General features: G+C 48.0%; 31 protein-coding genes and 1 tRNA gene (2 of these 32 running past the window's edge). 7 read left to right on the top strand and 25 right to left on the bottom strand.

The features are described 5' to 3' along the window. The 3 genes from HB364_RS09685 to HB364_RS09675 form a co-directional block, all read right to left on the bottom strand. Positions 1 to 375: the start of a GLPGLI family protein gene (locus HB364_RS09685; RefSeq protein ID WP_167287682.1), read on the bottom strand. Its footprint begins 501 nt before the window's first position; 375 of the gene's 876 nt are visible here — the first part of the coding sequence; it begins with the start codon at positions 373 to 375; the stop codon falls past the left edge of the window. A 180-nt stretch (positions 376 to 555) separates the two neighbouring features. Beyond that, positions 556 to 1317, bottom strand: coding sequence for a tRNA pseudouridine(38-40) synthase TruA (truA, locus tag HB364_RS09680; protein WP_167287681.1), 762 nt, complete (start codon positions 1315 to 1317; stop codon positions 556 to 558). Between the two features lie 29 nt (positions 1318 to 1346). Further along, complete coding sequence (locus HB364_RS09675) at positions 1347 to 2762, bottom strand: DUF4476 domain-containing protein (RefSeq protein ID WP_167287680.1); 1416 nt, start codon at positions 2760 to 2762, stop codon at positions 1347 to 1349. A gap of 124 nt (positions 2763 to 2886) precedes the next feature. On the opposite strand from HB364_RS09675, the gene HB364_RS09670 reads away from it, so the two are divergent. After that, complete coding sequence (locus HB364_RS09670) at positions 2887 to 5388, top strand: M1 family aminopeptidase (protein ID WP_167287679.1); 2502 nt, start codon at positions 2887 to 2889, stop codon at positions 5386 to 5388. A gap of 751 nt (positions 5389 to 6139) precedes the next feature. On the opposite strand, the gene HB364_RS09665 is transcribed toward HB364_RS09670, so the two are convergent. From HB364_RS09665 to HB364_RS09615, 11 genes are all read right to left on the bottom strand, one after another. Then, entirely contained in the window at positions 6140 to 7063 is a 924-nt protein-coding gene (locus HB364_RS09665) for a TPM domain-containing protein (protein WP_167287678.1), read from the bottom strand. A gap of 153 nt (positions 7064 to 7216) precedes the next feature. Further along, the gene (locus HB364_RS09660) at positions 7217 to 7582 is read right to left on the bottom strand and encodes a hypothetical protein (RefSeq protein ID WP_167287677.1); all 366 of its coding nucleotides are present in this window, start codon (positions 7580 to 7582) and stop codon (positions 7217 to 7219) included. 16 nt (positions 7583 to 7598) lie between these two features. Continuing rightward, positions 7599 to 19214, bottom strand: a complete 11616-nt coding sequence (locus tag HB364_RS09655) for a LamG-like jellyroll fold domain-containing protein (protein WP_167287676.1) — start codon at positions 19212 to 19214, stop codon at positions 7599 to 7601. 47 nt (positions 19215 to 19261) lie between these two features. After that, positions 19262 to 20062 carry a hypothetical protein gene (locus HB364_RS09650; RefSeq protein ID WP_167287675.1) on the bottom strand — a complete coding sequence of 267 codons (801 nt, stop codon included), beginning with the start codon at positions 20060 to 20062 and terminating at the stop codon, positions 19262 to 19264. A 12-nt stretch (positions 20063 to 20074) separates the two neighbouring features. After that, positions 20075 to 26974, bottom strand: coding sequence for a hypothetical protein (locus HB364_RS09645; protein WP_167287674.1), 6900 nt, complete (start codon positions 26972 to 26974; stop codon positions 20075 to 20077). A gap of 4 nt (positions 26975 to 26978) precedes the next feature. Continuing rightward, positions 26979 to 27500, bottom strand: a complete 522-nt coding sequence (locus tag HB364_RS09640; RefSeq protein ID WP_167287673.1) for a hypothetical protein — start codon at positions 27498 to 27500, stop codon at positions 26979 to 26981. Continuing rightward, entirely contained in the window at positions 27497 to 28588 is a 1092-nt protein-coding gene (locus HB364_RS09635) for a DUF973 family protein (protein WP_167287672.1), read from the bottom strand. The genes HB364_RS09640 and HB364_RS09635 overlap by 4 nt, the downstream gene beginning before the upstream one ends. A gap of 10 nt (positions 28589 to 28598) precedes the next feature. Beyond that, a complete protein-coding gene (locus tag HB364_RS09630) occupies positions 28599 to 30938 on the bottom strand; it encodes a hypothetical protein (RefSeq protein WP_167287671.1) in 2340 nt (779 codons plus the stop codon). Positions 30939 to 31663: 725 nt separating this feature from the next. Continuing rightward, positions 31664 to 32464 carry a TPM domain-containing protein gene (locus tag HB364_RS09625; RefSeq protein ID WP_167287670.1) on the bottom strand — a complete coding sequence of 267 codons (801 nt, stop codon included), beginning with the start codon at positions 32462 to 32464 and terminating at the stop codon, positions 31664 to 31666. A gap of 20 nt (positions 32465 to 32484) precedes the next feature. Next, complete coding sequence (locus tag HB364_RS09620; protein ID WP_167287669.1) at positions 32485 to 32946, bottom strand: TPM domain-containing protein; 462 nt, start codon at positions 32944 to 32946, stop codon at positions 32485 to 32487. 19 nt (positions 32947 to 32965) lie between these two features. Beyond that, positions 32966 to 33556 (bottom strand): LemA family protein, encoded by a 591-nt coding sequence (locus HB364_RS09615; protein ID WP_167287668.1) that lies wholly within the window; start codon positions 33554 to 33556, stop codon positions 32966 to 32968. A gap of 169 nt (positions 33557 to 33725) precedes the next feature. Between HB364_RS09615 and HB364_RS09610 the strand changes: the two genes are divergently transcribed. Continuing rightward, positions 33726 to 34808: a PQQ-dependent sugar dehydrogenase gene (locus HB364_RS09610; protein WP_167287667.1), complete on the top strand. Its 1083-nt coding sequence runs from the start codon at positions 33726 to 33728 to the stop codon at positions 34806 to 34808. Positions 34809 to 34811: 3 nt separating this feature from the next. Here HB364_RS09610 and HB364_RS09605 read toward each other — a convergent pair whose 3' ends face one another. The 3 genes from HB364_RS09605 to gap all read right to left on the bottom strand — a co-directional run bounded on the left by HB364_RS09605 (position 34812) and on the right by gap (position 39561). Continuing rightward, positions 34812 to 37010, bottom strand: coding sequence for an ATP-binding protein (locus HB364_RS09605; RefSeq protein WP_167287666.1), 2199 nt, complete (start codon positions 37008 to 37010; stop codon positions 34812 to 34814). A 215-nt stretch (positions 37011 to 37225) separates the two neighbouring features. Continuing rightward, a complete protein-coding gene (locus HB364_RS09600) occupies positions 37226 to 38422 on the bottom strand; it encodes a phosphoglycerate kinase (protein ID WP_167287665.1) in 1197 nt (398 codons plus the stop codon). A gap of 125 nt (positions 38423 to 38547) precedes the next feature. Next, a complete protein-coding gene (gene gap / locus HB364_RS09595; RefSeq protein WP_167287664.1) occupies positions 38548 to 39561 on the bottom strand; it encodes a type I glyceraldehyde-3-phosphate dehydrogenase in 1014 nt (337 codons plus the stop codon). A gap of 379 nt (positions 39562 to 39940) precedes the next feature. On the opposite strand from gap, the gene HB364_RS09590 reads away from it, so the two are divergent. After that, positions 39941 to 40012, top strand: a tRNA-Glu gene (locus HB364_RS09590). A 67-nt stretch (positions 40013 to 40079) separates the two neighbouring features. Here the strand turns inward: HB364_RS09590 and HB364_RS09585 are convergent. Further along, positions 40080 to 40418, bottom strand: coding sequence for a hypothetical protein (locus HB364_RS09585; protein ID WP_167287663.1), 339 nt, complete (start codon positions 40416 to 40418; stop codon positions 40080 to 40082). 61 nt (positions 40419 to 40479) lie between these two features. Here HB364_RS09585 and HB364_RS09580 point away from each other — a divergent pair, with 61 nt between their 5' ends. Continuing rightward, positions 40480 to 41571 carry a T9SS type A sorting domain-containing protein gene (locus HB364_RS09580; protein ID WP_167287662.1) on the top strand — a complete coding sequence of 364 codons (1092 nt, stop codon included), beginning with the start codon at positions 40480 to 40482 and terminating at the stop codon, positions 41569 to 41571. Positions 41572 to 41649: 78 nt separating this feature from the next. Here the strand turns inward: HB364_RS09580 and HB364_RS09575 are convergent, their stop codons facing one another. Both HB364_RS09575 and HB364_RS09570 read right to left on the bottom strand, forming a co-directional pair. After that, positions 41650 to 43080 (bottom strand): Gfo/Idh/MocA family protein, encoded by a 1431-nt coding sequence (locus HB364_RS09575; RefSeq protein ID WP_167287661.1) that lies wholly within the window; start codon positions 43078 to 43080, stop codon positions 41650 to 41652. Between the two features lie 106 nt (positions 43081 to 43186). Continuing rightward, positions 43187 to 44977, bottom strand: a complete 1791-nt coding sequence (locus HB364_RS09570) for an ABC transporter ATP-binding protein (RefSeq protein WP_167287660.1) — start codon at positions 44975 to 44977, stop codon at positions 43187 to 43189. A gap of 374 nt (positions 44978 to 45351) precedes the next feature. Between HB364_RS09570 and HB364_RS09565 the strand changes: the two genes are divergently transcribed. Next, entirely contained in the window at positions 45352 to 46359 is a 1008-nt protein-coding gene (locus tag HB364_RS09565; RefSeq protein WP_167287659.1) for a DUF6528 family protein, read from the top strand. Between the two features lie 71 nt (positions 46360 to 46430). Here HB364_RS09565 and HB364_RS09560 read toward each other — a convergent pair whose 3' ends face one another. Both HB364_RS09560 and HB364_RS09555 read right to left on the bottom strand, forming a co-directional pair. Further along, the gene (locus HB364_RS09560) at positions 46431 to 47048 is read right to left on the bottom strand and encodes a response regulator (RefSeq protein WP_167287658.1); all 618 of its coding nucleotides are present in this window, start codon (positions 47046 to 47048) and stop codon (positions 46431 to 46433) included. Then, the gene (locus tag HB364_RS09555) at positions 47049 to 49004 is read right to left on the bottom strand and encodes a tetratricopeptide repeat-containing sensor histidine kinase (protein ID WP_167287657.1); all 1956 of its coding nucleotides are present in this window, start codon (positions 49002 to 49004) and stop codon (positions 47049 to 47051) included. A gap of 163 nt (positions 49005 to 49167) precedes the next feature. Between HB364_RS09555 and HB364_RS09550 the strand changes: the two genes are divergently transcribed. Further along, positions 49168 to 50211: a hypothetical protein gene (locus tag HB364_RS09550; protein WP_167287656.1), complete on the top strand. Its 1044-nt coding sequence runs from the start codon at positions 49168 to 49170 to the stop codon at positions 50209 to 50211. A gap of 34 nt (positions 50212 to 50245) precedes the next feature. Beyond that, entirely contained in the window at positions 50246 to 56092 is a 5847-nt protein-coding gene (locus HB364_RS09545) for a CARDB domain-containing protein (RefSeq protein WP_167287655.1), read from the top strand. 95 nt (positions 56093 to 56187) lie between these two features. On the opposite strand, the gene HB364_RS09540 is transcribed toward HB364_RS09545, so the two are convergent. From HB364_RS09540 to HB364_RS09530, 3 genes are all read right to left on the bottom strand, one after another. Beyond that, positions 56188 to 56613 (bottom strand): hypothetical protein, encoded by a 426-nt coding sequence (locus tag HB364_RS09540; protein WP_167287654.1) that lies wholly within the window; start codon positions 56611 to 56613, stop codon positions 56188 to 56190. Positions 56614 to 56724: 111 nt separating this feature from the next. Then, the gene (locus HB364_RS09535; RefSeq protein WP_167287653.1) at positions 56725 to 57426 is read right to left on the bottom strand and encodes a response regulator transcription factor; all 702 of its coding nucleotides are present in this window, start codon (positions 57424 to 57426) and stop codon (positions 56725 to 56727) included. Continuing rightward, positions 57423 to 57671, bottom strand: the 3' portion of a protein-coding gene (locus HB364_RS09530; protein WP_167287652.1) for a sensor histidine kinase. Its footprint extends 1251 nt past the window's final position; only the last 249 of its 1500 coding nucleotides appear in the window; its start codon lies off the right edge, out of view; its stop codon occupies positions 57423 to 57425. The genes HB364_RS09535 and HB364_RS09530 overlap by 4 nt, the downstream gene beginning before the upstream one ends.

The raw sequence follows: 57671 nt of genomic DNA, 5'->3' as shown, positions 1-57671 counted from the left end.
GTAATCGTTCATAGCGATGTGGATGCAGGTTTTGAAGGTTCCGGCAGAAGGATACTGAAATAGTTCCCCTTCGCTGATGCCGGGAGCGCTGACAACGGCCATGGGCATACCGGCTACGGTGATCGTAGGTCCACTGCTGCGTACGGCCGGTTCGGCGCTGGGCTTGATGAAGGGTACGGCAGGACTGCGGCGGTAGGTGCTGCTGGTCTGGCCTACGAGGAGGTACATGGTTTCGCGGATGGGGTTGGCCCGGTCGGTGGTGTCGTAGACGTGCATGAAGTCGTACTTAACGGTTAAAACGAGGGGCTCGGGTTGCTGGGCATAGGCGCCAACACGTAAACTAAGGATAAGTACTGATGTGGTAATTATTTTCATAATCAATGATTTAAACTACGATTATATCGTAAATGTACGAAAGTTTAGTAATTCAAAGCATTGTTTGTTAGATTTTTTGCTAGGGGGAGCAAAAGACAACCAGACAACGAGGGAACAGGTACTTTCGGCAATAGGGAATCGGTAGCCGGCAATAGGAATGGCAGTAAAAGTCCGAAGTATTTAGTCGGTGATTGTGTTTGCAAAATATCCGTCGGGATAATCCACCTTTACGAGGAAAAGACCGTGGCCGGGCACGGCGAAGTCGGCCTGGCTGCAATCGAGCGCTTCTATGACCTGCCGGAAGCCTTCCAGGGTAAGTTTTCCGCGCCCCACCTGCAGCATGGTACCCACCAATCCTCTTACCATGCCCCGGAGAAAACGGTTGGCCTTTACCCGGTAAACGATGAGCCCTCCCTCCCGCTCCACCCATTCACTGTATAGGATGGTACAGTTATGGGTCTTTACCTGCGAATTGCGTTTGGAGAAGCTGGTAAAGTCCCTGTACTCCAGAATGATGGCAGCGGCCTGCTGCATGGCAGGCAGGTTGAGGGTGTATGGAAAGTAGTAGGCCCTGTCATTAAGGAAAGGCGCTTTGTACTGGTAGATGAAGTATTCATATTCCCTGGCCAGGGCATCGAAGCGGCTGTGCGCTCCTTCTTTTACCGGGATCAGCTTGTTGATAGCGATATCCGGCGGCAACATGGCATTGAGGTTATAGACTGCTTTTTGCGGAATGCTGATGTCCGTATCAAAATGAAAGTAGTTCTGGCGGGCATGCACACCGGTATCGGTGCGGGAAGAACCGGTTAATGTTATTGGCTGCCGGAAGAAGACGGCCAGGACTTTTTCCACTTCATATTGTATGGTAACAGCATTTTCCTGTACCTGGAAACCGGCATAGTTTGTTCCTTTATAGGCGACCTCGAGGAAATAACGATTCATGGGGCGAAAGTAGGAATTAGCTGTGAGCATTACATACGCACCAGCGCTTTGAAGCGGGCGATGTAGAGCTCATCGGTAAAGAGGTCGAGCAGCGAACGGAAGTTGCCGGTATCCGAGACGAAAGGATAGGCTGCATCAAAGAATTTGAAGCGGCCTTCATCATTGGGAAATAGTTCGGACAGGCCACGGATGTAGCGGGTAACGAAGCATTTTGTTTTGAATATTTTTTTGGCCAGCCCTATCCTGTCATCCACGTTGGCGGCACTGAGCATTTTAACCCGCAGCTTGTCTACATCATGCTCGGAAGCGAAGTTGACACAGTCGGAGTTCATGAGCAGGAAGGTCTTTTTTGCAGTGGCGGTGGAATCTGCTTTCACAATGGCACTATCCTTTGGAGCCGCTTTGACAATGACCGCAGTATCCGGCGTTGTTACGGCAGTAGCCACCGTTGTGGCCTGTGCGGAATCTTTATCCTTTATAATTACTGTCTGCTCCCTGACCGCAGATGTATCAGGGGTGGCTATGACCGCTTTTACCGAATCAATTTTTGCGGGCGCTGCAATGACCTCTCCGGGAGCCGGCAGTTCCTCTTTTTTATGGAGGTCAATGACCACCGAGATGGTATCGGTGCCTGCGGCGGAACTATCCGCAAAGATGAGTTCTTTTGCTGTATCGCCTGACCGTTCCTGTAATTGGACGATGGAAGGCCGGGCAGGCGTTGCTACGGGTTGTTTTGCCGCAACAGCCGTATCTACCCCCGCTGTGGCTACCGCCGAGTCTATGCCTATAGTGGCAACAGGTGGGTTGGCTATTGCAGTTCCATTGGCGCCAGCCATTTTTGCAGTATCGGTTGCGGCCACTTTTGTAGTAGTATCAACGACAACCATGAGGGTCCCCGTTGTTGCCTGGGCAGAATCAATCCCAGCCACTACCCCGGTTACAGGCGCTGGTTGGGCAGTAGTGAGGGGTTGCGGGACGGGCGCCTCTACTTTTACGATCGTTTTGTACAGGACCGCCGAGTCATTGACAATGCCCGACATGAGGGTAGCAAATTGCCCCGTTTTACGTTCGCCCAGGGACGAGTTGGTATTTTTTACCAGGTCCTGCCGTGGCCTGACGGTTTCCGATGTTTGGGCATTGACCAGTACCCATCCTTCTTCCGGGCTGTATTTTAACTGGTAATCAAGGTCCTTTTGCTTGAAGGAGATAATATAGGTCTTTTCCGGGAATTGCTTTTTGGGAAATCCTACGACCAGGTTATAGGTAGAGTCTTTAAGCCGGGATATGACGAGGTGGCCAATGGCCGAGGAACTGTATGTTTTTTCGTTTAACCTGACGTAAAAAGGCTGCTGATTGTCGGCCCAGAAGAATACAAAATAGTCCTGCTGCGCCCGGGCGATGGTACAGGATGCTAACAAGCTAATAACAAAAGCAATACGCTTCATGAAGGTGTAAGTTACTATATTAAGACAAAACTACTTATTTGATGGTTGTCAACAGCCACTTGTACCTTTTTTTGCAAATATTAAGGATGCATAAACCTATATTTACGGCCATAAATTTGATTTCATGAAGAAGCTATTATTCGGATGCTTAACCTTTTTAACAGTACAAACCATATCGGCCCAACCCCATGAGGCTGCGCAGGATACTGCCTGGAAGAAGATTTACCGTGAGAGCGTGCCCATGATCAATGACCTGGTGCATACCAAGATTGACGCACGGTTTGATTATTCAAAGTCATACCTGAACGGGAAGGCGTGGATCACGCTGAAACCCCATTTTTATGCCACAGACACACTGGCACTGGATGCCAAAGGCATGGAAATTAAGAAGGTGGCGCTGGTAAAAGGCACCGCAACCTCTCCCCTGAAGTATGATTACGACGGCTGGGTATTGAATGTAAAACTGGACAAGACGTATAAAGGCGGCGAAAAGTATACTATATATATTGAGTATACAGCCAAGCCCAATGAACTGGAGGTGCAGGGAAGTGCAGCGATCACAGATGCCAAGGGCCTGTATTTTGTTAACCCCCAGGGAGAAGAGAAGGATAAGCCTACACAGATCTGGACACAGGGTGAAACAGAAGCTACTTCTGTATGGGTGCCCACTATTGATAAGCCCAACCAGAAGACAACCCAGGAAACGATTATGACGGTGCCTGACAAGTATGTGACCCTTTCGAATGGTAAGCTGGTATCCCAAAAGAAGAATGCCGACGGCACCCGTACCGATACCTGGAATATGGACCTGCCCCACGCTCCTTACCTGTTCTTTATGGGCGTAGGTGAATATGCAGTGATCAAGGATACGTATAAAGGCAAAGAGGTTAATTATTATGTAGAGAAAGAATATGCGCCTGTGGCCAAAAAGATCTTTGGTCATACCCCCGAGATGATGGCTTTCTTTTCCAGGATCACCGGTGTGGAATATCCCTGGGTAAAGTATTCACAGATCGTAGGCCGTGATTATGTGAGCGGCGCTATGGAGAATACTACCGCTACCCTGCACCAGGAGAGCGCCCAACAGGACGCCCGCGAACTGGTGGACGGCAACGGCTGGGAAAGCACAATTGCCCACGAACTGTTTCACCAATGGTTTGGCGATTATGTGACTACCGAAAGCTGGAGCAACCTGACCCTGAACGAGTCTTTCGCGAATTACAGCGAGACGTTGTGGGATGAGTATAAGTATGGTAAGGATGCCGGCGACGCCCAGAATTATACAGATATGAACGGTTACCTGCAAAGTGGCAGTGAGAAGAAAGACCTGGTGCGTTTTTATTATACCGACAAGGAAGCGATGTTTGATGCGGTGAGCTATAATAAAGGTGGCCGTATTTTACATATGTTGCGCAGTTATGTTGGTGACAGTGCTTTCTTTAAAGCCCTGAACCTGTACCTGACAACGAATAAGTTTAAAGCTGCCGAAGCGCATCACCTGCGCCTGGCTTTTGAAGAGGTAACAGGCCGTGATATGAACTGGTTCTGGAACCAATGGTATTATGGAGCCGGTCATCCCAAACTGACGATTGATTATGTGTATGATGATGCCGCCAAGAAGGTACAGGTAATCGTAAAGCAAACCCAAAGCGGAGATGCCTTTAAGTTACCGATTGCCATTGATGTATATAATGGCGCTACCAAGGTGCGCAATAAGGTATGGATCGAGAATAAGACAGATACGTTCACTTTCTCTTATACCAGCAAACCTGAGCTGGTGAATGTGGATGGCGATAAGACTTTATTGGCTGAAAAGAGGGATAACAAGAACCTGGATAATTATGTACACCAGTATAAGTATGCCGGCCTGTATATGGACCGCCGCGAAGCTGTAGAGTTTGCCTCCCGCAACCAAACAGATCCCCGCGCGATTGCGATACTGACCGATGCGTTGAAAGATAAGTATTTTGGTATCCGTGGTTTGGCCCTTAGCCGCCTGGACCTGAAGAACCAGGGAAATAAGAAGACGTTTGAGCCTTTGATCGCCGCCATTGCGAAAGATGATCCCAAGTCAACTGTGCGTGCTACTGCCCTGACAGCACTGGCCAATTATGAAGGCACTACTTATAAGGACCTGTTTGTAAAGAGCGTGAGCGATTCTTCTTATACAGTAGCCGGCAATGCCCTGGAAGCCCTTGCCAAGGTAGACAGCGCTGCCGCGGTTACTGAAGCCAAGCGTCTGTCCGGTCAACCTACAAAGGGAGCCCTGGTAGGCGCCGTGATGAAGACGATGATCAAATCGGGCGATGAAAGCAGTTTCACCGCTATTGCCAAAGCAGTAGGTGATATGCCTTTGTCACAGGCCAAGTTTAACCTGCTGCCTTCTTTCAGCGATTTCCTGTCGAAGGTGTCTAATACCGAGAACCTGAAGAAGGGCATTGATATTATTGTTGATTTCCGGGAGCAAACGAAGAATTTCGGCCTGGAGCCCGTTGTAAATGGCTGGCTGAAAGGTATTGTTACGAAGAAGGAAGCAGCCAAAGCGATTGCGGCTGATAAGACTGCCCTGCAGGCGCAGATTGATTATGTGAAAGGGAAGCTGGGAGATGCGAAAGCGGGATTTTAATTATTGATTATTTGTTATTGATTATTGGGGTCGCTGATTGTTCAGCGACCCTTTTTTGTTGGCAGAAGCACCCAGCCGCACAAGGCTGAGCGACATGCTTTCTTGTAAAACGGAACAGGCACCGCAGAGCGCATTGGCGCAAAGCGGGACAGGCTTCGCAGGGCGGGACAAATCGCGCCAGTTTGAGGGAGCTTTGGTATACAGGCGCCAGTTGCCCTGCTGTTTTTGGCTAAAACCGCTGCTTTTCGTGAAATGGGTCAACTATAGCTTAGGTATAGCTAAGGTATAGCTTAGGTATAGAGTTCCCATAGTCCAGGTATAGAGTATGTATAGCGTATCTATAGCTGATCTATTGGTGATCCCTACCCTTGCTCCCTTATTCCGATACTATGTTTCAATTTTCCTGACTTCTTTTTGGGTCCACTGCCGTTTGTCTGTTCACCTCTTCCTGTAAAGAGCATTGTTGCAGGGGCGCCAGCTACCGTGCCACTTTTTCATAAGTCGCTGATAATTTCGTTTTACGCTATTAGCATGCTATTGGTATGCTTCGGGTATGCTTCAGCTATGCTTCCCCCATGCTTAGGCAATGCTTCCTCTATACTGTCATTTTCCACACAAACGTACTTACAGTAGGGAAGAACCTCAAATAGCGTGATGAGTTATGTGGTAAAATGAAAAAAATGATAAAAATGAAATGGCTTGCGAATACTGTCCGTCCTAAAATAGCTATACGGGCTAGGTTGTCCTGGTCTTACCAATCGCTACTGGCTCCGCCGCCGCTGCTGGCCCCGCCGTCAAAACTACTGCCGCCACTGTCGAAACTACCGGAACCCGCATCATTGGCAGCAGGCGTATCAGGAGGAGAAGCCACGCCGGGGTCAGGTGAAGTATCCATCATACCCATAGCGCCGGAAGCCATTATGCTATTGTTGATGATGTGCTGGTCATTGATGTTGTTGAGCAAATGTTCCTGGTCCTGGTATCCCGGGTTGATCATCCCTGCCCCAGCCCTGTTGTTGTTCCTGTTTTTTTTGACAATTGACCAAATAATGATGATTATAGCAACGGGTATGATGAACGCTAATATCCCTTGTTTATCAGTGGCAGGTAGTTTGCGGGTATCAAACTTAGCTGATGGTTTCAATGCAGCAGACTGCTTGCCCTGGCTTAGCTCTTTTTTCAGCGCCTGTATAGCTTCGCTGAGACCGGTAAAGAATGCTTGTTTTTTGAAATGCGGCACTATTTGCTGCGCGATGATGTCTGCGCAAATTTGATTGGTGAGTGTTGTCTCCAGTCCTTTTCCTACTTCAATACGTACCTGCCGGTCGTATTTACTGAGCAGGATAAGGACGCCGTTGTTTTTTATGCTGTCGCCTATTCCCCAGGTGTTGAAGTACAGGAGGGCTGTTTGTTCTATGGTCTGCTTGGTTTTTGTTGCGGGATCCACCGGCAATGAATCGAGGGTGAGAATGACAATAGCATTGGTGGTGGCCTTCCAATACTGCGTGAGTTCTTTTTCGAGGGCCTGCCTTTCCTGCAGGGTGAGCATGGCCCCGAAATCATTAACGGCTCCTACTGGTTTGGGTAAAAAGCGTTTATCCGGTTGCTGTTTTTGCTGTGCGTAGGAAAAACAGGTTATGAGTAAACTAACGGTTAAAAAGAATAAAGGTCTCATGGCATAAGATTACGGGAATATACAAAGAATTATTGCATATTGGTAACCGGTAGCTAAAAGCTACAAAAAATAGGGGCGTAGGTTGTGCCTACGCCCAGTAAGGTTGATTATTGTCCAAAGCTTACAAACTACCGTGTATATGAGGACATCCGTTTATTCATTCGACTGTTTGTAATCTTTAAGATATTCTATAAAATATTTTTCAAAAAGCACTAAAGCTTCTTTGCTTAAATATTTTCTACATATTTCAACATGTGATTTCCTGTAGTATAAAACCTGAAATACCTGTAAAGCTATTGCTTCATGTGTTTTATATCCTCCGTTTAGCACAGCATCACTAATAAAACTAACACATTTCAACAAAACAGGTTCGTTCTCAATATTTTCGATCATGTACTGAGAAAATTCAAACAAAACCAGATAGGGCTCGTCATCATTGATTTCAAAATCCGGCACAAATAAACTTAGCCGTTTGAGAATTTCATTATAATAACCATCGTTAACAATTACAAAGTTCATAGCTATTATTTATAGTTTAATAACCTCGAAGCCCATTTAATACATCAGTTAATAACTCTTGAGCCAAGCGTTTGTCAAAATTATTTAAATTCCGCGTTCTAAGTACATTTAGCAATCCGTTACGAATAATCAACATTTTTTTTGCATGATTGCTTCCTCCTACAAGATTTCCGGTTATCCGAGTATACCTAAAAGCAGCCATGGAACTCCCATCGCCCACCTCTGCCCCTGGCCTATATATATCATTCGTAAGGTTTCTAAGTTTAGTATTTTGAATTTTTCCCAAAAGCTTTGCACGAGAACGACTTGCTCTCATTAATTTGGAAATAATGTTCAGGAATTTAACGATTACTCTTGCCCCGTTAGCTTCTTTAACGCTTGAGCCATGATAAAGACGACCTGTAAGGTAACCCCTGTCATCGACCTGAAAGCCATTCCAACTTCTTCCACCATACCAACCATCTACCGGGCCTGAATAGGAACCGAACGATCCTAATTGTAATTGCCTATCAAGAACTTCATCTTCAAAATAATTGAACTCATCCATCACCTGACCATTATCCCAATCAAAAGTCGTAAGTTCATAAAAACTAGCCGGGTACCAGCCTTCTGCAAAATATTTACTTCCACGGTGATATCTTTGAATTGCTGGAAAAGATTCTTTTTGTTCTGGAGGTTTAATCCCTCCCAAAGTAGTAGGGGGAGTAAAATCGTTAATCAGGTTCTTAAAATCTGCCAGTGAACCAGGCTTGGGTACTCTTGGATTCCACCTAGTTTCGCCTTCTTTTGGTTTACGCTTACCAACCACCACTACAGGGTCTAAATCTTTAAACTTAGGTTTAGGATCTTCTCCATCCAGCCCACTTGGATCAATAATAGAAATTGGGTTATTATACAAACAAGCATAGGGGCTTTCCCATTCCTTAATGACCGGATCTACATTCCATCTTCTGCCCAATCTGGGATCATATTCCCAGAACTCTGCCGTGTAACTGTTTCCATTACCTTTTATTTCGTTGCTCTTTTCCTGTCCATTAAACCCATACCTGTAGATATCGTTTTCGCCGGAGGGATCGGCATTGGGTTCGCAGACAGTGGTGGTTTGGGAGGCAATGGGCTCTATGCGAATGATGCTGAAGTTATCGATGGTGTAAGGGATATTTAATCCATCTATTGCACTGCCTGTATTCTGGCGCATGAATTCCATTTTCACCTGATCCATTCCCGCCGGCATAACAAAATTAAACTGGTAATCGCCCGCCACGCCAGTAAAGAAAATGCCCGTCTGTATTGCAGTCCAGGAGTTAGTACCCGTACGGCCATACAACTGCATAAACAGTCTTTTGTCGGGTAGGCTTTGCCCCATAGTGAATTTGACCAGGTACTTATTTCCAGCAGTAAAATTATTGAATTCGGAAATAAGGCGGCTATCATTAACATTGGTACAATTAACCTGGATCTTTTTGTCGGTAGTGCCGGTTACACTCAGGCTGGTAATGGAGGTATTGAACGGCTTCCATAGTTGGCCATTGTCGTCCACATTTACACCACTCATTACAGCAGCATTCAGATCGGTAGCGTATTCCTGGGTTTGATTAACAACCGTATATTTTCTTAATACAAAATTGTCCACCACAAAATACAAACCCGCGGTAGCTGGCCGCGCTGAAATACGCAGGGCTACAAAACTGCCTACTGTAGCGCCCGTAGTAAAGATAACGGTACGGTGGCCCGTGCCCGATTGCAGGGAGGCTGCCCGGTAGGGGTCGTTCGTTCCTGATTGTGCGTTAATAGCAAGATCTGTAATACCCGGCGACATCTCTATAATATCACATTCTATCTGATAAGTGGTAAAAGGTTCTATTATCGAGGATGAAACGAGCGCCAACATCCCGTCACTGCCGGAAGTGCCGCTATTTTCCACCCTGAATGCCCCATTTACAACAGATACAATTCCATTGGCCTGCTGCTGCCAGGTGACACCGTTCTGAAGGTATTTATTGGCGACTGGTTGAGTTACTCCACTATTCAGGTCACTGGAGGCTTTCAACTCGGTCAGGTCCTGCACTTCTTCGTGACAGGTAGCCCCCTCAATGGTACGCCCCGGCATTTGCATACCAAAGGGATAGTAATCATGGGCCGTAGCCACATCGGCTTCAAAAGTTCCGTTGGGCAGGGCTGTTTTCTTATCTGTTATGACTGCGAGCACATTGCCGAGGTGATTGGTCAGCTCATAGAACTTTTTACCGGCTGTACCCCATATACTGCTACCGGTGGCAGTAGCTATCTCAATATCCGGCTGCCACATGCCCACCCTGCTGCTGCCATACAAATGTTGTTCTTTCCATTTAAGCGGGTCAGCGTCTTTTTGACTATACAAACCCATTACATTGCCCTGCGCATCGCGCACATACCAGGTGGTAGTGGTTTCACCATTGACCGTTACCTGCTTGCGCACCCGGTTGCCCGCCGGATCGTAGCTGTAAACGATGTTTTTACCGGAGGCATTACTAACACTGCGGATCTTACCATATACGGTCCAGGCAATGTTATCATTCCCTTCTTTAATGAGGTTCCCAATCCTGTCGTACAAATAATAATCATCCTGTTGGGTATCTATATCATCCTGGTAGTTGCCGGTATAGGCCGGATCGTCCTTCACATGGCGTAAGCGGTTGTTGACCAGGTAAGGCAATCCACTGACCGCATCTATCGCCATGTTGTAACCATAGGCGAGGTTATCCATTTCTTTGGGCTTACCGGTCACATTGGCCCCATTGCGCAGGTAGGTTTTGATGTTGCCGTTGCCATCATAAGCAATGGTTTCTTTATAAGCCTCTGTAATGGTTGTACTGTTCCAGTTGGTAGTAGTACCGGTAAGCACATGCTGGCGCATTTGTCGCAGACGGTTAAGCTGATCGTACCCATAGGTATATCCTACCGGATCGCCACTCCTGAAGCGACTGATTGCCAGTGTGGTGTGGCTGATATTGCCATTAAATAATTCTTTGCCCGTTATATCGCCGGTGGAGCTGCTATAGAGCAGTGAAAAAGGTTTCACTGTGGCATCAATGGGTTTATAATCACCCTTGTAATACCCGAGAGAGAATGCAAACACGTCTTTTGCAAAGGTATTGTAGCTATCAATGGCGTCGTGCCCCATATCGTCGGCAGGCTTTAGTTTATCGCCGTTGACACCTTTGAGCCAGCCCTGCAAGGTGTAGGCATAGTCCATGCCCTGCACATTGTTGTTGCCCAATTCCATACGGGCCAGCGGTCCATTATAGTAGTACCGGTAAGAAGCGTCTTTCTGGGCGTTGGCCAATATGCCTGAAGACATATCGGTTCCTGTATAGGCGTGTGTCAGCCGGTTTTCCGGATCATAATCATAGGTATAATAGAACTGGTCATTGTTACCTTCCTGGTAACGAACGAGATTCGTTTTACCACTGATGAGGTCATATTCATAGTCTATCCGCTTTAGCCCCAGGCCCTCTACCTGCTGCCACAGGGTCCTTACACCGCCCATCAGGTCATAATCGTAGTAGGAAGCGTTCAGCACAGGGCCACCGGCTGTTTCGCGATAGAAGCTGGCGCTTACACGCTTGCGGAGGTTATTTTGTAAAAGGACGGCCTGAACTCCTGGTCCGGGCGCCGGTTTATCGTCATATACGGTTTCAGTGATCTGGCTATTGGAACCGCTGGCCATGAATGCCGTGATAACTGATTCATCTGTAAAGCCAGGTATAGCAGGCAGGACGGAAGCGCCTGCTTTTTCGCCTACAGCGATGGGCCTGCTGAGTACCGGTTCATAAACGGTATAGCTATAGCGATTGCCATTAACCCGCTGTTCCTCATTTTGTGAAGCAATAAGCCTGCTGAGGCGATCGTACCAGAAGTAGCTTTCGCCGCCGTCGGGCGATTTTTGTTGTATTACCTGACCGGTACTGTTGTAAGCATAGCTGGTGAGCAATTTATGCGCCGGATAGAGGGAACGGGTAGCATATTCCACCGGTACGATGTCTTTTAATCCTGCAGGCAAAGCGGTCGTATTCCATGTGTAACCTGCCGCCGCCGGTGAAATGGTATACCCGTTGCAGGAAAGATCAGCCAGTTCTGTACCCTCCTGTTTGGTAAGCGGCCAGTAAGCCACCAGGCCCGGTAAAGAGGCTGGCACAGTACCTTGATAGCTATTGAGGATCTCCTCATCTGTACGCGCCACACTCCATATGCGCACGTCATCAATACCCCCTTGCATGAATCCATAAGGCCCGCTGCAGATGTTACTGCCGGGATTTACAAATTGCATCGGAGAAGGGAAACCAGTTTTTACCCGCTCACCATTGATGTATAAGGTGGGTACTTTGTTTTTGTATACTACTACAATGTATGTCCAGCCGCTTACTGCACTCTCCCACACCAATAAAGCCGGCATGTACGCATCGGCATGTTCATACACACTCACACCATTGGTGCCAACCGAAATGCCCATGGTACTGCCACCGGAAGAACCATTGCTGGCAGGATAGATCGCATAATGCTGGCCATCTGTTCCATCAACACCAGTACCCAATGGATACTGAAAATCAATTCCATGCTGCTGAGTTGGATTGACCCATAGTTCTACGGTGAAGTTGTCCCTGATATCCGGGAACCTGTTACCATCCATACCGAGGTTGCCTGTTACCTGTAAGGCGCCCTGGTTGCTAACGATGCGGGTTTCTGTAGCCGGATTGCAGAGCGCAGGAATGTTGAACCTACCCCAATGAGTAAGTGCTGTAGCCAGGTTCCCTTGCGGATACATGCAGGAGTTGCTGTAGTTGGCAAGCACCTCTGCATCCGTAGCAGGCTGCTGGTTGTAGATGCGCAGGTGTTTTATATGGCCTGTTTCTTCTGCCGGCAACGGACTGCCCGGTGTCCATGCAAAAGGATAGGAGGGCTGGCCCGAGGTCATGAGCGTGAGCTTTTTACCTTCGAGGTAAACGGTCCAGGCGCCGGTTGTGAAGTCGGCGGCTTTTACAAGCAGGTGGCTCCATGATTGCAGGTTGATGGAAGTGATATCGGCCACCGCCCTGTTGGACAATACCGGTGCAGGCAGTAAGGTGTACAGCTCTATCCAAAGTTTGTTATCAGCAATAGCTGCCTGGTACAGGTATTTGTTATCGGGTGTTATGATGCGCACGTGACGCATATCATCATTCACACCACTGTACAGCCACATTTCGAGCGATTTGATGCTGCCATTTTGCAGCGCCGCACTTAGCGCATTGAACGTAGCTGTTTTGTTTGATACAGAGGGGATGCCTGCACCTGTACAGGTTGCGGGATCGAACTGGCGCCATTGGTTCACGATATCCGTTTCTGCTAAACTGAGCAGGCGTACGCCTTCGGGCGAAACGGTACGGACAAGGTTGCCGGCCTGATCGTAATAGTATAATGTGTAATGGTATAAGAGTTGTTCGGAAGCAGCGGTTGCATTGCCTTTGGCCAGGGCACAGGTGTTCACATAGTTCAGCCTGAATTTCCTTTTTTCTTCCGCGATGTAAACATCATAATCCCTGTTACCATTGACAACAGCGGCCGCTATCAGCGATTGCAGACAAACGTACTGATCCTGGTCTACTGTAATATAAGGCGGCTGGTTACACAGCAGGGCTGCAGGATCGGTGAGTAGTTTTTGTTCATACGCTGCATACCGGCTGAACGACATGGCAAACCCATAACGATGGTTGATGTAGTTGGTGAGTATCACCTGGTAATTGGCGTGGTTAGGATCCCAGCCGCTGCCGAATTCAGTAGTCAGGGCTGCTTTGGCACTGTTGTATTCAGCCGCCGTGATGCAACCGGTAGCTCCGGGTTCGAGGAATACGGGTAAGGGTATATCTGTTTCCAGCAGGTAACGGCAATTGTTGCAGGATTTGTCGAGTGCATCCAACTGGGCCTGGGTGAGGTTCATGGCCGTCCCGTATTTGGCAGTGAGGTACTGGAAGAAGGTTACTCCCGGATTTTCGCTGTTGTGCAGGGTATGCAGTTGCTGCAATTTAGCGCACAGGGCCGGCGTGGATTTTATCAGCGTTTTAGTTACCGCCTGCTGTACAGGTTCATAAGGATGTGGCTCATCAATAAGCCAGGGATTGCAGGCCATGGTAAGGCTGCTTAATCCAAGGACAGACTGTATCACCTGTTTGAATGAGGTGGGATTGGGATCGCCGGGCCGGGTAGTGCTGGCGCCGAAAGGATGCTCCAGGTCGCCCCCACGTTTACATACTTCAATGAGCTGCGCTTTGAGCTGGTCTTTGACTGTTTGTGAATAGGCAGCCAGGCAGGTTTCCATTTGCTGCATCCAGGTATCGGCCATGGCTTCACAGCTCTCTTTAATCTGTTCCACAAGCAGAGCCTGGTTTTCGTTGATCTGGTTGGAGACGTCTTCGGACGAAAGACTGAACTGGTAATTGAATTCCGGGAAACGGGATTGTTTGTTTTTGTAAGCGTCGGGACAAGCAGGAGCGCAGGACCCAATTACCTCAGCACAGGCAATATAGCTGGTAGCAATGTTTACGTATGCCTGCGGTACACAAACCAGTTTTGTGTATTCACCGGCACTAAGGTACCCGGTAGTAGCGTAAGAGACCTCGCCTATATTGTTTACGGCATAAATATCTACTGTAGCACTCTGGTTTTCGCACAAAGGCACGTTACCTGGCGTATAGATCCTCACCATTTCTCCTTCCGGAGAACCTTCCTGGCTATAACAAACCATTCCGTTCATTGATACGTCATATTCTACCATACCTGGTGGACAAGGACCTGCCAGTGTACTTAAAGCAGTACTTGCTATTTTTTTGCCATTGGCAGTATCCGGCTGGTACTGCGCCACCCAAACATCTCTTAGATGAACGTATGCCTTGCTGCTAACGCGGACAGTTAAAACGGAGCGGTATTTATAAGCAGTGAATCCTTTTTCCCGTACCGGTTTCTTCATACCCGCATCAGTGCCTTTTGCCCTTGCCCAGGCCTGTTTATCCTTTTCCCCCGCTTTTTTAATCAGCAGGATGGCAGCATTTTCATAGTTTTTGTATACCCTGGCGCCATTCTTCTGGTATGTTCGTACCAGGGAGGATAACGTGGAGGATTGTTGCTGTACCTGTTGTGTACGGGCAAATGAACTATTGATACAAGTTATCACCCATACGTTCTCATGATATACAGTAGGAGGCTGGCCATTGATGGAAAATCCGATACAAGTAAAGTATCCATACATGTATTCCGGACCAATACAATAAGCACCCGGATCTGCCGGTGGATCGTTCTCAAAACCAGGAACGATGTTGTATTCCTCGTTGGTTGTAGCATCCTGGTAACGATACAGATGGTTCCCGGCCCTGCTGGTAGCAGGGAAAACAACAGGATCGGCACAGGAAGCGGTGGGAGGCGCACAGTACAATACAGTGGCCCCGTAATAAGTTTGCGTGGAGCCATTATATGTTACGGTAAAGCAAGGATACCAGTTTGTACCAGGCGTAGTACAGTGGCTGGTAGAAGGCGAGTAACCTGGATTTGTTTGGGGGAATATTACATAAATACTGCCATTGCTTGTGGTATATTCATTTGTGGCCGGATTGCCCGTAGCAGTGATGCCCTGACCATCAATGGAACAACTGTTACAGGTAGTAATCCCGGCATTAAAGTACAGGAAGGGCGCACTGATGCCTTCCACGTATACTTTCAAACAAGGATACCAGGTTGTTACAGGCGGGTAATTAGCACATCCCGGAACAGCACCGCCCCCCTGCTGCAACATGATATAATAGTAGTTACCGTCCTCCTTTTTAAAGAATCTGTATGAACCGGCCTGTGAAGTGACATACAGGGTTTGAGCATTGGCACAAAGGTCCTTTTCACACTTCACTACCCACACATTGTAAAAATCGGCCGAAGCGCCACCCGGTAATGTTACTTTATAACAGTTATAGAATTGTTTTGAAGTAACTGTACCCTCTGTGCAGTAAGTAGCATCTGCGGGAGGTTGATCGGCCCTTCCGGGAACAATGGTATAGGTAGTATGAATGCCATTATTGATTACTTCAAATTTGCCGGTACCTGTCATTTTTCCTCCTTCGGGCAGCAGCAATTGCCCACCATTGCCGGAAGGACAAGCCGGTGCTGTTGAATTACCGGTACAGGTGATTTGTTTTATTTTGATAGCCGGAACAAATACTGAAGCGGGTGCGCAGAATGTTTTTTCAGATTCTCCTATGCTGAAAGAAAGACTGGCCGGTAATCCGAGGGAAGCGTACTCGGCCGGATAGTACATTTCTACAGTCATAGGCCTGGTAACAGCTCCTTTGGCATAGGCAACTTTTATTTTTACCAGCCCGTCACCACAACCGGCCTCTCCCATTGATGTAATCACAAAATCACGGGATGTAGCACAGGCAGATTGAGCATAAGGCGTTCCTACCTGGCATTTATCCGCACAGGCTCCCGCATTCCTCACCAATACATAGTATTTTTCTTTTAGCTGGAAGTACATCTCCCTGTATTGTTGCCATTCGCGATCGGGAATGCGGCAGTCGGCTTTGGGACTACAATTGTTCCAGGTGTTATCGGGCGTGCCCGTGCTGGTATTGCCTTCGGGATCGGCACAATAGAGCATGTAGTCAATAACCTGGGTGATGCTTTTGACGTTAATTCCCGCTATGTTGGTCTGCATGACACGGGTGCTGAACTGGTTCAGGTCGTTCTGCATGTCTGAATAATAGGCCACCCCCGGCGCTCCGGGTTTGAAGAAAGGATCCTGCGCCAATAACCAGGCGCCATTGTTATGATCATATTGCAAACCGGAAGTAAGCGGGATCTGGGGTATATCGGTTGCTTTGTTGTAAATGGTTTTTACCCTGTCGTCCCAGGACACATACTGACTATTGGCATTACAGAAGTCCAGTTTACATTTTTCCGGATGCCATTGCAGGAACCTGGACGCCCACTCGGGCCGCCAATATTGCACGAGCATCTGAATGGTGAAGAATTCATCGTGCGGAGAGGTTTTGTCGCCATTGGCCAGGTAGATGGCATTGGCCTCATAATCGGCAGCTCCTGGCGCTAACTGCGGGAATACTTCGCGCCAATGCTGGTATAAGACATTTATGTCCTGTTCGAGGGGCAGGAAGGGATCGGGTTGGAATAATGCGTATTGTCCACCGGGCGATACATCTTCCAGCATTTGTTTTTCATACCTAGAACAGGAAGAAACGAGGCAAGTAGCCTGCATCGAGAGGCATTGATCGTGCAATTGGGTGTAACGGCTTTGTGCAATGGCAGCCAAGGCGTTCTGCTCAGCAACCGGCAGTGTTGCAAAGTCGATGTCGTAATCCTGCAGTTTATTTTTAATGGCCGTAAAGAACTGGTCGGAGGTGCCCAATGCTGTTTGACAAGTGGTACACTCACTGAAGCAACCACTGAAGTCGGTATTGTTGAGGTAATCCAATACGAAGCTGAACCGGCTGCGCAGGTCAGTATTGTTCAGGATGTAATTCTGCGTATACTCATTGATCACGTCACTGTTCAGTTTCAGCTCAAAAGAGATATAATACTCTCCGATGCTATTGAAGGTTGTCGTGAATGCCCCTGACTGTGGCGTATTGTTGTTACAATCCGATAGCCTGGAGCCAATAACCGTATTTGCCGGAGACTGGTAGACAGGCTGCCCGCAGTCGTTGGTAATGCGGATGGTAAAGTCGTAATAGCAATTGCTGCAGATCTGGAAGGAAGATCCCTGGTAGGTATAGATGAGCCGTTCTATATCATAACTGAAAGAAACCGTTTTTTCGGGCAACGATGCGAAGTAGGTGGTTTTGGCAGTAAGGCTCAGTGCTGAGGCATCGAATATGAATTGTTCCGGCCGCAGGATTTTGGAGATTTCTGATTTGGCGGCAGGTTTTGATTCGAGGCTGGTGAGGTTGGTGGGTGTGTTGCCTGCCAGCGCCGTAGCGATGGTTTTGCCACTGGCATTCAGGTAACTGATACTAAGCTGACCATTGGGGTCAACGACTATGTTTTTAAGATAGTGATTGTCATATCCTACGTCATTACCGAAAAGGCGGTCCAGTTCCCAGGATTCGGGTTTGCTATAGTAGTATTTTGTAACGTTGCGGTTGCCGATGCCGGGCTGGAATTTTTCACCTACCCCACCCTGTGTCCGTATACGGCCGGTATTATCGGCTACGTATTGCGTTACGGAAAAAGGGTATCCTGCTGCATCCGGCACGTATTTAGTGTACGGAATAAGCGATACGAACGGATTGGCCGATGAATAGTATTTAGCGGCAAAGCTTTGGCTACCGAGTGGCTGGGGTTTGTTTTCGCAATAAACACCCAATGTGGCCTTCAGGTTGCTGTAATCGTAAGGCGCGCTGTTGTTTTGATTGAGAGTGACGTTGGGATAGTATTTCAATTTATTGTCCGGGTGCGGGGCCGGCAGTATGCTGGCGGCGGCCCGGCCGAATTCATCATAGATGGTTTCCTGAACAAGCGCTATGTTATCAGAATTGTTGACAGTAACTGTTTGCCGGTTACGCAGGGTGCCATCGAAATAGCTGACTACTTCTTTCTTTTTCCCGTCTTCTGCAAAAACGCCACTGTACTGCCAGTTAAGGTTTTCCTGGTGCCAATTGGGTATGGTCCAGATAGCATAGGCGCCGGCAGGTTCTTCCAACCGGTAATCCCATTCATATTCCTTGCGGTAGCCATTGGTTTCATATTCCACTCCCCTGATGCGTACCAGGATGTAACCAGCGTTGTATACCATGGAAATGTAATGGTCGGAGGCATCAATACCCGTGGTGATGCGGGTAGCATTGTTACGGAACAGTTTATCCAACACGTCGGGCACCACCGTTTGGTTGGCCAGCATTTGTTGTATGATGGATTGATTTTCGGTCCCTGCATCGAAAACAGCCCATTCGAGGTCATATTCTTCTGCTCCGGTAATGGGGCTCCAGGTGACATGCAAATGATCGGCATTGATGAACCCTGAGCTTACCCGTTGTGCCGACATGGTTTGCTCTCCCTGTCCGAAACTGCCAAACAAACCGGCATGCTGATTTGCCTGGTAGCGGTATTTACGGGTTACCACTACCTGGCTGCTCAATTCGAGAATGGGTGGTATGGAATCGCCCAATTCGGGACTGGTAATGTTGTTAACAGTTATTTTCACCCAATAGCCATTGCTGAAGTTGTATACATCCTGCGCCTTGTAGGCGGCGCCGCTATCGGGAGAGAAGTTGATCTTTAGTTTTACGCTATTCAGGGTAATGGGTTCCGCCTGATCCGCATTGGAATAATATTCCACTTTGAGGTCCAGTTCGCAAGTGAAGGATTTCTTTAAAACCACCGCGGTGTCGTAGGTGAGCCGGAAGGTGAGCAGGTTTTTTACTGAATGACGTTCCACATCGTCCCAGTTAAATAAGGGATTGCGGAATTTTTCATCTTTCACGATGAGTGAGTCACCTTTTTTAATGCTGCCTTTAAGCTGGTTGCGATACGGTTCCACGCCAGCCATGGACAAGAAACCTGCTGACAGGAAGCAAATTAAAAGCAGTGTGCGGCGGTATAAAGCGGCTATCCTGGACATTGATGGAATATTAGGGAGGAGCATTGCTAATAGATGATAAGGGTTGATTAACGTACCATTAATTCATAATCCTGGTAAGCAGGTGTACTTATCCATTTTCCCTGCCGGCTGGTAACGAAATCCTGTATGCGGGGGAACTGCCTGCTTTCCGGATCGTCGTCCCATTTTTTAAATACGAGCGTCACCCATTTTTCCAGGCTGGGATCCATGTGATCGGCTATATCAGCCTGCCGGAAAAATATTTTCTTCACCTGCCGCACAGCGCTATCGTATTGCACGGTAAATTCTTTGCAACTGATATGATAAGGATTGCTCATAGCGATTACCGGTAGTCCATTCTCTGTTTTCTTTTTCAGGGTGTATCCTTCGCCCCGGAGGTAATTATACAGCGCATTGAGCTGAATGCCGGGCACCTGCGCCACGTGTTTTGCGGCTCTCAGGATGATCCTTTGGGCATCGTGATCAGCAACGAGATAGAACTGATCGGTATTGATGGTTTCCTGCCTGCCCACGCGGAGATAGAATTGTTGCCTGTTTTTGCGGAACCTGTAATCCACATTTGTCATAGCGTGGGCAGAGTCGGTTTTATCAATGGCAGTGAGCAAGGCTTCGTATGCATAAGCTGTATTGGTGGAGTCGAATGGCTTGAGCCATCCGGCCAGTTCTGCCAGCAAGGCAAACTGGGCAGGATCTTTTTTCCCCCTTTCGCTCTCGACAGCCTGTTGAGGAGCCTGGGTTTTGTTCCACCATTTTTTGTTTTTAATAGCAGTCGTATTGGCAAGCACCAGGGAGGTTACCACCAATAAGCCGGCTACCCCTATTATCGTGATTGTTTTTTTTACATTCATGATGATTGGTTTTTAGTATTGTCCTTTCTTTTGTGATGACCTGTTCTCTTTGATGGTCATGATACCCCGCTCTGTTTCTTTTTTTACACGGACCAATGCGCCTTCATTGTCATATTCATAGAAAGCAGCGAAATTGTTTTCGTCCATTTCGGCCATCAGCCGCAGGGTTTTATCATCGTAGGCATACGTTTTTATGTGCCCGTCGTAGGGATGGATGCGGATATCATCGATATTGGTGGCTCCATTGGGTATGATCGACAGGTTGATGGGGCTGTATTCATTCAATCCGCTGAGTTCGATGACGCCTTCCACCAGGCTCCATTTTTCTACATAGGCTTTCCTTTTAAGGGTTACCGGGCTGGCGCCGCTTACTGATACGGTGATGCCTGGGGGCGTGGTCATCAGCGGCTGGTTCTGCTCTTTTACCCAGGCGCTGAAGATGTATTTCTTTCCGGATATGGGTTCGAAACCAACCGGGAACAGCCCTGCCATGGGAATGATGGTATATTCTCCCCTATTGTTAATAACAGTATAGGGACGCGCCTTTGATTCCTGGTTGTGCACGATGGTAGAAAAGATGATGCCGGAGGAAGGAAGCGCCAGTGAATAGTTTCCTGAATGCGCCACTGTGGATGTGACAAAGGAAACCAAATCACCTGCAGCTACCGGTTTCCAGACAGGTACATCACAGGTTTCTGTGCTGCTACTGGTACAATTATTATTGAAGTTGAGGTCTTCAAAACTTTCAAAACAAATTTCCCTGTTCCTGGCATTGGATGCTACAGCACCCGGCAATTGGCCTTTGAACACAAAGCCGGCAGCACTGTACCGCCCGAGGGCATCTTTGTTCTCCAACTCCTGCCCATATTTATCATAGAGCGTGATGGTATTAGCGGTTACCCATTCTTTCAGGTTGCTGTTAGGCGTCCAGTTTGTTGTACCGGAACCTGTATACCAGAAGGGCTTGAACCAGGTCAGTGAGCCGCTGTTCCTAACGTCTACTCCCTTTTTCTTTTCATTGAAGATGTTGTTGTCTGTACGGTTAACCTGGAGCACTTTGCTTTCGGCAGGACGCCAGTTGCCACGGAAACCTTTGACATAGGGATTCACTGCCCGGTCTATGGCAATTTTACCACAACCTTCGCAGGCATCGTAGGGGCCTGTGCCTGAAGGACAGGTGAAGCGCGGCGTACCGTTAGGTCCATCCATATGCCTGAACATCTGTACTTTTTTCCCGAGCAGGTCACGGGCCGTAGAAAAGATAATGTCATTATCGGGCACCACAACATTAGGGACAATCAGTTCGGCATACGTTTTATTATATATCTCAAATCCTACTGAGGCTCCACCATGTTCATTAACAAAAGTGAGCCTGATCCTGCGCTTTCCCTGCGGCAAATAGTAGGGCCTGACATGCCAATTCTCATAGCTCGAAGCGTTAGCGGAACCAAGGGAATGCTGCCATTGCTGGCCATCGATATCGATATACATTTTGTTATCGCCGGCATAACCGATAAAATATTCTTTGGCCTCAGGTATATCCACACAAAACTCAACAGCTATCCATTCATTGGTGCCTGGATTTGCCTTATCGGCAGCACAAAGCCAAATACCTGACCGTAGGAGACGGCCGCATAGGTTGTTAGCGCAGTCATCGGGATTCGGGGTATTTTCAGTTCGTCCACAAACCTGCATTGTAGACAAGGTAGTTGTTGAGGACTGTTTTGCATTCACGTTCATGGCAGCCACTCGCTCGCTACCACCGCAACCGCTACAATCTCCACCCCAGAAGCTGGACTTCCGCACAACAAAGCCACTGGTAGGGGAACTATAGATCGCAGCTCCCTCCTTACCGTAAGTCCCGCCCGGGGTAGCGCTGCCTGCACAAAGGGTGAAGCATTCAGATGTATTTTCTATAGGGGGAATCTCGCATATACCGTCCTCATTCAACTGGTAACCCTCCGGGCAGGTGGGGCAGGTTGGACGCATTCCCCAATTGTCATCGAACTGAACGGCAGAAGCAGTGAGCACTTTCCAGGCAGTGAGTGTTTCATTTTTGGAGAATACTATGTATTTTTTATTGGTGGCAGGATCCACATTTTCAGAGATGGGATTGCGCATACACACCATGCTGGCAGCCGGTGGCAGCAGGGCGTTGCGGTAACCCGACCGGATTATTTTTGCCTCCTTACCGGAAAAGCTTACCAGTACTTTACCGGACCAATCCACGAGCTTTTTTGTTTTCGGAGACGAACTGTTATCGGGGGCGGTCTCGATCACCCAATAGCGTTCGCGCGCGGGATTACTTTCCACACAAATCAACTCATCACCCGCCTGTAAGAACTGATCATAAGGGGCATTGATCTTTCCATCGGTTCCGGTAGTAAGGGATGGGATCACTGTTCCCAGTGTTCTGTAGGCTCCCCCCATGCCGGGATGCATCCAATAAGCAGGGAAGTTGACGGTGTATACCGGGTCTTTGAATTCGTTCCAGGTCCTGGTTACCAGCACTTCTCCGGTAAGACCGTCATAGGCTACGTTCTCCGTGGTAATAGAAGAACCATTCTCCGTTTTTACCACCTTATCCAATATGCCGTAGTATTGGATAACTTTCATGGTACAGGCCGACCGGAAAAGTTTGTAATCGTCATTGACCTTATAAGGGAAGTGGGGCCAGGCGCCGACGCCAATAAATATGTAAATGAGATCGCTTCCAATCTGTACTGTTTCTCCAATGGAGCTGGTTTCCTGCTGCCGCATATCGGTGAATACTTCAATTTCACGGCCGATAATTTTGTTTTCCTCCACCTGTCCTTGTTCATTGACTATGTTTACCAGGTTCCTGAGTTTCATTTCGCCTGCATTCAGCGGCTCTGTATTGTAATGGTAAACAATGGAAGATATTTCTTCTTCTGTCTGATTGTATACGCGCACCGCTTTGGGTTTTCCATGCATGTCGTTGAGCTCAATGGTATATCCCTGGGAAAAGGTGAGTTCATGTACCGTGCTTCCTCCGAAGAAGGAATACCATCCGGCAGGCCCACGCTGGTTCATTTTATTGGATAAAGCCTTTGTGATTACCGGAAACTCCCTGGCTGTATAGAATTCATTCACCACATAGCCGGTTTTCCGCGCGGGATCGGCCACGCCGTTCTCATCCAGGTCACGTACCGTTACTTTACTGTAGCCTACTGAAGGAGCAGGGAAAAAAGATTCGCCGAATGGTTCTTCGAGGTTAAAGAAGTTATTAATCGCCCCCCGGATGTTCTGGATGTATGGAACCGGCAGTCGCAGGGGATTTTCGTCGCTTCCCACAGCAGGTTCATAGCTGGCCACGCCTGAGCTGACGGTCTGCCCGTTGACAGTGGTGGTATAATTATATTCCTGTCCATAGGTACGTACCAGGCTGTTATTTCCCGGGTTGCCCGACATGGTGGCCCAGTTGTCGGAAATCATAATCTTTTTTACACGGGCGCCACCACCTTTTTTCGATGGAGTGGTGATGGCCATGCGCACCATGCTTTTATTCAGGTTAACGTTATTGGCAAACCCTTCGTCGGAGGCGCGTTCATAGAAGCTTCTCCTTAATTCATCGAGTGTTTTGGCGGCGTTGATAATGGCGGTTATTGCCGCCTTTAATGCCTTGCCGGCATCACCTGCCTTTACCCTGTTCTTATAGCCCGGGTAACTATACCGCGGGTATTCGAGACGCATCCGTTGCCAGGCGGCATGGATGATGGGATTCATTGTTTCCCCGCCTTCGGTGATGGTTTCAAAAAGAACATTCAAGGTGTTGGAGCCGGCTGCTGTCACTTCTTTCACTTTCGCATAACAGGGAATGAAGTCATAGTATGTTTCATTGTTGGGCTGGTCTTTGGCATCGAGACCGCCTACGTTGACAAAGAATTTTGTGTAGAGGTATTCAGACCCATTGAGGAAATCATCCATGAATTTTTGCTTGTTGCCATTATAAGCGGAAGCATTGCTGACCGACAATTTTATGCCTTCTGCCTCCCGCAGGGTAGCAGCGTTATCGCCTCCCTGTTTGATCAATGCCAGTGGCTTTTGCATTATCATGGCCTTTTTGTTCTGGACATAGTAGTAGTCGTCGGATTCGTAGGAAACGTTTATTTCTCCTCCTGTTGGCAACTGAATTTTGGACAACTGCCATATACCAGCCCATTGGTTTGCATCGGCAGTGTTCTGTGTAGCATAAGGGAATTCATCATTGCGCAGGTCGGGATAGTTATTAGCAGCATTCGCCTGCCTGGATTTATAGGTGCCCCACCGGTCGGTGAGCAGGAAGCCATAATCGACCGATCCGCCGGTACCGGAAGTGCCTTCATTGTTGTAGGAAAAGGCATACCGGTGGTTACTTCCTTTGGGAGAGTTGCCGTATTGAAAATACACTTCTTTTAAAGTCAGTTTTCCTTTTTGAGGAGTTGCCGCATCGGGGTTGAAGTTGGGCAACTGCTGACACAGCAGGTATTCATAGTTTAGTTTAACGACTTTAATAGGACGGGTGAGATCGGCCTTTGAATAGAGGCGGATCTCGCGCAGGGCTTTTTGTTTAACGCCACCGGGAGTTGTTGCATTCCAGCTTGTTACTCCCATGGCGTCATGCCTGTCTTCCGTGATAAAGTAGGCAATTTTAGTTTTGGTTTCGATGGAGTGCAGGTACCATAGTTCTTTGGCGCCGTGCACAAAGCTGGCTTTGTCATCATCGGGATCGGCCATCATGCTTTTGTTGATGGTAGCTTTATTGACTGCACCATTACCAAAGGGAGTACGCCATTGGTAGAGGGTTTCGAGCATGGAATAGTTGAATTTGATCGCAGTGCCCTGGTCGTCGTCTGTAATGCCATTGCCTGTTACATCTACATAATCGGGAGACAGAATGCCGGAGAGCAGGAAGCTGCTGGCATAACCGGGCTGTTTATCAACATGCAGGTAATTGTCACTTTCACCTTCTGTATCCTGTTTTGGTTTATCGCCATTGCTGACAACTTTCACGAGGTTATTGTCTATATCACCCTGAGCGGTATTTTGTTCATAGGTTTGTGAGCCTTTTTTACCCAGTGCATAAGAATATTCATGCTGGTAAGCATTGTAAGTGGGAATACCATATACACTCCGGCTACCTGCTTCATCTGTTACCGTAAGTTCGGAGATGTGTGATTTATCGCGATAGGGATTCAGCGGCAATAAACTACTGTACTCCCGGTAGAGGAATTTGTTGGTTACCGGAGAACAGGTGGTTGGCTGAAAAGGAACGTTGGGATCGTAGGTAATGGGATCGTAGTATTTTATTATTTTATCCAGGCCTGAGCGATGTGCTTCCGAGGCGGTGAGGTAAGAGATAACAGTTCGTTTTTTCTCTTTCTGATCTTTGATAATAGAACCATCTATTGTTACCAGTTGTGATCCTTTCCGCCACTTATTGTTCGCCGTTTTGCCGGTAATGTCTACTGTTATGGGCTCTGTACCCTCCAAACGCTTCACCATTTGTTCATCTTCCTGCGTTTTCTCGCCTACCTGTTTAAAGAAAGCATGTTCGGCCTGTGGATCGGCTGAAAGCGCGTCCTGAAAGTCGGCTTTCGGCAGGAAGTTATTCTGATCCCTCCATTTGCTGGTGGTATTGGTTACATTCTGGTTGTACAAGGTAACGCCCCCGTGAGCTATTCCACCCAAACCGGCATCAAATCCAACGGATTGGGATTCGTCCTCATCAGCCGCTTCGTTATCGAATAATATGCCGGTGCCCCCTCTATATAATCTAAACTGGCCCGATCCGTTCTGGCTGGTGTAGGAAAAGAGGTCGGGGGTAGCCACGGGTATGGCCAGGTTGGGAATTTCGGGTATGATGGCATTTTCTTTTTCCCTGACAAAATCCATGAGGGCCTCTGCCCTTTTTTTACCTCTTTCGGCGTAGAGGAAACCAAAAGCCGGATTCCTCATTTTTTGTGATTTCACTTCGCGCACAGTTCTGTAACCGGTGCCTCCCCCTCCTGCGAAGATGAGCCAACCGGCGCCTCCGATGTCGAAACTAAAGGACCCATTATAGGATTTATAAGGTATTTGCACTTTGGGCTGAACGGGATCGGTGTTATAGAAGATGGTAGCACCGGCCACATCATAGGTATTGGAACTATGGGACTTTTTACTTTTTCCTGAAAAGGTGATCCCGAGTGAAAGGTCTTTCAATCCTCCGCGGGTATTGTACCCGAGGGAAGCAGAAAGTCCCGGTGAAATGGTTGTGTTGTCTGACACTTTCTGATTATACGCGAGGGAAAGCGAGGGTGAAACATCTACTCCACTGGCAGTACTGGATGTAATACCCAGGCCCATGCCGGCAGTGAGCAAGCCACTTCCCGCAAAGGTGTAGGATATTCCCGCGTTGGCGCCCAGTTCAGCGCCGATGCCTGTATAATTATCGCTGAATACACCAAGCGATAAAGAACCGCCAACATTCAATCCTTTTGGCATGCCCGCCAGTTCTATTTTGCCCGTCAACCTTCCGCCAATGGTTACTTTTGGTTTTGTATAATGTTCTGTTTCATAGGCGGACCCACTGAGGTCATCGGGTATGCCTCTCAACTGCCTGGTGATGGCGCCTACGTTGAGGCCCCACCCGAGGCCCACCCAACTGGCTTCGTCGTCCATGCCTGCCCCGGACTGGTAGGAGAGATTGATGGGATAGCCATCAATATCCAATACAGGAAGGTTATAATTGAAATCACCTGTAAACATATCAACCATATCGGATACGCCGGCTGGCTGAAATAAACTGGATTCCGGCTGTGCAGGCCCGGAAGTAAGTGCCAACGCTGTTACAGGAAGAAGGGTTTGAGCAACCAGGATAGTGAACAGGAAGGCAGCGATCCCTTTACGGTATTTTGTACTATGGGTCATGGTATTAGCTGTGTAAAAGTTCTATTTCATTAATTTTGGTACGGTCGAAAACGAAACTCATCCTGGTATTGGTAAAGAGCCTGTCGTTGAATATGATCTCGAGTGTTGTACCAGGTTTCCAATCTTTTTTAGCAAATACGAGCAGGTATTCAAAATGTGTGTGGCTACCGGTGATCACCGGTTGTACGGATACCGGATAGATTTTCTGATCACTACCCTCCCCCACAAAAAGAGAGTCCAATCCATAATACAGGGATGTTTTATCGCCCGACAGGGAACCATTGCCGGAAGGGCATTGTACCTGCAACCTGAAATGATAGTAGCCTGAATCCAAGGAGGTCTCTTTATCCCCCGGTAAAACGGTTGCCGGCATGTAAGCCAGTTGAAGGGAAAAGTTATTAACCTGCTGCTGAGCCATCAATGCTTTTTGATGCGCCTGAAAGTATTGTACAGCTTGTTTCCTGGAATCATCCTTACAGGCTATTAGGAATACTGTGCTGACGATAGCCGCCACTATTAGTTTCATAATGGTGTTTTATAGGTGAACCGCATTTTTTTCGTTGTTCCATTGACCAGGTGTACCGTGAGGATGTAATGGAACCCATCTACAAAAGCGCTGTTTTCTGCCAGATCGATGGTAATGTTGTTATTGCCCTGCTGCAATTTGATGGCAGGCAGGCGCTTGAACACCTGATCGGGTTTATTGAGGCAGAAGATGGAATATTTCAATGTTTGTTTTTCATAGGCATTGTGTAGGGAAAAATGCAGTTTGCCATTAGCGATATAAAAGTTGCCTTTGGCCAGGTCATCAATATCGCGGAACCCTTCGGTCTTTTCCACCACCGGGGTATCATTGCATTTAACGGTGAATTCCCATGTTTCAGAACGATTGAGTATTACGCCTTCCCTGTATACCGTGACCTGCCAGGAGTAGGATTTGCCTTCTTCCAGTGATTTTGCCGCCGCAGGATATATTAGTATGGGGGATGTAATGTTTGACTGATTGATAAGCGGAAGGTTATAGACCAGGGCTTCCTGGATAGCCTGTCCCGGTTTCATTTCTGCAAGGGTTAGCCGGTATCGCGCCCCTGGAATAGCAGGCATGGAGGGCTGCCAGGTAAAGGTGGGGCGTTTATCGCAGGTTTGTTCTTTCAGGAAGGGTTCTATCAGGAAGAGCGGTGTTAGCGGCTCAACGAGGTAATCAAAACATTGCTCACCCAGCAATTCCCTGATGCCTGATTTGTCGGCCCGGTATAGCTGAAAGCAGTATTCGTATTCTCCTTCGGGAAAGGAGCTGCTTTGTTTTACCAGGCGGGCCAGGTTATTATTGGCAAACCGTATGATAGCCGAAGATGCCGCATTCCTGCTTATTGCATTGGCGCCCGGCAGGAGCAGAAAAGAGCCTGTGGTGACCGAGATTATTTTACCTGCCTTTTTTTCTGACACGGAAATTTCCACGAGTGAGATGATCGGCTGCTGATACTGGCTGTTTAGTTTTACCCAAAGCAGTCCATCAGCAGTACGCCCCTGGAGCTCCGGTACAAACTGAAAAGTTACCTGGCCTGCAGCCATTAGTGAAAGACAGGTAAAGAATGTTACAAGTACTTTCCTCATATAATACGCATCATTTAATCAGGTAATGAACAGACAATTCTCCCCGGAAATTCCCATAGAGGTATGGATTAACGGGCGTTACGAGGTCCTTTCGCCAGTCAATGTATAATCCTACTATGCAATTTTTAAAGAAGATAGTGTTAATGGACTGACGGGTACCAATTTGCCGGGCAGCCATTTTGTTATCCAGCCAGGTGAGGGATGAGTTGACCATCACGGTTTTCAGCAGGTTATACCCTATGCCCAGCTCACCGTTCAACTGATCGCCTATAAGTTTATTTTCTGTTAGTTCCTTGTTGTAAAATATACTGGCTGTTGCCTGTAGTTTTTGTAATGGAACGGTTGTTACCCATTGCAACAGCAGCAGGTTGCTGTTGCCACTATGCTGCATGAGTATGTTATCAAATTGCTGGAAGCCCAAAGAAACGATGGACCGCTGCGAGATGCCTGCTATATCACCGCTCAACTGGCCATCGGCAGCAATTTTCCGGCTCACGTACATTTTTTGTTTTCCGGCCGGCGTTTTCCGCACGAGCTGGTATTGGTTGAGCCGGGCTCCCAGTGTTATGTTCCGGGTAAAGCGGTAGCGGGCCTGCAGGTTGAGCTGAAGGTTTTTCCATCGCTGCTCACCATCGGCTGAATAGTTGTAGTTGCGATTGGCCATCTGCACCTGTACAAATCCTTTTCTTTTTTCCACGTATTTGCGGAGTTGCAGGTCATATTGCAATGATCCCCTGGAAGCAGATGGATTACCAGGGTTGTTGTACCCAAATCCTGCATAGGCAATGTGCGCATTGTGTGAAAGGTTTATTTTATCCCAATCATCCTGGTAACGCACGCCCACGGAAAGGGTTTGCAGCAGGTCATCGGCATAGCTATACAGCGCGCTCTTATGTTCCATCGCCTGGTCGGGGCTAATACTGCCTGTATTCCTGAACTGGGTAGCCGATTTTGAAAGTTCCGCTTCCACTGTACCACTCTTTCTTACTTTTATGGTTTTTGAAATGGTACCTACAAACATGTTACGGGCCATAGCCTGGGCCTGGTAATGAAGGGTATTGGGTGAAAAGGTATTGCCATTCATTACCGTGATCCTGGTGCTGTTGTTTCCCGTGACACCCTTTCCAAACTGTGCATACTGCATGGAAACCGCCGGACTGAAAAGCGAGTTTTGCAAACCGGCATCTTTCAGGAAGCCGGCGTCTTTGATCTTTCCAAATCCACCGGAAAGAAGATTGTTCTTTTTCAGGGCTTCCATCTGCAAACCGCCGGAGAGTAACGCTGTTACTGTACGCTCGCTCATGTTAGCGCCGAAAGTGCCGGCATTGAGGGCGGTGATGTCTTTAAAGAAACGCTGGAACCCATTCTGGGGCAAGAGGTTTTCAGCAGCCTCTTTGATGGTAGCCGGCTGCTGCCACTTTTTTAAGGTTTGTGCATTGGCCGATTGTTGTAACCTGGTAATGTCATTGGCATTGAGACCACTGGCGGATAGTTTGCTTTTAGCTTCGCCGACTTTTGCTACCATCTGTTCCAGCGAAGCCAGGTGACCAGCCCTGTTGTTTATGAGTTGCTGAAGGGAGTCCTTCTGCGCCGGCAACATTGCTTTACCCTGTTTAGTAATGACTTCTTCGTAAGCAGCCAACTGATCGCGGAGAGGCTGTATTTGCGCTGCAGGCATTATTTTCTCTTTTACCTGGTCCATGTCCAGCTTCAGCAATTCGTCATAGGATATTTTACTTAGCAGCATGGCTTTAGGGTCTGCTAATAAAGATGACTTAAGACCTACTACCTGTGTGGAAAGTTCCTGTTCAAAATGCTTTTTTACATAAGAAAGCATATCGATATCATTGAGCAGGTATTTTTCCAGGTCATAGTATTTATCCAGTTTTTTCTTTACGCCCTGCCTGAATGCGTCTTTATCAAAAGAAAGTTTCAGGAGGTTATTATAACGTAAGGGAAGAGCGCCATCGGACAGGTTGGAGAACTCAATATGGAAGGGAATGTCCATGATGCGCAGGTCATCGGCCACCTGCCATTGATGGATCCATGGAGAAGGGGCCGCGGTGGCATTGTCTCTTATTACACTGTACCGGGCGCCGTTAAAATCATTGCCGACCAGGTTATCAAAAGACGGAATGTGAAATGCTTCTTTTCCTTTGATCGCATAGAAGCCCTTTAATTTTTTCCCGATAAATTGTTGTAATGATCCGGAATCGCCGGCAGCCGAAAAGCTTTTGACAATTTTGTTGAGACGTTCTTTTCCAAAGTTATTTCCTACGTAATGCATGAATTCGCCCATTACCGAATCTTTCATGCCGGCAAATGGTGATCTGCCCAAGGTAGTGTGCATGATATCCGTTAATGCGGAATCATAGGTACCCGGTTGCTTTAGAAAAGGCGTCCGTTTATTGATTGACTCAACTATGTTATTGTATTTGTGCAGCTCTATTTCAGAAAGTGCTTCATTAAGCATTTTTTTAGCAGGCATCTCAGGTTTCAATTTACCAGGCAAGGTATCTTGCCTGGTATCCGATGACTGAGCCGATGCTACAGGTCCACATAAAGACAATACTGCTGTAAAGGCAAGTGACCACAAAGGGGTAGCCTGCCGTAAAAACATGATTTTACAAGGCATAGGAATGCTTTCTTTCTGATAATAAAATCAAGCAATCGTGGGAGCTATGAGGAATGTATGGTTACAGCTCCCTTAAGGGGGTACGGAAGTATATCACACTCAGGCGTGATACAAATGTGTATCCGGAAGAAGTACAATAAAAGAATGGTAAAGATGCCGGAACGAAAGCGGCTTATCCGGAAGCCTTTTTAAAGGGTGAGTGGTCAACATAAGCAAAGTTGGGTTTATATGGGAACGATATTGATGTGTGTACGGAATCAACAAATCTTCAGTTATAAAAATATACAAATCCTCCTATCATCTGCAAGCAATTTATTAAGTGTGCAGCTTTGACCGGTAAGTGTGCAGTTTTGGCCGGTAAGTGTGCAGGGTGGTTATAAAAAATGAGGGCGTAGGTAAAACCTACGCCCAGTAAAGAATGTGAGAATATGTTTAACAGATTACCAGCTACCACTGGCTCCACCGCCACCGCCGCTTCCGCCGCCGAAACCGCCGAAGCCTCCACCGCCACCGCCGGACCAGCCACCGCCGCCTCCGCCGCCACCTCTGCCTCCACCACCGAGCAGGCTGCCGATGATGAAAGGCGTCAATACATCGCCATAACCTCTGCGGCTCATGTAACCACCGCCTCCACCGCCGCCACGGCCCCTGCCGGCAAAGATGGCAATGATGATGATGATGACTATGAACCCGATGATGTTGCCAATACCACCACTGCCTTTTGATTTACGCTTTCCATATCCCTCCGGCGCCTTGTACTCTCCCTTCGCAGCCTGTATGAGCGATTGTGCGGCCTTGTCGAGCCCCTGATAGTAATCGCCGGAGCGAAAGTTGGGCGCTATGTCATTGCGGATGATCTGGTTGGCTGTGATATCGGGTATAGCACCTTCGAGCCCATAACCTGTTTCTATGCGGATCTGCCTGTCGTCAATAGCCGCCAGTATGAGTACACCATTATTGGTTTTCTTGTTACCGATACCCCAGCCACGAAGGATTGACAACGCCGTTTCTTCAATAGGCCGGCCATCGAGTGTTTTGACCAGTACTACTGCAATCTGCGTAGAGGTGCTATCGTCGTAAGCCACGAGCTTACGCTCCAGTTGCTGCTCACTATCCGGCGAGAGCACGTTCGCATAGTCATTAACAAGCTTTGTGGGCTTATTTTTTATGATTTCATCAATGTTCTGCCCCCAGGTTGTTATGGATAACAGTACAAAGAATATGGCGACCAGTCTTTTCATGTATAAATCCTATTCAGTAATTAATGTCCGAATATGATGTCATCCGGCAATTCATTTTTGTCTGTTTCCCGGTTGAAAGGAAAGTGATGCTGCAGCGCAGCGCCTACATCTGTAACGACCTGCACTACTGCATCGGCATAATGATTTTGCACAAAGTGCTTTTTCATTGCCTGCACTTCCTTGTTCCAGAATTCATTGCCTACTTTTTCATGGATGCCCTGATCGGCAAAGACTGCAAACTGGTGGTCGCGCACTGCCACGTATACAAGTACCGCGTTATGGTCCTTTGTATAGTCCATTTTGAGCGACCAGAAGAGTTCTGCCGCCCTGTCGAGCGGGTCTACATACCGGCAGCGGCTTTCTATGTATACCCGGATTTCGCCACTGGTGGCCAGTTCTGCGTCCTGGATTGCTTTGATGACCTGCTTTTTCTCGTCTGCTGAAAAGAAATCGCTTTTTCGGGAGAATGGGAAAAATGCCATGAATGTTGTTGCGCTTGATTTAGAATTTTACTTCCGGCGCTCTTTCGGCACCCGGATCTGCTTTGAAGCCATCACGCACCCTGAACCCAAACATACCTGCAAAGAGGTTGTTGGGGAATTTGCGGACGGTGGAGTTGTATCCCTGCACGGATGTATTGAAATCATTCCGGGAAACTTTGATCCGGTTCTCTGTTCCTTCCAGTTGTTTTTGCAGGTCCAGGAAGTTCTGGTTGGCTTTGAGCTCAGGATATCTTTCAACGGTGACGAGCAAGCGGCTCAGCGCTCCGCTCAGTTCGCCTTGCGCCTGTTGGAACTGCGCTATTTTTTCCGGTGTAAGTTCACCTGCATTGATATTAACAGCCGTAGCTTTTGAACGGGCTTCCATCACTTTGGTGAGCGTTTCCTGCTCAAAGTTAGCAGCACCCTTCACTGTATTTACCAGGTTGGGGATGAGGTCAGCCCGGCGCTGATAGTCACTTTGTACATTGCCCCATTTTGCTTTTACGTCTTCATCAAGATTAACCATGTTGTTATAGCCATTGCAACCACAACCGCCCAGGATGAGGATGAATACGCCAATAACGATCAGAACGAGATAACGCGACTTCATTTGTATAAGATTTGATTACGTATTAAAATTAACACTTTTGCTATAGAGCCCGTGTAAATTTTATTGTTGAATTTAATGTTTTTGTTGTGCCAATCAATGGGTTATGCATACCAACGCCCCACGGCACGATTTTCGTATTCATTAGTGTATCCCTGCTAAATTATATTACATGAAAAACGTCATTTTTTCCATTTGCCTGCTGGGCATGCTTGCCGCCTGCGACAAAGATGATAAAGATAGCCCTTCCACACCGGCGAATATCCATGATACGGTTCTGACACAGAATCTTTCTTTTCCCTGGGAGATTGTCTGGGGACCGGATGATTTTATCTGGATGACGGAACGGGGCGGACGGGTAAGCCGTGTTAACCCGCAAACCGGAGAGGCCACGCTCCTGATCGCTATTAAGGATGTTAAAACCCAGGGAGAAGGTGGTTTGCTGGGCATGGCCCTGCATCCTTCCTTTGCTACTACCCCGCATGTTTTTGTGGCTTACAATTATGATAACGGCGGCAATTACCGTGAAAAGATTGTACGGTATAGTTATAATGGCACTACTTTGACGGACCCACTGACGATTTTTGACAATATTTCGGCCGCTAATATCCATAACGGGTGCCGCCTGGTTATTATTGATAATAAGTTATATATCAGCACCGGCGATGCGGCCGACCAATCACTACCGCAGGATATGGGTTCTGTAAATGGTAAGGTGCTGCGACTGAACCTGGATGGAACGGTCCCTGCCGATAACCCTACTCCCGGCAATCCCGTATGGAGTTATGGCCATCGTAATGCACAAGGACTGGTGTATGCCAATAACAAGCTGTATAGTTCGGAACATGGCCCTGACTCTGATGACGAGATTAATGTTATTGAGAAAGGCAGGAATTATGGCTGGCCCGATGTAAAAGGATTTTGTGAAGGTGGGGAGCAAAGTTTTTGTTCTACCCACAATGTGAAGGAGCCACTAAAAGCCTGGACCCCTACTATTGCAGTGAGCGGTATGGATTATTATGAGAAGGACCTGTTGCCGCAATGGAAGCATTCCCTCCTGGTAACTACCCTGAAGAATAGCCGGCTGGTGCAGTTAAAGCTGAATAACACACACGACGCGATTACAGAAACGAATGAGTTTTTTACTAATAAGTATGGAAGGATGCGGGATGTGTGTATTTCCCCGGACGGAAAGGTATATGTGTGTACCAGTAATGGCAATAATGATAAGATTATTGTGATCAATAAGAAATAGGGATCAGACAAATTGCAGTTGAACGGTGGTGCCGTTCTGCGGCGCTGATTCGATGCTGAGATTTGCTCCTAATGCTGTAGCCCTTTCCCGCATGCCTTTAAGACCGCTGGAGGAGGTAATAAGATTGGTATCGAATCCTTTACCATTGTCCTGAATTGTTAGCTGCAGACAATTATCCCGGCGACAGAGCCTGATGACCACCCGGCTTGCCTGTGCGTATTTCGCTGCATTGTTGATGGCCTCTTTGAATACGAGGAAAAAGTCGCGTCGCTGTTCCATGGCCAGGGTTTCCTGCAGGATGTCTTTATCTACGTCAAAGTCTATGTCTATGTTTTTACTTTCGAGGGTATGGCTTACGTATTCCCGCATACGAATGACCATGTTTTCCAATTTGTCATTGTCGGGCCGGATGGTCCATACGATATCACTCATGGCCTGCTGGATCTGCTGGGATTGTTCTGTTATGTTTTCGAGTATGGTGGCGGATTTATGAATGTCGCGCGAAAGGTTGTTCTGTGACACCTTGGACAGGATGCTAATGCTGGTCAGTGTAGAGCCTATATCATCATGCAGGTCCCGGGCAATATTAGTGCGGATATTTTCCAGTTCTTTTTGTTGTTCCAGTTTCTTTTTGAGCTGGTAACGGTTGAAGAGTACCCCTGCGAGCGCCAGAATGAGCAGGGTGCCAATGATCCAGGTGTTGCGTAGCTGCCGCTGGGCACGTAGCTGGTTCACCTGCAGTATCCGCTCTTTATCGGCCAGTTGTAGTTTTTGTTCTTTGGCCTGTGTAAGGAGCCCTTGTTTTTCGAGCTCTTCTTCCTGTTGTTTTATTTTGAGCTCCTGCAGTTGTTGTGACTGAACGAGCAGATCAATTTCATTTTGTTTCCGTTTGGCTTCTTCCTGGTTGCCGGCAATGACGGCTTTTTGTTTTTCGAGTTCCAACTGGCGGATCTTTTGTTCGGCATTGAGCGCCACAATAGCCTGGTCTTTTTTCTCTGTTTCGTATTGGGTCTGTAACTCGGCTATATTGGTCTGTGTGGATTCATTTACCAGGCTATCCTTATACAGGTAGTATTTTCTGATTTCTTCGTAGGCGTTTTTGTAATCGCCCTGATTTTTATGGTAGGCCGATTTACTACCGTAGTAATCACGCCAGAGGGTTTTGTTGTTTAGTTGTTGTGACAGATCATGCGACTCACGCAGGTACGCCAGTGCGGTTGCAGTATCTTTCAAATCGCCACACAGCAATGCCGCCCATCTTGTTTTGTGTGCCAGTCCAAGTTTATCATCCAGTTCCCGGCAGATCGTGATCGACTTCTTAATATATTCGAGCGCATCCCTCTTCCTTTGCTGCATGTTCATGAGCACCGACATGTTATCATACCCGGGCACCAGCTTTGCTTTCACGCCTGTTTTCTCTGCATACCTGGTTGCGATCTCCTGGTACCTGATGGCTGAGTCGATCGATGTTGCCCTGTAAAATAATGACAGGTTGCCATAGGAGGTGGCGAGGCCGGCAATGTCTCCAACTTTTTCTCTCATGGCAATGGCCTGCCTGGTATACCGGATGGCTTCTTCGCGGTTGCCCAGGCTGTAGTATACCGAGGCGAGGTTGCTGGTAGCAGTGGCCAGGCCTGGCAGGTCTTCTACCTGTTCGTATACGCGGATGGATTTCAGGAGCCACATGGCCTGTTTTTCAAATTCGCCCAATATGCCGAACATAAATCCGAGATCGTTGTACACAAGACCGGTGTAGCTGGTGATATTTTTTTCGAAGTGAAGGGCCAATGCCTTGTGGAAGAGTTTTTCCGCCAGCTCGTGTTGTTCCTGGTACATCAAACTCTGGCCGTGCTGATAGTTGGCGAGGGCTAGCATGAAACTATCTTTCAGCCGGGTCGCTATCTTTATTGCCTCCTCTATATGACCATTGATGCTGGTGGTGTTGGATTTTTGCAGGAGGATGTCTGCTTCTTTTAGCCTGGCGAATCCTTCGCCCCGCAGCATTTTATGTTCCCTGCTTATCAGCAATGCCTGCTGCGTGTACTGCATGGCCAGGTCGAGCGAACCTGTGACCGCTTCCTGATCGGCCTTATCGAGCAGTTGGTAGATCTTCAGGGAGTCTGCTTTGGTATAGGATTGAGCGTTGACCTCCGGTAATGCGCCGATGAGCAGGAGCATTACCAGGATGGTTGTGTTCGCCAAAGCAACTATTGGGTGTTTGAGCATAAGTCAAATGCTCCCAAAAATTACGAAGAAAAAGTGAACCGGGGGAAGGTATAAGTACGTTTGCTACGAAGGGCAACAGAAAAGCCGCTTTTTACAAAGCGGCTTGTTGTATAGTGATTTGTGCCAAACAATGACCAGCCGGATCCTGAAGGACTCCTTAGCAAGGGGAAAGGTTATAAATATTTATGATATTATCCCTTTATGGCGGCGATGCCGGGCAGGGTCTTTCCTTCAAAGTATTCGAGCATGGCGCCACCACCGGTGGAGACATAGCTTACTTTATCGGCAAAACCAAACTGGTTGACAGCAGCTACTGAGTCACCTCCTCCTACGAGAGAGAAAGCACCATGCTGTGTAGCCGCCGCTACCGCTTCGGCAATGGTTTTGGTGCCATGCTGGAATTTCTCCATTTCAAATACGCCCATCGGTCCATTCCATAAGATAGTTTTGGAACGTTTGATGACGTTGGTAAACTGATCACAGGCCATCACTCCTATATCGAGCCCCATCCAGCCATCGGGGATGGCATTGCTGGGTGATGCGGCTGTTTCGGCATTGGCATCAAATTTATCGGCAATGGTGGAGTCAGAAGGCAGGTGGATGCAAACGCCTTTTGCTTCTGCTTTTTTGAGCAGGTCTTTTGCTGTATCCAGGCGATCGTCCTCGCACAGTGATTTACCAATCTTACCGCCCTGGGCTTTCATGAAGGTGTAAGCCATACCGCCACCGATGATGATGTCGGTAGCTCTTTCGAGCAGGTTTTCAATGATGAGTATTTTATCCGATACTTTGGCGCCGCCAATGATGGCCGTGAAAGGCTTCTGTGACTGGTGCAATACTTTTTCAGCGCTGGCTACCTCACTTTCCATAAGCAGGCCAAACATACGCTTGTCAGCCGGGAAGAATTTAGCAATGACGGCTGTAGAGGCATGCGCCCGGTGGGCAGTACCAAAGGCATCATTCACGTATATATCACCCAGTTTGGAGAGTTTTTCAGCAAAGGCTTCATCACCTTTTTCCTCTTCTTTGTAGAAACGCAGGTTTTCGAGCAGCAGCACTTCACCGGCTTTAAGCATACCGGCGGTTACGTAAGCCTGCTCACCAATGCAATCATTGGCAAATAGTACAGTAGTACCACCCAGGAGCTCACTGATGTGTTTGATGAGGTGTTTGAGCGAGTATTTTTCAGTAGGTCCGTCTTTGGGCCTGCCCAGGTGGCTCATGAGGATGACGCTGCCGCCATCGTTCAATATTTTTTTTATGGTAGGTATGGCAGCCGTGATACGTGTATCGTCGGTGATGTTGTATTTATCATCGAGCGGAACGTTGAAGTCGACCCGGATAAGGGCTTTTTCTCCTTTGAAGTTATGTTGGCTAAATGTAGACATATAGTGATTTTAAAAAGTAACCGCAAAGAGATGAACGTCGGGAAACGGCAGCCCGGCAATTGCCGAGGCTTTGGTGTGACGTTTGGCTTTCTTTGCGGTTATGGGTATAGAAATCTATACGAATGTTATTTGCTGATGAGGCCGGCGAAGTATTTCACGGTACGCACCAGTTGGCTTACATAGCTCATTTCATTGTCGTACCAGCTTACTACACGCACCAGTTGGGAATCGCCCACGGTTTGTACGCGTGTTTGGGTAGCATCGAATAATGAACCATAAGTAGAGCCGATGATGTCGGTGCTTACGATCTCATCTTCTGTATATCCAAAGCTTTCATTGGAGGCGGCTTTCATAGCGGCATTCAGTTCGGCTACGGTTGTTTTCTTAGAAATGATGGCTGTGAGCTCAGTGAGTGAACCGGTAAGGGTAGGCACACGCTGTGCAGAACCATCAAGCTTACCTTTCAGACCTGGTAATACAAGGCCAATGGCTTTGGCGGCGCCGGTGCTGTTGGGAACAATGTTCTGAGCAGCAGCGCGGGCGCGGCGCAGGTCACCTTTCGGGTGCGGAGCGTCCTGTGTATTCTGGTCGTTGGTATAAGCGTGGATGGTGGTCATTAAACCATTTACGATACCGAATTGCTTGTCGAGGGTGTCGGCCATTGGAGCCAGACAGTTGGTAGTACAGGAAGCGCAACTGATGATGGTTTCGCTGCCGTCGAGCGTATTGTGGTTAACATTGAATACGATGGTCTTGAGGTCGCCGGTAGCGGGTGCAGAGATAACTACTCTTTTGGCACCTGCAGTAATGTGAGCGGCTGCTTTGTCTTTATCGGTAAAAAAACCGGTACATTCCAGTACTACGTCCACGCCGTGGTCTTTCCAGGGAATTTCGGCTGGGTTTTTCTGGGCGTAAATCTTTACTTCGTCGCCATTTACTATAATAGAGTTTTCAGAAGCTTTTACGTCGGCATCAAAACGACCTTGTGCGCTGTCGTATTTGAGGAGGTGGGCCAACACCTTAGGACTGGTGAGGTCGTTAATTGCTACTACGTCAATACCGTCCATTTTGTAGATCTGGCGATATACCAACCGGCCGATACGTCCGAACCCGTTGATGGCCACTTTAACTGTGCTCATTGTCAAGATTTTATTTATTGGTTTACAAATGCGGCGTGAAGTTACAATATTGCGTACAGAATACGGAACACATAATGCAGAATTCGGGAGTTAAGCTATAATTCAGCAGTCTACCAATATAATACAGTAATTGGGTCGGATTGGTTCGGGGAAGGAAGTCCAGGTGTCAGCCATTAGCTTTTAGGCATTAGCCTTTAGCCCTGGAAGGAATAGCTATTCGCGTGCCGGCTTACAGGCTGGGAAAGCCTGTAAACAGGTAGCTGTTAGGAAGATAGCGGGCGGAGAAGAAAAATATTTTATGCTGTTTTTGACTTTTATTTGGAGGGAAATAGCTGGGCTATTACCTTTGCACTCCCAATCCAACTTTTGGACTTCAGCAGCCGCGTTCGTCTAAGGGTTAGGACACCACCCTTTCACGGTGGTGATACGGGTTCGAATCCCGTACGCGGTACAAGTAGGAACAGGTTCATATCTGTTCCTATTTTTTTTGATATAAGACCTGCCATTATAACTTTTAGTCAAATTACCCGGGCCCATGATATGACAGCGTTTCGGGCATCGGGATTCATTTCTGTCAGTTCATCTTCACTGATCAGTTTATCAGCCAGCTGAGCAGCTAATATCATCAGATACGTAGAACCTCTCATATTGTCATATCGCCGAGCAATGTGCTTGTCAAAATCCCGAACGGTTTTATATAAGTTATGATAAGTGTCCCTGTTATCCTGTTGCTCATTTTTCCATTTTTGTAAAATAGCATCAAACTGTTGCAGGCCTTGCTGAAATTCCTTCTGCAAACCTTTTTCTATCAGTTCTCTGGCAATGCGCTTATCTTTTTTGGAAAGTTCGATTGACATATTGTATAGGTTGATCAATTTCGTAATTATTTTACTATTTTTAGCAAAACCTTATCTGTTTATGAGACATCTACTCCTTCTTTCTGCAGGGATGCTTTCCCTGTTATTACTGACAATTCCCGTTTTTGCGCAACCGGATACCAATTATGTCCCAGGCACCCAGGTTTGCTGGACGTTTAATGGCCGGCCTCATGGTTATTTTAAGGCTGCCGGCAATGGGGAAAGACATATTCTGATTTCGTTTACTGGTGATGGACAAACCACCTGTTCAGGTTTTCAGGCCAATGCTCCACAAAAATGGCTGAATGATGCCGGCATGAACTGGGATGGCCGGACCGTGAGGGCTTCTGGTGATACTATTGTATGGGAAATATTCACCATTCTGAACACGAATGGTAACAGTCCCGGATTTTATGCTGCTGATATCAATTATTTTTTCACACATATTGCCCCGATAGATACCAGTGACCATTCAAAATTCCATGTAGAGGGATTAAGTGGTGGTGTACAGCGGTTCTGGGGATATATATTTGGACCTCAGGTGAGCCCTTACCGGAATTTATTCTCTACCACGATCAGTATTTCAGGCGCCAGTTTAGGCGGCAATTATGCCAAATTACGGTATTACAGTCCGGGCAGGCGGCATTGGGTTTGGCATGGAGAGAATGATGCCCATTCCTGTTGTCCTGTTTACCGGTCGGAAAAGATATATGACAGCTTGAGTGTAACCGGCTATGCCCGCCTGACGATCCAGGCAGGAAGCGGGCACACGGATACTACCTGGGATAGCTGTTTGAGCCTATCGGGAGCAGATACGAATACGAACCGGTGGTTGTGGATGGTAAGGAACAACACAGGGCAGATGACTAATTATGCGAAGACTTCTTCAACCGGGCAGCAAGTTTTTGACAAGAATATGCCCTTGCTGTATCCTAACCCGGCAAGAAAGGAAGTAACCATTACTACAAGCGGGTTGTTTGCCGATGCTTATAGTCTCCAGGTAATAGATGCCTCAGGCAAGGCCCTAAAGCGAATATCCAATATCCGGAACAACAATTACCTGCTTGATGTCAGCTCTTTACAAAAAGGTATTTATATCGTGCTCATCAAGGCCGGTAGTTACCAGGTGCAACAAAAGTTAATGGTAGAATAGGCTACTATCTTTTTAAAAGTAAAGCGGCTGCCTCTTTTGATACGGAGACAGCCGCTTTTTAATGATATAGCAGAGGTCCTACACTTTGTAGTATTGCTCCCAGCCTTTGCGTGGCGGAGCACCCACGAGCAGTTCATTGATCTTTTTGCTGCTGGTGATGATCTTTTTTTCCCTGTCGAATTTAATTGTTTCTCCTGTCCATTGCGCCAGTACGCCGAGGCAGAATACCTGGCTTAACGGGCCGGCAATGGAGAATGGTGAACGGGTTTGTTCTTCTCCCTTGCAGGCTTTCAGGAAGTTGGCAAAGTGGTTGGACGGGCTTTCCGGCACAACAGGCAGTTTGGATGCCATCTCTTTTGCTTTTTCCTCCGGAATGATGGACAGCGTGCTGCCATGCGAACCACCTTTGAAGGTAAGCTCTTTGCTATAGATGATCTTCCCGGGATTGAGCTTGGCCGGTTTGATGGCGCCGGTGCTGGGTGGCGGAATGTTGGGGTCCAGACCTGATACGCCATATCCTTTGGGTATGGGGGGCAGGTTATCCAGGCCATCATACCATTTCACTTCCAACGGCGGCATGCTGCCCCGCTTGGGGAATTTGAATGAGAGCGTGGTTGACATGGGATAGAAGAAGTTGTTATGCCCATCCAGTTTGAGGGGTTCCACTTCATAAGGCAATCCCAGGTCGAGGAACTGGTGCGCTGTATCGAGGATGTGTGCCCCCCAATCGCCCAGGGCGCCCATGCCAAAGTGGAACCAGCAGCGCCATTGTCCGTTCACAAAATCTTTGTTATAGGTATGCCCGCTGGTAGCCATTTGCCAGATATCCCAATTCAGGGTGGACGGCACAGGCTCGGCAGCAGGGAATGCCGTGATCTTAGGATCCCAGCCATGCCAGCGACGTGGTGAGTTCATGTGCGCTGTGATGTCGGTCACATCTTTGATGATACCGGCATCCACCCAGGCTTTGAACTGGAAGTAGTTGGCATCGGAATGGCCCTGGTTGCCCATTTGGGTAACCACTTTGGGATATCTTTTCGCCGCCTTCATCATGAGTTCCACTTCCTGGAAGGTGCGCGCCATCGGTTTTTCCACGTATACGTGCTTGCCGAGGCCCATAGCCATCATGGTGATGGGGAAGTGGGAGAAATCGGGAACACCGATTGACACGGCATCAATCTGGTTGCCCATTTTATCAAACATTTGCCGGAAGTCCTGGAACCGCGGTACATCGGGGAACTGCTTTAAGATGGCTTCCGTATGCGGAGCGCCCATGTCTACATCACAAAGCGCCACAATGTTGGCCAGGCCGGTTTTGTGCAACGCTTCAATGATCTCCCTTCCGCGGTTGCCTATTCCCACACAGGCCAGGTTGACTTTTTCATTGGGCCCTAATTTACGGGGATGCCGTTGCTCATTGGCCAATAGAAAGCCGGGTACGGTTGCAGCAGCAGATGCCAGCATGGCCTGCTTCAAAAATTTTCTTCTGGAGTAATCGTTATAAGACATTTCTGGTTGTTTATGCTGTTTGGCTCCAAAATACATAAATTAAGATTAGCAGCTCATTAAAGTATTCTACTGATGCCAATGCCGCTTTTTATTATGCCAAAATAGCTTATTCCACGCCTGTTATTTCTAATTGTAAACGATTAAGTTCCTTATATAATCCGTCGGGCAGGCTGAGTAGTTCCTGGTGGGTGCCCATTTCCCTGACCACTCCTTTTTCCAGTACCACAATTTTATCGGCACTGCGGATAGTAGATAAACGGTGGGCTATGATGAAGGAAGTACGGTTCTTCATGAGGTTGTCCAACGCTTCCTGTACCAGCGATTCTGAAGCAGCATCGAGTGAGCTGGTAGCTTCATCCAGTATGAGTATGACGGGATCTTTCAGAATAGCCCGCGCAATAGCAATGCGCTGACGCTGACCGCCGGAGAGTTTAACGCCCCGCTCTCCTACCACAGTATCATAACCCTCGGGGAAGTTGATGATGAATTCATGTGCATGCGCCTGCCGGGCTGCCTGTTCTATTTCTTCCTGGGTAGCATTTGGCTTCCCATAGAGGATGTTTTCCCGGATGGTACCGCCAAAGAGCAATACATCCTGCGGCACCAGGGCTATTTGCTTGCGTAACTGGGTGAGCGGAATACCGGCAGCCGCTTTGTCATCGAAAAACAGTTGCCCACCGGAAGGCTCATAAAATCTCAGTAATAAAGCCGCAATGGTCGATTTACCGGCGCCGCTGGGTCCTACGATGGCCACCTGTTCACCCGGCAAAGCTATTATGGAAACGTCTTTTAATACCGTCACTTCTGCTCTTGACGGATAGTTAAATGCTACGTTCTGTAAACGCACAGCTCCCTCCAGGATGTGTTCCGGTTGTATGGGTTCATCCTGTTCAGAAACCTGTTCCGGAATGTCCCTGAGCAATTCCCGCACCCGTTGTGTGGCACCCATTGTTTTCTGCAACTGGCCATAGATATCGGCAAAACCTGCCATACTGCCACCTACAAAGGCAGTGTATATCACAAAGGCGGTAAGGTCGCCAAATGCCAGGTGACCGATCCCGTACCATACAACAAGCGCGATGGTACCGAATACACTGAAGAGCAGGAAGGAAACAAACATACCACGGTACAGACCGCTTTTGACAGCCATTTTGATCACCTGCTGCAGGCTGCGCGTATACCGGTTGATCTCAAACCATTCGTTAGCAAAAGATTTTACATTGCTGATGCCCTGCAGGGTTTCCTGTACGATAATATGGGAATCGGCCAACTGGTCCTGCGTTTGCCGGGAGAAGCGGCGGATGAACTTTCCAAAAATTATTGCTATGATAATAATGACAGGTAATACCGATAGCATAACGCCTGTTAATTTTGGCGATATGTAGAGGATGAGACCAATGCCTATGATCAGGACGAGCAGGCCACGCAATACTTCCGCCAGCAATGAGGTAACGGCATCCTGGATCTGTGACAGGTCGCTACTGATGCGGCTGGACAATTCACCTACCCTGCGCTGCGCAAAGAAGTCCATGGGCATGGTGATCATTTTGCGATAGATGTCGCGCCGCATATCGGCCACTGCATGTTCCCCCACCGAGGTGAAGAGGTAGATACGCATGAAGGAGAAGAGCATCTGGATGACCAGGACGGCAAACATCCAGCCCACGATACTGCCGGCAGTACCCAATGACGGTACAGCAGTCCCACTGGCGCTATTGATGAGCTGCTTGAGCAGGTAGGGGAAGGCCATGGTAGTGAGTGAAGACAAGGCAATGAAGACAAGACCGGTGATGAATTTACCGATATAAGGTTTGACGTAGGAGAAGATGAGGAGGCTTTCCCGCAGGTTCGCCCATGTTAATTTCGCTTTGGGTATATCAAGATTGCGTCGGGCCATAGTTTGTTGTTTAGTTTTTCCCTGTTCCGGTAGACGGATGAACGGGGCAAATATTGTAGGATACGAAAAGATTTAGTTGTAAAGGTACGAAGCAGGCTACGAGCCATTTGCGTCGATAGCAGATTTCTCACCCTGCATAGGCCACTGTGTATGCAACGACATATGGCAGGGTTCGAAATGACAAGTAAGAATGTGTTGTTTCGCCCGCAAAAACCTGCAGCGCGGGGAATAAAGATACAACGCAAACGTTTGCCTTGCTGTTTTACTGTGAAGGGTGCATTAAATGGGGTTGTTACGGCCATACGGATTGCGTTATTATCACTATATTTCTACCGGCAACCAATATGTTCTTTTATTTTTTAAACCATTTATCTATGAGATCATTATTTGTGATTGCTTCTTTATTGCTGGCCCTATCCTGCCGGCGCGATCATTCAAATCCTGTTTCAGACCCTGCCCTTAGTAATGAAACAGCTACCACAGCGGCTGAAGCCGCCACTCCCAAAGAGATTATTATCTGTGATCAAAAGAATGCCCGCATTATTATGGTAGATATTGCCAATGGCAATACGATTACCTGGGAATGGAAGGCTACCGCCTCTTATGCCATGATCCGCTCCGGCGCGCAGGGTTGGTTTTCCAACCTCAGCGAAGCCAAGCTGGTGTATAATGGCAAGTATGTGCTTGCCACCGCTTCGGGCGGCGGCGTGGCGCTGATCAATGTTTCCAGCAAGAAAGCCATCTGGTACGATTATGCCGGCGGGAATACGCACTCCGCAGAGTTGTTGCCTAATGGCAATATCGTGACTGCTTCTACTACCGGTGGCTACCTGATGATCTTTACTGTTGATTCGTATATCAACGATGAATCTGCCCAGACCGCTCCTATTGCCTTTGAAGATGTACATAATGTGGTATGGGACCATGCACGGCAGCAGTTGTATGCCGCCGGGAAAGACAAGCTAAAGGTATTCACGTATAATGGCAGTTGCGGAGCGCCCAAGTTAACCTTGAAAACTACGTACACGATGCCCGAGGGCAATGCGCATGACCTGTTTCCCGTACATGGCAGCACAACAGACCTGTGGCTCACGAATTCAGGACATATTTACCGGTTCAATGTAACGACCGGCGTCTTTACTTTAGTGAAAACCACGAGCGCCGTTAAGTCTGTTGCATCCGGACCTTCAGGCTATCAAACGATTATGGCCAAAGCCAATGGGGTGGGCGGTGAAACCTGGCGCACCGATCGAATACTGGATATTAACGGGGCCGTAGTATACCAGCATGCTTCCCTGGGATTGTATAAGGCCCGCTGGAAGCTGGTGAATGCGTTCAGTTATCCGGCCGGGGATAGTTTTCACGAATGTACGCACCCGTAGTTAAGTTTCTGATATTGATGGTTTCGGGCAGTATTTCCTGTAGGAGATGCTGCCCGAAGTTTTTTTGTATTTTAAATAAGCTGCAACTGAGTAGCGATGCGAATGAGGGAGGCAGTGTTCTTTGCGTTTAATTTGTTAAGCAGGCTTTTCCGGTGGGTATCAACGGTGGTGGTACCGATAAAGAGTTTTTCCGCAATTTCGTTATTGGTCAGTCCTTCTGCAATTAAGCCCAATACTTCTTTTTCCCGCCGGGTGAGCACAGGCAAGTCTGATTGATCGGGCGCACGCAGCGAGCGGGCAGCTTCATGGCTGAAGTAGAGTTTTCCTTTTACGATGGTGGTGATAGCTTCCAGCAATTCTTCACGTGTTGCATTTTTTAACGCATAACCACTGGCGCCGTTGTCCACCATTTTACGAATGAAGCTTTGCTGGTTGAAAGTGCTGAGGCCCAGGATGAAGATGTCCGGATATTTTTGTTTGACTGTTGCGCAAAGATCAATACCACTTTTATCGCCGAGGTTGATGTCCATGAGGATGACATCCGGCTGTTGCTGTTGCAGAAAGGACAGGCAGGAGTCGGCAGACATGGCATGACCGGTAAGCTCGATGCTGGTTTCATTTTGCAGCAAAGCGCGAATACCTTCTATGACCATGTAATGGTCATCAACTATGAAAACTTTTATAGCCATTTAAACAGGTAGTTCAATGAGTACTGATGTTCCTTTGCCCGGTGCAGCCTGTACGTCTACTTTACCTTTCAGGTAATTTACCCGGCTTTGAATGTTGTCCCAGCCAATGCCTTTGGTTTGCCGCAGGATGGTAGTATCGAATCCTTTTCCATCATCTTCCACTGTTACGGCAACTCCCGTTTCATTTTTCTCTATCTGAACAAGGGCTGTAGCAGCACCCGCATGCTTCAGCACATTGTTGACCAATTCCTGCACAACCCTGTAGATGGTAATGGCCATATTAGATCCAATAACGGTATTTTCCAGGCCGCTGGACTGGTATGTCAATTTGAGGCTACCGGATTGGTTGATGTCATTACAAAAGTCCTTTAATGCGGTATCCAATCCAAATTTTACCAGCGCTTCGGGCATGAGGTTGTGGGCCACGCGCCTCATTTCGTTGATGGAACTGTCGAGCATATCAATGCCCCGTTCAAATGCCTGCTGGTTTTCCGGCGTCATGATGAGATTTCCCTTCATAGTATTGAATGAATATTTTATGCCCGACAACATGCCTCCCAGGCCATCGTGAAGGTCTTTTGCCAGGCGGGTGCGTTCCTGTTCTTCCCCTTTGAGGACGGCCTCGGTAGCTGCCAGTTGTTTTTCGGTTTGCAGTTCATTGATGCGCTTCTGTTGTAAGGCCTGTTTTTGCCGGTAGTTACGCCAGGAAAGCAAGGCAATCAGCAATATAGTAGCAGCGCCGCCGATCAGGATATAGTTAAAGATGTTCTTTTGTCGCAGTCTCAGTTCCTGCACTGTTCTTTCCGCTTCGAGTTGTTTGATCCGGGCTTCTTTCTTTTCGGTCTCGTATTTCTTTTCCAGGTCGGCCGACTTCGTTGATATCACTTCACCAACCATTGCTTCCAGTACAGTTACCATGGAATCACTCCAGGTAATACCATTTGCGAAATCTTTTTCAGCATAGGCAATGGATGAAAGGACATTGTATACAGACGCTTCTTCTACCCTGTAATTGTGGGTACGGCTGAGTGCAAGCGCTTCACCGGCATATTGTTTGGCAAGTGACAGCTTACCTTCCTGCAGGTTACAAATGGCAATTGCACGCAGGGCGGTGATTTTGCCGTTGGGGTCGCCCAATTCAAGGTGCAGGGCCAGGCTTTTTTCCGCATGTTTTTTTGTCAACGGATAGTTACGCAGCTTTAACGCTATTCCCGCCAGGTTTAGCTGTGTAGCTGCCTGGACCCGTATGTCCTGGTATTCCTCTCCTATTTTTAATGTCTCTTCGAGCGCCACCATCGCCTTATTAAGCTGATTGGTGTTTTTGTAACTGAGCGACAAATTGATGAGGCATTTGCCCAGAAACTCTCTCTTCTTCAATGCTCTTGCCTGCGCTACTGCTTTTTCACCGAATACAATAGCTTTGTCATATTCTGACCTGTTGTGATACAGTATCTGCAACGCATCATTCATTTGCACTTCAATGCCAGCATTGCCTAACTGGTCCATGATCTTCCTGCCCCGGAGGCAATACTCAATGGCCTTTTGGTAGTCTGCTCTCTCCCGGTAATTGATCCCAACGTTGAACAGGGAAATGCCGATGCTAAGAGAATCCTTCATTTTTTCGGCCACCGCCAATGCTTCCTGCTGGTAAAATAGCGCGGAATCAAGGTTACCCTGAAGAAGATATATGTCACCAAAAAGTTCGAGTTGTTTATACTTTCCCCAGGTATAATTTAATTTCCTGGCCAATGCGCCTGCCTGTTTAAAATATTGTTTCGCTGTTTCAGGTTCACTGTTTTCATACGCCTCGCCAATATTACAGAGCAGCAATACTTTAGCGGTATCTTCTTTGGCCTGGGGTAATTGCTTTAATAAGCTGTCTCTTTTGTTTACCTGCGTCCATGCAGGTAATGTAAGGATAAGCAACAGCAGGGTTATGGGGGTTATCTTAGGCATACAGGAAAGTAACACAAAAAGACCGTTTTACAAATTAACGGTTCTATCTGCCGGGTACGACTCCCCTTTTTCCATGATTTTTCCTTTTTTGAAAATCTCCTGTTTTTAAGGGATAGGAAGCAGGATTGCTACCAGATACTTTTATAGCCTAAAATTAACCATCATGAAGTATCTGTCCTTACTTATTGCATTTATGAGTATAACTGTTATCTCCCAGGCTAAGATCTGGAGAATTAATAATAATGCCGGTGTTGTAGCCGACTTTACTACATTCCACGCTGCCGTTAATTCCGCTTCGGTACTGGCTGGTGATTCGCTGTACTTCGAACCCAGCGCCACGGACTATGCCACCAATAGTATGACTTTAAACAAACGACTGATCGTGATCGGACCTGGTTATTTCCTGGACCCTGCCAATGCAAGCATACCCGGTAATGCAGGTTTGCAGGTGGCTACAAAGGATGCCCGTATCCCTTTTATCAGGATGTCATCGGGGGCCAACGGCAGCAAATTTTTGGGTATAACGCTCAGTGGTTCGGTATATGTAACCGGCATCAGCAATGTCAGTTTCGAAAAATGCTTTTTTGCTGGTGGTCTTTATTTTGAGGATGGCGCCTGCACTGCCATTACCGTCCGGAAATGCTACTTGAGTGGCACCTCTATCAGTGCCAGCGGTACTGCTACGTTGAGCAATTTTGTATGTGAGAACAGCATTTTTAATAACAATGGCTATATCAACCTTACGATACTCACCGGCAGCGACAATATTGTAAGAAACAACAGCGTAATCAACGGAGGCAATGCCTTTACTTTGGTCAATACTTATTTTGCGAATAATATTATAGGAGCCTGGTCACAATGTGACCTCACTAATTGTACGATCAAGAATAACCTGTTCCAGGCTAACCAAACGCTGCCCGGTACAGCCACCAATAACCTGGTAAACCAGGATATGGCCACTATTTATACAGGTACGGGCAGCTTCGACGCACGGTGTATGCTAAAGACCGGATCACCAGCTATTGGAGCAGGACTTACTGTAGGCGCTGTTACGAATCCTGACTGTGGCGCCTTTGGCGGAACAGATCCTTACAAACTCTCAGGAATACCCAATATCCCTTCTATTTACAGTCTTACTGTACCTACCTCCATTCCATCGGGCAGCGCTACGATGAATATCACTTTCAGCACGAGGAATAACAATTAGCAGGCAATGGCCTGAACCGCCCAAATAACCAGCAATGAAAAAGTATTTATACCTGCTTTTATTGTCGGCAGTATCCCTGTGCGCCTACGCGCAGGACCCTGCCTATCCACCGGCGCCACCTACGCCACTTAATGTGGTGGCTGCGGAGTACTTTATTGATACAGACCCGGGCTTTGGCCTGGGTACTGCTATTCCCCTGACACCGGCAGGCAATATCAGCAATGCCAATATTACCATTAATGTAAATGGATTGAGTGTTGGCATACACCGGCTTTTCATCCGCACACGCAATGCGGATGGCAGCTGGAGCCTTGTGGCCATAAAAGATTTCTTATATAACCAGGACCCGGTATATACGGCCCCTCCCGCTGCACCGCAGCAGGTGACGGCCGTTGAATATTTCATTGATACTGATCCCGGCGCCGGCAATGGCACAGCCATCCCTATTACGCCGGCCGTTGACCTGAATAATATTCCTGCTGTGGTCAATACGAACGGATTACCGGCCGGCATACACCGCCTGTATATCCGTACCCGGAATAATGAAGGGCGCTGGAGCATTACCAATGTGAAAGATTTCGCCGTGGATTTTAATCCGTCTTACCCTGCTGCTCCACCAGCGATACAAAACATTATCGCTGCAGAATATTTTATTGATACCGACCCGGGCATTGGCCAGGGTATTGATATTCCGATTACTCCCGGCACTAACCTGAATGATGTCACTACTGCGATCAATACGAACGGCTTAAGCACAGGCACGCATCGCCTGTACCTGCGTACGAGGAGTAATGAAGGACACTGGAGTATTACGCACGTGAAAGAGTTTATTGTGAATTTTGACCCGTCGTATCCTATCACACCGGCAGCGCCACAAAATATTATTGCCGCAGAATATTTCATCGATACTGATCCGGGGCCTGGCAGCGGCAATGTTTTACCTGTTACACCAGGTATAGACCTGAGCAATATTTCCGCAACTATTAATACCGGTGGCTTGAGTGTTGGCACCCATCGACTGTACCTGCGCACCAAAAGCACTGAAGGGTATTGGAGCGTTACGAATATAAAAGAGTTTATTGTAAGCTCAGAAGTTGGTTATCCAACGCCTCCTGCAGCACCCTTGAATGTGGTGGCAGCAGAGTATTTTGTGGATACTGACCCTGGCGCAGGGCTGGGTACCGCTATCAGCATTACACCGGGCACGGATGTTGCCAATGTAGCAGTGGCTGTTAATACTGCCGGACTGAGCGATGGCGATCACCGGTTGTATATCCGCACCAGGAACGAGGAAGGCCGCTGGAGCATGACCAATAACAGTGCGTTCTTCGTAGGCCAGCAGGTAGCCAGTTGGAGCATTGCCCCTGCGGGCGGGCACGATTACGGCAATGTAGCAGTGAATACTGCTGCCACGTATCAGTTCAAGATCCACAATACGGGTAACCAGCCTGTGCTATTAAGCAGTGTTGTATTTAGCACTCCGGGCTTTAGTGCTTCCTATACAGCAGGCGCCGTGATTGCAGTCAGTGATTCGCTTAGTTTGCCGGTAACATTCATACCCACTGCCGCCGGACCCTATACAGCACAACTGAAGATTAAATCAGGTACCGCAGGCGTTGACTCTGTTACTACCGTAGTGAGTGGCAATGGTTACACGCCTGGCACACGGCCTGTATTACAGTGGGTGGCTGCCAGTCCGTACAATGGAGTTACAGGCGTGAACCCTGCTGTAGGACAAACAGGCCTGTACACATATAAGGTATTGTACCAATCGGCCAATAACAGGGCGCCGGAGGCGGGCTATCCGAAGGTGGGTATTGACCTGAACGGCGACCAGGACTTTAATGACCTGGGCGAAGGCAGTTTTGCTATGGTGAAAGAAGGCACCAGCACTGATTATGCAGCCGGTGTTGTGTATGGTTATATTTTTAACCAGGAATATAATAGCAATGTATTGGGCTACCAGTTCTTTGCCAAAGATGATAATGGCAACACCAGCAATTCCGTTTATAAAGCTGGCCCCGTTGTTACCAATGAGCAACTGGACCTGCGGCTTTTTGCGAATGATATTTCTTTCAGTAAGAATAATCCTGCCCCAGGTGAAGTATTTACTGTGACGGCCAATATCAAGAACAGCACAGCTTTTTCCGCAGTTAATGTGCCTGTTAAATTTTACAGGGATACGATCCTGATCGGCAGTGGTGTGGTTCCTGCTGTAGGAGCATTTGGCAGCGCCACTATCACGCATACGTTGTCGTTCCCTGCTGATGGGTTTTATCCGATCAAGGTATGGATTGACAGCAGCAATACGCTGGGTGAATCGAATATACTGAATAATTATGCCATCAGGCCGGTGATCGTTGGTTCGCCGGTATTACCGGGTGGTATTACGGTGACTTCCAATGCCACGCTGCAGCAATGCCCTCAACTGAAGGTATTGATCACCGGCTCTGCCAGTTATTTTGGTACAGCCAGCCCCACGATGGTGGCAGGCGCTGAAGTAACGATCAATACCGGCAGCGCTGTTATACACACAACCACTGATGCCAACGGCCATTACAGTTACCTGCTGACAGGTGTAAGCTGTGGCGGCAATTTCACTTACACAGTCAGTGTTACAGACTTCACATTCACCAGCAATACATTGACCAACGCGCTGGCGGTGCCGTGCCCACCGGTCAATGCCTGCGGCACGCCTCCTCCTTCCAATGGTGGTGTGGTTGCTACTTTCAGCAGCACACCATGTTCCAATGTAGTGGGTGGCAATTCCAATGTTAATTTTGTGCTGAAGTACCGTGAGCGGGACATTAATAATATGTGGAGCCCGTTTGATGAGATCCGGAATGATACACTCAGGGTATTCCAGGATGGCGTATTGATACAAACCATTGGCGCTGCTGACAACAGTCATGGCCCGGGCAATGAAGTGACTATTCCTGTAAGCATCCCGCTAAACTCTACTACCCCGGTGAATATTACCGGTGAATTGAGTTACACTTATGTGGAATACAGGCAGATCCCCAGCTCTATTTATCATGGTATCCATACAGCTATTGTAACCTCCGGCGGCGGCACTATTCATCCGGAGCCGAATTTGCCTGATCTTACGATACAGGATTTCAGCCGGATGAAGTTCACTTCCTTCAGCTTTAAGGATGCGAATATCAAATGCGGAAATGCCGGCTCGCATGTAGTGCGGGTGTATGATTCTATTCCTAACGGGACTATTACGCTGGTGAAGACACAGACAATCAGTTCACTGAACGGGGGAACGACGATTACTATCCATTACAGTAATCCGGCCATGACGCCCGGTACGCATATCCTGAAGATCGTGACTGATGAGGTGAATACCGTGGCAGAGCAAAACGAAAACAACAATGTTTTCCTGGCTACGGTGGTGATACCGATGGCTGACCTGACGGTATCGTCTATCAAGCCTCCTTCTACAGACCTGGCCGTTGGTTCTACGGTGACATTCAGCGCCAGAATCAGGAATACCGGCAAAGAAACGGGGACGTTCAAAGTGCAATTCCTTGTTAATAATGTGGCGCTGGGTACGAAGGTTACGGTTGGTTCTATTTCTGAGGATGACTCTGTGCTGGTAACCTCTGATGCTTACACTGTGACAAATACTCCTGCAGACTGTGGTGTGATCGTTCGGGCAGTGGCAGATGTTGACGCAGAAGTGACAGAATCCAATGAAGGCAATAACAGCCGGATCATTTCACTGGACGCTGACCTGCGGCCTTACCAACTGGCGTATGAATTGGGCGCTGCCGCCAATCCTGTAGTGGTGCGTGTTAATACCACCAACCAATTCTTCGCTGCTGTACGGAATATCGGGGAGCGTGATGTAACCGGTGTTACAGTACGGTTTATCCTGGATGGCAACCGGATCGGGGGTGATGAGATAGCACTGGTAAGAGCGGGTGAAGTGTTTGCCGGATATGGTTCGTTTACCCATACGTTCACCACGCCAGGCAATTATGTGGTGCAGGTAGAAACGGATACTGCCAATACTATTTGTGAATTTTCTGAAAGCAATAATACCGGCAGTTTCCATATACGTGTGGTGGACAGTAAGCAGGACTTCGAGGTATTGTCGCAATTTATTTCACCGAGCAGCCTGAACCCGGCGCCGGGCCAAAATATCACCCTGGTGGGTACGGTAAAGAATATGGGTGGCAAGCCATCCCAGGGAAGTGTGCTCCGCTTCCTGGTAGATGATATACAACTGGGTGCAGATGTACCCTTTAACAGTCTGCAACCCGGGCGTGATACTACGGTAGCCGCCACTGCCACTTACGCTTCACTGATCACCGGCGTGAAGGTGATGAAGATCGTAGTTGACCCTGCCGGTTCAGCGGATGAAGAAAGGGAGGATAATAATGAAGCTACCCGCACGATGATCGTGGGCGATGCGCCGGATATGGCCCGCAGCAAGGCAGGCGCCATCACGTTCAACCCGAACGGATTCAGGTCCGGCGACAGTGTGGTGGTTTCTTATTCCATTAAGAACAGTGGTTCGCAGGACGGAACGGCCTACGTACGATTCCTGATCCTGGATGAAGGCGATGCCATCACCGCCATGGACAGTGTACCAAGGTTCTACCTCGCAGCAGGCGCCACGCTGACCCTGAGCAGGAAGATGCTATTCGATATAGAAAAGGGCCGGGTGATCGCTCAGATCATTGATTGCTCGCCCATAGAGTTTGACCTGACCAATAACAATGATACGCTCGCGTTCAGCACAGTGATGAACCTTACCAGTAATGTAGTCGTGAACGGCGACCTGGATATGGAAGAAGGGTTACCGGCCCAATTGCCGGGATGGATCGGCGGCAAGCTGGTATTGGGCAATTATGACCTGGTGATCAACGGACGTATTAACAGTTTTGATACCGCGCACTTTGTGGTAACGAATGGTACCGGTAAGTTAAAAATGGTGAACAGTGCTGCAGAGAATGTTTTCCCGGTAGGCACTTCTGTCAGCAGCCACAATTTTGTAAAGATTCACAACGCCGGCACGCCCGATCATTACAGTGTAGGTATTGCGCCTTACGTATTGAAGAATGGCACCGGCGGCGATACGATCAGTACAGCATTTGTGGACCGTACCTGGTTTATTGAAGAGCAAACGCCGGGTGGCAGCAATGCTACGGTAACGTTTTACTGGAATGCCAGTGATGAGTTGCCGGCTTTTGACCGCGCCCAATCGCGCAGCGCCCATTATACTTCTTCCTGGCAGTTGGGAACTATAGGCATAGCTATTGTGGATTCAATCGGCAGGTTCCGGAAGGAGCAGGCAGGTTTTACCAGTTTCTCTCCTTTCTCTGTAGCCAGCGGCAATGCTGTTTTGCCTCTCCATTTGCTACAATTCAATGTATCCATGAAGGACAAGGATGCACAATTGGAATGGAAAGCGGAAGCGGAAGTGAACACGATGCAGTTTGTGGTATTGCACAGCAGGGATGGAATACAGTTTGAGGAGATTGGTATTGTAAAAGCTACTAACAGACCGGGTATTAACCAGTACAGCTTTGCGCATCCAAACCTGGCAGCAGGCATGCATTATTACCGGCTGAAGATGGTGGATATTGATGGTGCGTTTACTTACTCGCCAATAAGATGGGTAAAGCGTGAGCATGGAACAGGCATCGGTCTGTATCCAAATCCGGCGCAGCGGCTGGTCACCGTAACGGGACTGGAAGCCGGTGGAACCCTGCGGATACTGACGATGGATGGCAAGGCCATGAAACAATTGCGTACGGGTGGCAGTACGCTGCAGTTGGATGTGAGCAACCTGGTACCAGGTGTTTATATGTTGCAGTATGAACACCAGGGCATAAGACAACAGCTATCGTTGATCAGACAATAAGAAGCAGGGACAGGTGGTTTTAAGGGCTGTCTCTCCTGAGACGGCCCTTTTTTAATTATCGCCAGATGACTATTTCTGCCTTTCCGGTGCAGTCCTTAGTAACAAGGTGTTGTAAAAAAGACCTCTCCATACTCATCCACATAAAATAGGTGAAACTCTGCAGTTTCATTATGATAGTAGAAGTAAGAGCCGGCAGAAGCAGGATATAGTAAATCCGCATCATAATAGAGCACTGTTCCCACGGTTATGTCGTAAACGTCACCTGCCCAATAAAAGGTCTCATTGGGCCATACACCCGGCGTAGTATGGATGTAGCTGCAATCTTCATAGTTAAAGTAGGAGACGGCAAACTCATCAGACTGGATCAGGTTGGCACCGGTTTTCTTGTTTAATTGTTGGGACTGTTTGGCAATTGACTGCTTTACGGTTGCTGTTGGCTTTTTAGTGAATGCTGCTACGCCCACAGATACGGCCAGGAAGAGTAATGCGATCCATACGGAAGGTTGAGTGATTTTTTTCATATTACAAGGTTTAATGAAGTGATCACCTAAGTTATCATAAAGACAAATAGTGCCGGTATGCCGTATTAACCAGTGAGTAAGCGCAATTGGCAGGAACAATATTTCAATTTCTTATCCAATGAGCTTATACCCTACCCCCCGTATGTTCATGATCCTGACCTCGGGATCGTGTTGCAGGTATTTACGTAGTCGGGTGATGAACACATCCAGGCTACGGCCGGTAAAGAAGTCATCATTGCCCCAGATGTGAAGCAGGATGGATTTACGGTCCATGACCTGGTTCCTGTTGAGCAGGAATAGTTTTAAGAGCTCTGCCTCCCGGGCGGTGAGTGAAACAATCACCTCATTACGCTTTAACAACGCCTGGCGATAATGAAAGGCGTATTGAGAACCGATGATGACCGGTGCATCAGGATCGGCCATTTCGCGAAAGAGCGTACGGCTTTTGCTGGTGAGGGCTTTGATGCGCACTACCAGTTCCTCCATACTAAAAGGTTTTTTGAGGTAGTCGTTGCCGCCGCTCTCAAAACCGGTGACCACATCCTGTGGCAGTGACCGGGAAGTAAGAAAGATGACTGGCGTATCCATGTCGGTAGCCCTGATCTGCCGGGCCAGTGCAAAGCCATCTGCATCCGGCAGCATGACATCGAGAATAAGAATATCCGGCTTTTGATTGTAGTAGGCCTCCAGGGCGGTGGAAGCAGTAGCCAGGTGGGTGACCTGAAAGCCGCGGCTTTCCAGGCTTTCCCTGACAATTTCTGCCAGGTTGAGCTCATCTTCCACAAATAGTATCCTTAATTGCCTGTCTGTCATACCTGCAATCCGATTTTAAAGGTACTGCCTTTCCCGGGACGGCTTTCCGCTACACACCATCCACCGTGTTTTTCGATGATGTGTTTTACATAGCTGAGGCCCAGCCCATGCCCTTTTACTTTATGAATGTTGCCGGAAGGTACCCGGTAGAATTTATCGAAGATGAAGGGCAGGTCGCCTGCGGCAATGCCTATGCCATCATCTTTTACTTTGATGACAAAGTATTGTTTTTCCCGGTAAAGCCC

The sequence above is a fragment of the Paraflavitalea devenefica genome, from assembly GCF_011759375.1.
In the GTDB taxonomy this organism is placed as follows: domain Bacteria; phylum Bacteroidota; class Bacteroidia; order Chitinophagales; family Chitinophagaceae; genus Paraflavitalea; species Paraflavitalea devenefica.
The sequence above is the reverse complement of the archived record's forward strand: the minus strand, read 5'-3'. Positions and strand labels throughout refer to the sequence as shown.

Coding starts and splice junctions, on each gene's coding strand:
- truA (WP_167287681.1), bottom strand. CDS start 1,317: ATGAATCGTTATTTCCTCGAGGTCGCCTATAAAGGAACAAACTATGCC.
- HB364_RS09675 (WP_167287680.1), bottom strand. CDS start 2,762: ATGAAGCGTATTGCTTTTGTTATTAGCTTGTTAGCATCCTGTACCATC.
- HB364_RS09670 (WP_167287679.1), top strand. CDS start 2,887: ATGAAGAAGCTATTATTCGGATGCTTAACCTTTTTAACAGTACAAACC.
- HB364_RS09665 (WP_167287678.1), bottom strand. CDS start 7,063: ATGAGACCTTTATTCTTTTTAACCGTTAGTTTACTCATAACCTGTTTT.
- HB364_RS09660 (WP_167287677.1), bottom strand. CDS start 7,582: ATGAACTTTGTAATTGTTAACGATGGTTATTATAATGAAATTCTCAAA.
- HB364_RS09655 (WP_167287676.1), bottom strand. CDS start 19,214: ATGTCCAGGATAGCCGCTTTATACCGCCGCACACTGCTTTTAATTTGC.
- HB364_RS09650 (WP_167287675.1), bottom strand. CDS start 20,062: ATGAATGTAAAAAAAACAATCACGATAATAGGGGTAGCCGGCTTATTG.
- HB364_RS09645 (WP_167287674.1), bottom strand. CDS start 26,974: ATGACCCATAGTACAAAATACCGTAAAGGGATCGCTGCCTTCCTGTTC.
- HB364_RS09640 (WP_167287673.1), bottom strand. CDS start 27,500: ATGAAACTAATAGTGGCGGCTATCGTCAGCACAGTATTCCTAATAGCC.
- HB364_RS09635 (WP_167287672.1), bottom strand. CDS start 28,588: ATGAGGAAAGTACTTGTAACATTCTTTACCTGTCTTTCACTAATGGCT.
- HB364_RS09630 (WP_167287671.1), bottom strand. CDS start 30,938: ATGCACACTACCTTGGGCAGATCACCATTTGCCGGCATGAAAGATTCG.
- HB364_RS09625 (WP_167287670.1), bottom strand. CDS start 32,464: ATGAAAAGACTGGTCGCCATATTCTTTGTACTGTTATCCATAACAACC.
- HB364_RS09620 (WP_167287669.1), bottom strand. CDS start 32,946: ATGGCATTTTTCCCATTCTCCCGAAAAAGCGATTTCTTTTCAGCAGAC.
- HB364_RS09615 (WP_167287668.1), bottom strand. CDS start 33,556: ATGAAGTCGCGTTATCTCGTTCTGATCGTTATTGGCGTATTCATCCTC.
- HB364_RS09610 (WP_167287667.1), top strand. CDS start 33,726: ATGAAAAACGTCATTTTTTCCATTTGCCTGCTGGGCATGCTTGCCGCC.
- HB364_RS09600 (WP_167287665.1), bottom strand. CDS start 38,422: ATGTCTACATTTAGCCAACATAACTTCAAAGGAGAAAAAGCCCTTATC.
- gap (WP_167287664.1), bottom strand. CDS start 39,561: ATGAGCACAGTTAAAGTGGCCATCAACGGGTTCGGACGTATCGGCCGG.
- HB364_RS09585 (WP_167287663.1), bottom strand. CDS start 40,418: ATGTCAATCGAACTTTCCAAAAAAGATAAGCGCATTGCCAGAGAACTG.
- HB364_RS09580 (WP_167287662.1), top strand. CDS start 40,480: ATGAGACATCTACTCCTTCTTTCTGCAGGGATGCTTTCCCTGTTATTA.
- HB364_RS09575 (WP_167287661.1), bottom strand. CDS start 43,080: ATGTCTTATAACGATTACTCCAGAAGAAAATTTTTGAAGCAGGCCATG.
- HB364_RS09570 (WP_167287660.1), bottom strand. CDS start 44,977: ATGGCCCGACGCAATCTTGATATACCCAAAGCGAAATTAACATGGGCG.
- HB364_RS09565 (WP_167287659.1), top strand. CDS start 45,352: ATGAGATCATTATTTGTGATTGCTTCTTTATTGCTGGCCCTATCCTGC.
- HB364_RS09560 (WP_167287658.1), bottom strand. CDS start 47,048: ATGGCTATAAAAGTTTTCATAGTTGATGACCATTACATGGTCATAGAA.
- HB364_RS09555 (WP_167287657.1), bottom strand. CDS start 49,004: ATGCCTAAGATAACCCCCATAACCCTGCTGTTGCTTATCCTTACATTA.
- HB364_RS09550 (WP_167287656.1), top strand. CDS start 49,168: ATGAAGTATCTGTCCTTACTTATTGCATTTATGAGTATAACTGTTATC.
- HB364_RS09545 (WP_167287655.1), top strand. CDS start 50,246: ATGAAAAAGTATTTATACCTGCTTTTATTGTCGGCAGTATCCCTGTGC.
- HB364_RS09540 (WP_167287654.1), bottom strand. CDS start 56,613: ATGAAAAAAATCACTCAACCTTCCGTATGGATCGCATTACTCTTCCTG.
- HB364_RS09535 (WP_167287653.1), bottom strand. CDS start 57,426: ATGACAGACAGGCAATTAAGGATACTATTTGTGGAAGATGAGCTCAAC.